Origin of the sequence: Streptomyces erythrochromogenes, from assembly GCF_040684695.1 — a bacterium.
In the GTDB taxonomy this organism is placed as follows: Bacteria; Actinomycetota; Actinomycetes; order Streptomycetales; family Streptomycetaceae; genus Streptomyces; species Streptomyces erythrochromogenes_C.
Genome location: NZ_JBFBGM010000011.1, coordinates 112,487 through 167,867, shown reverse-complemented (window position 1 = coordinate 167,867; position 55,381 = coordinate 112,487). Strand labels below are relative to the sequence as shown.

Annotated in this window: 54 protein-coding genes and 1 pseudogene (2 of these 55 cut by a window edge); 27 read left to right on the top strand and 28 right to left on the bottom strand. The window is 73.7% G+C overall.

What is annotated here, in order from left to right:
* Positions 1–440: the beginning of a S8 family peptidase gene (locus tag AB0O53_RS18715; protein ID WP_365196887.1), read on the bottom strand. The gene continues 1,324 nt to the left of window position 1, outside the view; only the first 440 of its 1,764 coding nucleotides appear in the window; it begins with the start codon at positions 438–440; its stop codon lies beyond the left edge, outside the window.
* A 469-nt stretch (positions 441–909) separates the two neighbouring features.
* On the bottom strand, positions 910–1,683 hold the full coding sequence (locus AB0O53_RS18710; protein ID WP_365196794.1) for a DUF1838 family protein: 774 nt from the start codon (positions 1,681–1,683) through the stop codon (positions 910–912).
* 182 nt (positions 1,684–1,865) lie between these two features.
* On the opposite strand from AB0O53_RS18710, the gene AB0O53_RS18705 reads away from it, so the two are divergent.
* From AB0O53_RS18705 to AB0O53_RS18685, 5 genes are all read left to right on the top strand, one after another.
* Positions 1,866–2,864: a linear amide C-N hydrolase gene (locus tag AB0O53_RS18705; protein ID WP_365196791.1), complete on the top strand. Its 999-nt coding sequence runs from the start codon at positions 1,866–1,868 to the stop codon at positions 2,862–2,864.
* A gap of 238 nt (positions 2,865–3,102) precedes the next feature.
* Positions 3,103–4,278 (top strand): DNA gyrase subunit B, encoded by a 1,176-nt coding sequence (locus AB0O53_RS18700; RefSeq protein WP_365196789.1) that lies wholly within the window; start codon positions 3,103–3,105, stop codon positions 4,276–4,278.
* A gap of 117 nt (positions 4,279–4,395) precedes the next feature.
* Positions 4,396–5,403 (top strand): DUF1996 domain-containing protein, encoded by a 1,008-nt coding sequence (locus AB0O53_RS18695; protein WP_365196786.1) that lies wholly within the window; start codon positions 4,396–4,398, stop codon positions 5,401–5,403.
* A gap of 99 nt (positions 5,404–5,502) precedes the next feature.
* On the top strand, positions 5,503–6,114 hold the full coding sequence (locus AB0O53_RS18690) for a sigma-70 family RNA polymerase sigma factor (protein WP_350993484.1): 612 nt from the start codon (positions 5,503–5,505) through the stop codon (positions 6,112–6,114).
* Entirely contained in the window at positions 6,111–6,836 is a 726-nt protein-coding gene (locus tag AB0O53_RS18685; RefSeq protein ID WP_350993485.1) for a zf-HC2 domain-containing protein, read from the top strand. The genes AB0O53_RS18690 and AB0O53_RS18685 overlap by 4 nt, the downstream gene beginning before the upstream one ends.
* Positions 6,837–7,287: 451 nt before the next feature.
* Here the strand turns inward: AB0O53_RS18685 and AB0O53_RS18680 are convergent, their stop codons facing one another.
* Positions 7,288–8,019, bottom strand: a complete 732-nt coding sequence (locus AB0O53_RS18680) for a DUF7873 family protein (RefSeq protein WP_030031943.1) — start codon at positions 8,017–8,019, stop codon at positions 7,288–7,290.
* A gap of 9 nt (positions 8,020–8,028) precedes the next feature.
* Positions 8,029–9,450, bottom strand: coding sequence for a hypothetical protein (locus AB0O53_RS18675; RefSeq protein ID WP_365196782.1), 1,422 nt, complete (start codon positions 9,448–9,450; stop codon positions 8,029–8,031).
* A 147-nt stretch (positions 9,451–9,597) separates the two neighbouring features.
* Here AB0O53_RS18675 and AB0O53_RS18670 point away from each other — a divergent pair, with 147 nt between their 5' ends.
* The 4 genes from AB0O53_RS18670 (at position 9,598) to AB0O53_RS18655 (ending at position 12,811) form a co-directional block, all read left to right on the top strand.
* Positions 9,598–10,512 carry an ATP-grasp domain-containing protein gene (locus tag AB0O53_RS18670; RefSeq protein WP_365196779.1) on the top strand — a complete coding sequence of 305 codons (915 nt, stop codon included), beginning with the start codon at positions 9,598–9,600 and terminating at the stop codon, positions 10,510–10,512.
* The gene (locus AB0O53_RS18665) at positions 10,509–11,309 is read left to right on the top strand and encodes an ATP-grasp domain-containing protein (protein ID WP_350993491.1); all 801 of its coding nucleotides are present in this window, start codon (positions 10,509–10,511) and stop codon (positions 11,307–11,309) included. Before AB0O53_RS18670 ends, AB0O53_RS18665 begins: the two co-directional genes overlap by 4 nt.
* A gap of 102 nt (positions 11,310–11,411) precedes the next feature.
* Positions 11,412–12,266 (top strand): DMT family transporter, encoded by an 855-nt coding sequence (locus AB0O53_RS18660; RefSeq protein WP_365196776.1) that lies wholly within the window; start codon positions 11,412–11,414, stop codon positions 12,264–12,266.
* Positions 12,267–12,397: 131 nt separating this feature from the next.
* Entirely contained in the window at positions 12,398–12,811 is a 414-nt protein-coding gene (locus AB0O53_RS18655) for a hypothetical protein (protein ID WP_350993495.1), read from the top strand.
* Between the two features lie 45 nt (positions 12,812–12,856).
* On the opposite strand, the gene AB0O53_RS18650 is transcribed toward AB0O53_RS18655, so the two are convergent.
* The 7 genes from AB0O53_RS18650 to AB0O53_RS18615 form a co-directional block, all read right to left on the bottom strand.
* Complete coding sequence (locus tag AB0O53_RS18650) at positions 12,857–13,588, bottom strand: maleate cis-trans isomerase family protein (RefSeq protein ID WP_350993757.1); 732 nt, start codon at positions 13,586–13,588, stop codon at positions 12,857–12,859.
* A gap of 81 nt (positions 13,589–13,669) precedes the next feature.
* The gene (locus tag AB0O53_RS18645) at positions 13,670–14,590 is read right to left on the bottom strand and encodes a fumarylacetoacetate hydrolase family protein (RefSeq protein ID WP_350993497.1); all 921 of its coding nucleotides are present in this window, start codon (positions 14,588–14,590) and stop codon (positions 13,670–13,672) included.
* An 18-nt stretch (positions 14,591–14,608) separates the two neighbouring features.
* Complete coding sequence (locus tag AB0O53_RS18640; RefSeq protein ID WP_350993499.1) at positions 14,609–15,727, bottom strand: cupin domain-containing protein; 1,119 nt, start codon at positions 15,725–15,727, stop codon at positions 14,609–14,611.
* Positions 15,724–16,785, bottom strand: coding sequence for a carbon-nitrogen hydrolase family protein (locus tag AB0O53_RS18635; RefSeq protein WP_365196772.1), 1,062 nt, complete (start codon positions 16,783–16,785; stop codon positions 15,724–15,726). Before AB0O53_RS18635 ends, AB0O53_RS18640 begins: the two co-directional genes overlap by 4 nt.
* An 11-nt stretch (positions 16,786–16,796) precedes the next feature.
* Positions 16,797–19,106 carry an oxidoreductase gene (locus tag AB0O53_RS18630; protein WP_365196770.1) on the bottom strand — a complete coding sequence of 770 codons (2,310 nt, stop codon included), beginning with the start codon at positions 19,104–19,106 and terminating at the stop codon, positions 16,797–16,799.
* Entirely contained in the window at positions 19,088–21,244 is a 2,157-nt protein-coding gene (locus tag AB0O53_RS18620) for an AMP-binding protein (RefSeq protein ID WP_435886658.1), read from the bottom strand. The genes AB0O53_RS18630 and AB0O53_RS18620 overlap by 19 nt, the downstream gene beginning before the upstream one ends.
* Positions 21,245–21,393: 149 nt before the next feature.
* Positions 21,394–21,852 carry an ATP-binding protein gene (locus tag AB0O53_RS18615; protein WP_365196767.1) on the bottom strand — a complete coding sequence of 153 codons (459 nt, stop codon included), beginning with the start codon at positions 21,850–21,852 and terminating at the stop codon, positions 21,394–21,396.
* A gap of 226 nt (positions 21,853–22,078) precedes the next feature.
* On the opposite strand from AB0O53_RS18615, the gene AB0O53_RS18610 reads away from it, so the two are divergent.
* On the top strand, positions 22,079–23,056 hold the full coding sequence (locus AB0O53_RS18610; RefSeq protein ID WP_365196764.1) for an alpha/beta hydrolase fold domain-containing protein: 978 nt from the start codon (positions 22,079–22,081) through the stop codon (positions 23,054–23,056).
* Positions 23,057–23,171: 115 nt separating this feature from the next.
* Positions 23,172–24,008 carry a phosphatase PAP2 family protein gene (locus AB0O53_RS18605; RefSeq protein WP_365196762.1) on the top strand — a complete coding sequence of 279 codons (837 nt, stop codon included), beginning with the start codon at positions 23,172–23,174 and terminating at the stop codon, positions 24,006–24,008.
* A 316-nt stretch (positions 24,009–24,324) separates the two neighbouring features.
* On the opposite strand, the pseudogene AB0O53_RS18600 reads toward AB0O53_RS18605, so the two are convergent.
* The 4 genes and pseudogenes from AB0O53_RS18600 to AB0O53_RS18585 all read right to left on the bottom strand — a co-directional run.
* Positions 24,325–24,624: pseudogene (locus AB0O53_RS18600) on the bottom strand (VOC family protein); the annotation flags it as partial.
* A 75-nt stretch (positions 24,625–24,699) separates the two neighbouring features.
* Positions 24,700–25,707: a LacI family DNA-binding transcriptional regulator gene (locus tag AB0O53_RS18595; RefSeq protein ID WP_350993511.1), complete on the bottom strand. Its 1,008-nt coding sequence runs from the start codon at positions 25,705–25,707 to the stop codon at positions 24,700–24,702.
* Between the two features lie 65 nt (positions 25,708–25,772).
* On the bottom strand, positions 25,773–27,329 hold the full coding sequence (locus tag AB0O53_RS18590) for a carboxylesterase/lipase family protein (protein WP_365196760.1): 1,557 nt from the start codon (positions 27,327–27,329) through the stop codon (positions 25,773–25,775).
* Between the two features lie 139 nt (positions 27,330–27,468).
* Entirely contained in the window at positions 27,469–28,206 is a 738-nt protein-coding gene (locus AB0O53_RS18585; protein WP_365196757.1) for a phosphatase PAP2 family protein, read from the bottom strand.
* Positions 28,207–29,651: 1,445 nt separating this feature from the next.
* Here AB0O53_RS18585 and AB0O53_RS18580 point away from each other — a divergent pair.
* The 3 genes from AB0O53_RS18580 (at position 29,652) to AB0O53_RS18570 (ending at position 33,797) form a co-directional block, all read left to right on the top strand.
* Entirely contained in the window at positions 29,652–30,905 is a 1,254-nt protein-coding gene (locus AB0O53_RS18580; protein ID WP_365196754.1) for an MFS transporter, read from the top strand.
* Between the two features lie 184 nt (positions 30,906–31,089).
* Positions 31,090–32,013 (top strand): 5'/3'-nucleotidase SurE, encoded by a 924-nt coding sequence (gene surE / locus AB0O53_RS18575; protein ID WP_365196752.1) that lies wholly within the window; start codon positions 31,090–31,092, stop codon positions 32,011–32,013.
* 173 nt (positions 32,014–32,186) lie between these two features.
* Positions 32,187–33,797 (top strand): carboxylesterase/lipase family protein, encoded by a 1,611-nt coding sequence (locus tag AB0O53_RS18570; RefSeq protein ID WP_365196750.1) that lies wholly within the window; start codon positions 32,187–32,189, stop codon positions 33,795–33,797.
* An 81-nt stretch (positions 33,798–33,878) separates the two neighbouring features.
* Here AB0O53_RS18570 and AB0O53_RS18565 read toward each other — a convergent pair whose 3' ends face one another.
* Positions 33,879–34,202 (bottom strand): hypothetical protein, encoded by a 324-nt coding sequence (locus AB0O53_RS18565; RefSeq protein WP_350993523.1) that lies wholly within the window; start codon positions 34,200–34,202, stop codon positions 33,879–33,881.
* A gap of 139 nt (positions 34,203–34,341) precedes the next feature.
* Entirely contained in the window at positions 34,342–35,442 is a 1,101-nt protein-coding gene (locus AB0O53_RS18560) for a DUF2330 domain-containing protein (protein ID WP_350993525.1), read from the bottom strand.
* A gap of 79 nt (positions 35,443–35,521) precedes the next feature.
* On the opposite strand from AB0O53_RS18560, the gene AB0O53_RS18555 reads away from it, so the two are divergent.
* Positions 35,522–36,034: a hypothetical protein gene (locus AB0O53_RS18555; protein ID WP_350993527.1), complete on the top strand. Its 513-nt coding sequence runs from the start codon at positions 35,522–35,524 to the stop codon at positions 36,032–36,034.
* A 92-nt stretch (positions 36,035–36,126) separates the two neighbouring features.
* Here the strand turns inward: AB0O53_RS18555 and AB0O53_RS18550 are convergent, their stop codons facing one another.
* A complete protein-coding gene (locus AB0O53_RS18550) occupies positions 36,127–37,059 on the bottom strand; it encodes an NAD-dependent epimerase/dehydratase family protein (protein ID WP_365196746.1) in 933 nt (310 codons plus the stop codon).
* A 71-nt stretch (positions 37,060–37,130) separates the two neighbouring features.
* Between AB0O53_RS18550 and AB0O53_RS18545 the strand changes: the two genes are divergently transcribed.
* The 5 genes from AB0O53_RS18545 (at position 37,131) to AB0O53_RS18525 (ending at position 43,180) form a co-directional block, all read left to right on the top strand.
* Positions 37,131–38,099: a LysR family transcriptional regulator gene (locus AB0O53_RS18545; RefSeq protein ID WP_365196744.1), complete on the top strand. Its 969-nt coding sequence runs from the start codon at positions 37,131–37,133 to the stop codon at positions 38,097–38,099.
* Positions 38,100–38,230: 131 nt separating this feature from the next.
* Entirely contained in the window at positions 38,231–39,661 is a 1,431-nt protein-coding gene (locus AB0O53_RS18540) for a hypothetical protein (RefSeq protein ID WP_365196741.1), read from the top strand.
* 306 nt (positions 39,662–39,967) lie between these two features.
* On the top strand, positions 39,968–41,170 hold the full coding sequence (locus AB0O53_RS18535; RefSeq protein ID WP_365196739.1) for an IS110 family RNA-guided transposase: 1,203 nt from the start codon (positions 39,968–39,970) through the stop codon (positions 41,168–41,170).
* Positions 41,171–41,494: 324 nt separating this feature from the next.
* Positions 41,495–41,629: a hypothetical protein gene (locus tag AB0O53_RS18530; RefSeq protein ID WP_365196736.1), complete on the top strand. Its 135-nt coding sequence runs from the start codon at positions 41,495–41,497 to the stop codon at positions 41,627–41,629.
* 69 nt (positions 41,630–41,698) lie between these two features.
* Positions 41,699–43,180, top strand: coding sequence for a condensation domain-containing protein (locus AB0O53_RS18525; protein WP_350993537.1), 1,482 nt, complete (start codon positions 41,699–41,701; stop codon positions 43,178–43,180).
* A 26-nt stretch (positions 43,181–43,206) separates the two neighbouring features.
* Here AB0O53_RS18525 and AB0O53_RS18520 read toward each other — a convergent pair whose 3' ends face one another.
* From AB0O53_RS18520 to AB0O53_RS18510, 3 genes are all read right to left on the bottom strand, one after another.
* A complete protein-coding gene (locus tag AB0O53_RS18520) occupies positions 43,207–44,427 on the bottom strand; it encodes an RNA polymerase sigma factor (protein WP_359116066.1) in 1,221 nt (406 codons plus the stop codon).
* A 78-nt stretch (positions 44,428–44,505) separates the two neighbouring features.
* On the bottom strand, positions 44,506–44,862 hold the full coding sequence (locus AB0O53_RS18515; protein WP_030654218.1) for a YciI family protein: 357 nt from the start codon (positions 44,860–44,862) through the stop codon (positions 44,506–44,508).
* Between the two features lie 197 nt (positions 44,863–45,059).
* Positions 45,060–45,329, bottom strand: coding sequence for a hypothetical protein (locus AB0O53_RS18510; RefSeq protein ID WP_350993763.1), 270 nt, complete (start codon positions 45,327–45,329; stop codon positions 45,060–45,062).
* A gap of 115 nt (positions 45,330–45,444) precedes the next feature.
* Here AB0O53_RS18510 and AB0O53_RS18505 point away from each other — a divergent pair, with 115 nt between their 5' ends.
* The 4 genes from AB0O53_RS18505 (at position 45,445) to AB0O53_RS18490 (ending at position 47,516) form a co-directional block, all read left to right on the top strand.
* On the top strand, positions 45,445–45,783 hold the full coding sequence (locus AB0O53_RS18505) for a thioredoxin family protein (RefSeq protein ID WP_350993539.1): 339 nt from the start codon (positions 45,445–45,447) through the stop codon (positions 45,781–45,783).
* A gap of 72 nt (positions 45,784–45,855) precedes the next feature.
* Positions 45,856–46,437 (top strand): dihydrofolate reductase family protein, encoded by a 582-nt coding sequence (locus AB0O53_RS18500; RefSeq protein WP_350993541.1) that lies wholly within the window; start codon positions 45,856–45,858, stop codon positions 46,435–46,437.
* A gap of 159 nt (positions 46,438–46,596) precedes the next feature.
* Entirely contained in the window at positions 46,597–46,950 is a 354-nt protein-coding gene (locus AB0O53_RS18495) for a DUF1304 domain-containing protein (RefSeq protein WP_350993543.1), read from the top strand.
* Positions 46,947–47,516 (top strand): TetR/AcrR family transcriptional regulator, encoded by a 570-nt coding sequence (locus AB0O53_RS18490; RefSeq protein ID WP_350993545.1) that lies wholly within the window; start codon positions 46,947–46,949, stop codon positions 47,514–47,516. The genes AB0O53_RS18495 and AB0O53_RS18490 overlap by 4 nt, the downstream gene beginning before the upstream one ends.
* A 76-nt stretch (positions 47,517–47,592) precedes the next feature.
* On the opposite strand, the gene AB0O53_RS18485 is transcribed toward AB0O53_RS18490, so the two are convergent.
* The gene (locus AB0O53_RS18485; protein ID WP_030848526.1) at positions 47,593–47,799 is read right to left on the bottom strand and encodes a cold-shock protein; all 207 of its coding nucleotides are present in this window, start codon (positions 47,797–47,799) and stop codon (positions 47,593–47,595) included.
* Positions 47,800–47,970: 171 nt separating this feature from the next.
* Positions 47,971–48,336, bottom strand: coding sequence for an HGxxPAAW family protein (locus tag AB0O53_RS18480; protein WP_365196731.1), 366 nt, complete (start codon positions 48,334–48,336; stop codon positions 47,971–47,973).
* A 108-nt stretch (positions 48,337–48,444) separates the two neighbouring features.
* On the opposite strand from AB0O53_RS18480, the gene AB0O53_RS18475 reads away from it, so the two are divergent.
* Together AB0O53_RS18475 and AB0O53_RS18470 are read left to right on the top strand one after the other, a co-directional pair.
* Positions 48,445–48,966 carry a MarR family winged helix-turn-helix transcriptional regulator gene (locus AB0O53_RS18475; protein ID WP_365196728.1) on the top strand — a complete coding sequence of 174 codons (522 nt, stop codon included), beginning with the start codon at positions 48,445–48,447 and terminating at the stop codon, positions 48,964–48,966.
* A gap of 43 nt (positions 48,967–49,009) precedes the next feature.
* Positions 49,010–50,497 carry a DEAD/DEAH box helicase gene (locus AB0O53_RS18470; RefSeq protein ID WP_403138078.1) on the top strand — a complete coding sequence of 496 codons (1,488 nt, stop codon included), beginning with the start codon at positions 49,010–49,012 and terminating at the stop codon, positions 50,495–50,497.
* A 28-nt stretch (positions 50,498–50,525) separates the two neighbouring features.
* Here the strand turns inward: AB0O53_RS18470 and AB0O53_RS18465 are convergent, their stop codons facing one another.
* The 5 genes from AB0O53_RS18465 to AB0O53_RS18440 form a co-directional block, all read right to left on the bottom strand.
* Positions 50,526–51,251: a GNAT family N-acetyltransferase gene (locus AB0O53_RS18465; protein ID WP_403138320.1), complete on the bottom strand. Its 726-nt coding sequence runs from the start codon at positions 51,249–51,251 to the stop codon at positions 50,526–50,528.
* Positions 51,252–51,329: 78 nt separating this feature from the next.
* The gene (locus tag AB0O53_RS18460) at positions 51,330–51,806 is read right to left on the bottom strand and encodes a hypothetical protein (protein ID WP_350993555.1); all 477 of its coding nucleotides are present in this window, start codon (positions 51,804–51,806) and stop codon (positions 51,330–51,332) included.
* 384 nt (positions 51,807–52,190) lie between these two features.
* Positions 52,191–52,925, bottom strand: coding sequence for an SDR family oxidoreductase (locus AB0O53_RS18450; protein ID WP_365196724.1), 735 nt, complete (start codon positions 52,923–52,925; stop codon positions 52,191–52,193).
* 71 nt (positions 52,926–52,996) lie between these two features.
* A complete protein-coding gene (locus AB0O53_RS18445; RefSeq protein WP_365196721.1) occupies positions 52,997–53,539 on the bottom strand; it encodes an SRPBCC family protein in 543 nt (180 codons plus the stop codon).
* 78 nt (positions 53,540–53,617) lie between these two features.
* Positions 53,618–54,652 (bottom strand): NUDIX domain-containing protein, encoded by a 1,035-nt coding sequence (locus AB0O53_RS18440; RefSeq protein ID WP_365196718.1) that lies wholly within the window; start codon positions 54,650–54,652, stop codon positions 53,618–53,620.
* Between the two features lie 269 nt (positions 54,653–54,921).
* Here AB0O53_RS18440 and AB0O53_RS18435 point away from each other — a divergent pair, with 269 nt between their 5' ends.
* Positions 54,922–55,381, top strand: partial view of a DUF418 domain-containing protein gene (locus tag AB0O53_RS18435; RefSeq protein WP_365196715.1) — the beginning only. Its footprint extends 797 nt past the window's final position; only the first 460 of its 1,257 coding nucleotides appear in the window; the start codon lies at positions 54,922–54,924; its stop codon lies off the right edge, out of view.

The following is a 55,381-nucleotide window of genomic DNA, read 5'->3' as shown; positions in this document are numbered from 1 at the left end:
CAGGCGGCCGGGACGTTCATGCCCGCGGTGGACTCGAAGAGGTCCCACTGCTTGGCGTACTCGGTGTCGTTCGGGGTCACGGCCGTGGCGTAGGCACGGGTGTCGGGCTCGACGTAGGCGACGTCCGGGTCGGCACGGAACTGGGCCATCACGTCGGCGGCCTCGGCCGGCGCGACGGTCCCCCCGAGGTTGACCAGCGCGGCACCGGTGCCCAGGCGGCGGTCGAACTTCGCCTTCTTGCCGGCCTTCTTGCCCTTGGCGGTGGCGTCGGAGGCGGCGGCGCTGTTGGAGCTGGCCTCGGAGGCGGACGACTTGTAGCCGACGATCAGGTTCTCGACCGGCACGGTGGGGGCGAGCGCCGCCGCGGGAGCCGCGGCGGGGGTCTCGGAGGCCACGGCCACGGAGGCGGTGGCGGTGCCGGCGAGCAGGGTGACGGACATGGCCACCACGGATATGAGCCTGCGTCTCGTTGCGTGCACGTGATCCCTTTCGAGGGCCGGTTCCGGGCAGGCCGGAGCGGCCGGTTCGGTGCAGTGTGGGAGGTTCCGGCGGCCGCGGGGCCGGGAGCGAGTTGGTCGGTCTCGCCCCGGCTGCCGCCGCACGCCACGTTGTCCCGGCCGCAACGGCGAGGCAGGGGCAACGGCGGTCCCGGCACGCTTCCCCCGGTGGGAGGCCTACACGCCATGTGGGGTTGGAGTGTGTACCACCCGGCCTGGGGAAGATCGCCGGTGGGCAGACAGTAGGCAACGCGGGGATGAACTGGATACGGGGAAAACCCTTGTCCGCCCCCTGCGACTCCCCCCTCGGGTCCCTCGGCAGGGGGTGTGATCAGGCCTTTTTCCGGTGCGCTCCGGCCATCGTCGGCCGAGGCGCGGCCCGGTGGGCGGCTGCGGTGGGCGGGTGCGGTACTCAGGCGTCCTCCCGCTCCTCCTCCCGGTGCGGCGGGAAGAGCCTGCGGAAGTACGTCCAGCTCGTCTCGTTCGGTTCGCTCCACTTCTGCGGTGCGTGGGCGAACTCGGGGTGGTGGTCGGCGATGTACGCGCGGGTGCGTTCGGGGACCTGCGCGTAGGAGTCGAGCTTGCGTCCGCGGCAGTGGAAGGTGAGACCGCCGGGGCGGGCGCCCTGCTCCATCCACGGCAGCCACGGGGACATCCGGGTCCAGGACATCGTCGCCGGGACGCTCGCCGCGTCGGTGGTCAGGGCGGTAGCGGGTGCGAAGAACTGGAACAGTTCCAGCGCGCGGTAGGTGTCGTCGGCGGAGTGCTCCGGGTACTCCTCGACCGGCAGCGGCGAGGGGTAGGCGAGCGGGATCTCCATACTGAAGCAGATCTGGTCGCCCAGGTCGGTCACGGGGATCAGGAAGGGGCGCCACTTCTGGTTGGCCGGGTCGTTCCAGACGTGGACCACGGGCTTGTCCTGCCAGGTCTCCATGATCTCGCGGGTCACCGGGTCCAGGTAGAACGCGGCCTCCCGGGACAGCAGTTGGTAGCCGCCACCCTCCTCGTCCGCCACGAGGCGGGCGACGTTGAGCCCTTCGAAGCCGAAGAGCCGCCGGTAGGGCTCGCCCGGCGCCCAGGAGTGGACGTCGCCGGTCCACCAGTAGGTGACCTCGGCGCCGTCGAGCCGGGCACGGGTACGGGCGAATGCGTTCAGGAGCTCGGCGGGTGTCGCGGCTGGTGTCATGCGCCCACTGTGTCCGCACGCCGACCGGCCGGACAAGGCACCTCACGGACAACACCGGCCCCGCGGCGGCCGCCGGTGACGTCCGGTGACGGCCGATCAGGTTCTTTCGGCCCCCATCAGGTGGCGGGCGCCCCGCGCGGGTGGCAGTCCTGGTGGGTCGGTGTCGAGAGAGGGATTCACCCATGTGCACGCGCATCCTGTGGAACACCAGCGGCCACGCCGTCCTCGCCGGCCGGACGATGGACTGGCCGGAGTCGACGGAGCCGGCCCTGACGGTCTTCCCCCGGGGGATCGAACGTGACGGCGGGAAACTGGCCGGCACCGACGTGGTCGGGGAGAACCCGCTGCGGTGGACGAGCCGGTTCGCCAGCATCGTGACGACCGTCTACGGCGCCGGGACCGCCGACGGCCTGAACGAGGGCGGGCTCGCGGCCCACATGCTGTACCTGGACAGCACCGACCTCGGCCCCCGCGACCCCGGCCGGCCGGGCCTCCAGATCGGCCTGTGGATCCAGTACCTGCTGGACGCCGCGGGCACGGTGGCGGAGGCACTGGAGCTGCTCGACACCTGCCAGCTGGTGCCCGTGGAGCTGCGGGGCTTCGCGGCGACGGTGCACGTGGCCCTGGAGGACGCCTCGGGGGACTCGGCGGTCGTCGAGTACCTCGAGGGCCGCCGGCGGGTGCACCACGACCGCAGCTACACGGTCATGACGAACGAACCGCCCTACGACGAGCAGCTCCGCCTGCTGCGGGAACAGGTGCGCATCGTCCGGGAGCTCGGCCACGACGAGCCGGGCAGCGAGGTACCGCTGCCCGGGAACGTCAACGCGGTCGACCGCTTCCAGCGCGCCGCCTACTTCAGCGCCCTGCTGCCCGAGCCGGCGGACGACCGGCAGGCGGTCGCGAGCATCCTGGCCGTCACCCGCAACGCCTCGGTGCCGTTCGGTGCCCCGTACCGCGCGGGGAGGTTCCGGACCTACAACACCGAGTACCGCACGGTCTGCGACCTCACCAACAGGCGGTACTTCTTCGAACTGGCCACCAGCCCGAACCTCCTGTGGGCCGAGCTCGACCGATTTGACCTGTCCCCAGGTGCCCCGGTCATGACCCTCGACCCCGAGAGCCCCGAGCTGGTCGGCGACGTCTCCGCCGGGTTCGACCCCTCCCCCAGGCCGTTCTGAGGCCCGCGCCGCACCCCGCGGAATCCGGCACCTCGGAGCCGCCCGGAAAGGGGCCCTGCGCGGCTTCGGCGGGCCCGCGGCCGTCATTCCGCGGCGGTCCGCACCCGTGCGGCCGACCTCCTCCGGGCAGCCCCGCAGCAGCCCACTCAGGCCTGCATCAAACCCCCTCTGACCTGCTGTTTTCCTTCGGTTCGCCTAGTCTGGCGAAGTCAGTCGGACACCATCGGAGGGGGACCTCATGAGTGCGGAAACGACCGGGTACGACGCGGCACGGATCACGGTGCTGGAGGGGCGGGAAGCCGTCCGCAAGCGGCCCGGAATGTACATCGGCTCGACCGACGTCCGCGGCCTGCACCACATGCTCCTCGACGAGGTGGGCCGGGCGGTGAACGCGAGCCTTGCCGGCGGGGGCGGCGGTGGCCGGGTCGAGGTCACCCTCACTCCCGACGGAGGCGCTCGGGTCACGGACGACGGCCCGGGCGCGCCGTTCGACGACTGCGGGGACACCGGCGATCCCGGTCTGGAAACGCTGTTGACCCGTTGCTTCGGCTCGGCGCGCAGGCGCCCCGGCCGCCGCACCGTGCTCGTGACCCCGTGGACGACCGACCCCGGCGTCACCAACGCCCTGTCGAGCCGGCTGACGGCCGAGGTACGGCGCCAAGGGGTCCGCCGCGTCCAGGAGTTCGCGCGGGGTGTCGCGCTCGCCCCGCCCGCCGACGCGGGGCCGGTGACCGGCAGCGGGACCACCCTCACGTTCCGGCCCGACCCGGAGGTCTTCGGCACGGTCGAGTTCGGGTTCGCCGCGCTCGCGGCCCGCCTGGCGGAGCTGGCCTTCCTCAACCCCGGACTGGACCTCGTACTGACCGACGAGCGCTCCCCGGACGGGCCCCAGCGGGCCCGGCTGCGGTTCCTGGGCGGAGTACGGGAGTTCGTCACCTTCCTCGCCGTCCAGGCCGGCGAGCCGTTCGTCCGGGACGTCATCGCCTTCGAGCGGGAGGATCCGCGGATGGCGGGGAGCATGGAGGTGGCCCTTTCCTGGTCCGACGCCCATGAGGAACGGGTCCGGAGTTTCGTCAACAGCATGGCCACCCACCACGGCGGCAGCCACGAGTGGGGGCTGCGGACGGGCATCGCGGCCGCCGTCGACGCGTACGCGCGGGCGAAGGGGCTGCTGACGGCCACCGACCCCGCGCTCCGGGCCGAGGACGTCGGGGCGGACCTCACCGCGGTGGTGTCGGTGAAGCTGGACGACCCCGAGTTCACCGGCTGCATGGGCTGGACCCTGGGCAATTACGCCGTGAGCGCCTGTGTCGCCGAAGCCGTCCGGGACCACCTCGGTGCGTGGCTGGAGGAGCACCCGCAGGCGGCCGAGGCCGTCGTCGCCCGGATCCTGCCGGCCCCCGTCGGCAACTGACCGGGCGCACCGCCACACGTCACAGGACGGCCCCGTCGGAACGCACGAACCCGGTGCGGGGGCCGTCATGCGGATGCCAGGTTGACGACGGGGTCGCCACCGGCAAGCGTGACCGCCATGGGGAAAGAACGCCGACTGCTCACTCTCGTCATCTGCCTGGTCCTGGGGGGTGGGCTGACCGCCGCGGTGCTGGGCGCCACTCGGGCCGCCGGTCCGCACGCCGGCATGGCGGCCGGCGCCCCGGCACCCTCCGACTACGTGGACATACGTGACGTTCCACCCGTCCCGGCCGCCGCTCCGGCCACGCCCGCCGACCGGAGCGACGGCTCGCCGGGGTCGGTGGCCGTGGACTGCGGCCGCAACGAGCAGGCGCACTACAACGAGGACAACCTGGTGGTCTCGCCGGGCCTGCGGGGCGGCGCCCACCACACACACTCCTACGTGGGCAACCTGTCCACGGACGCCATGTCGAGCGACGACTCGCTGGCTGCCGCCGCCACGAGCTGCGCGGGCGGCGACCGGTCGACGTACTACTGGCCCGTCCTGCGCCGCCTGGACCGGCCGGGCACGCGACCCCACGAGATGTCCGCGGGGCACGGGAACACCGGCGAGATCGTGCCCGAGACCTCCGTGCGGGTCGAGTTCCGCGGCAATCCGGTGAGCAAGGTCGTGGCGATGCCGCCCTTCCTGCGCGCGATGACGGGTGACGCGGTCGCCCGCACGGCGGGCAGCGACGCCCTCGTCCGGGCCCGCTGGGGCTGTTCCGGCTCCCCCGACCGCTCCACCACCCTGTACCCGCGCTGCCCCGACGGCGACCGCGTCACCCGCACCCTGGTGTTCCCCAGCTGCTGGAACGGCCTCGACACCGCGAGCCCCGGGCACCGCGCGCACCTGCGGTTCCCCGGGGGCAACGGGGTCTGCCCCACCGACACCTTCCCCGTGCCCGAGCTGCGCATCTCCCTCGCCTACGAGGTCCCCGCGGGGGTACCCGTGGCGATCGACTCCTTCCCCGAGCAGCGGCACAGCCCCCGGACGGACCACGCGATGTTCGTGAACGCGATGACCGACCCGCAGATGGCCTCGGTCGTCGACTGCCTCAACGAGGGCCGCGCCTGCCGGACTTGAGCACCCGGACCTCCGAGTGACGCAGGTCACATGAACCATACCGGCCCCACCGGCGTGTTCCGACCGCACCACGCAAGCGAGGAAGACGGAGAGGGTGAGATGGCCGGACCACTGTGGCCCCGCACTCGGCGGGGCTCGACCGATGAGGCACTGATCAAGTCGGTGTACGAGGAGCACGGCCACGCCCTGCTCGCGTACGCCACCCGGCTGACCGGGGACCGGGCCGCGGCCGAGGACGTCGTGCAGGAGACCCTCATACGTGCCTGGCGGCACTCCGAGGTCCTGGTCAACGGAAAGGGCTCGGTGCGCGGCTGGCTGCTCACCGTGGCCCGGAACATCATCACCGACCGGTACCGGGCCAAGGCAGCGCGGCCGTCGGAGGTCTCCGGTTCGTCGGCCGCTCCCCCGGTGGAGGCGGACCACGCCGACTCCGTGGTGGACAGCATGACGGTGCTGGGAGCCCTCGACCGGCTGTCCCCGGAACACCGGGACGTGCTGAAGGAGTTGTACTACCGGCAGCTGAGCGTGGCGGAGGCCGCCGACACCCTCGGCATCCCGGCGGGTACGGTCAAGTCGCGTTCGCACTACGCGCTCAAGGCCCTGCGCGACGTCTTCAGGGACGACGGCTTCCGGGAGAGCGGGACAAGAGACGGAAAAAGATCGGGCAGGCCGCCCCAGCAGCCGTCCGGACTGCGTGAGGTGGTGGCATGAACCGGCAGCGGCACGAGGAGGAACTGCTCGGCCCGTACGTGCTCGGCGTCCTGGACGACGAGGAGGTCCGCCGGGTCGAGGGACACATGAGCGGATGCGTGCAGTGCCGGGAGGAGGTGGCCGCGTTGCGCGAGATGGAGGCGGCACTGGGCGAGGTGCCCGAAGAGGCGTTCCTCGACGGACCGCCGCAGGGCGGTGACCTGCTGCTCCAGCGCACACTGCGGCAGATGCGCAACGAGCGGGCCGGCGCGGCACGCCGTCGCGCGGGACTCACGGGACTGGCGGTGGCGGCTTCCCTGGCCGCCGTGTTCTGGGCCGGGACGCAGCTGGGTGGCGGCGATCAGGGCTCGGTCGCCCTTCCGGTGCCCCCGTCGCCGACCGCTTCGGCGGACCCCTCTCCCCCGCCCAAGGGGACCACCGTGCACTCCGCGACCGATGCGGGCACGGGTGCGCGGATGACCGTACAGATGACACCGGCCACCAAGTGGGTGCGGTTGCGGGCGGCGGTCACGGGAGTGCCGCCGGGCGAGCGCTGCCGGCTGATCGTGGTGTCCAAGGACGGCAAGCGCACCACCGCGGGCAGCTGGGTCGTGGGCAGCCAGGAGAACGGCGAGGCCAAGGGTGCCGGGCTGGACGGTTCGGCGGCCGTCGACCGGACGGACGTCAAGGCCGTCCTGGTGGAGAACGAGTCCGGCCGGACCTTCGTGTCCGTCCCCGTGTGACCGGGTGCCCCGGTGCCCGGGTGACCGGGTGACCGGGTGACCGGGTGAACCTGCGGCGGACGTGACGGAGCCCGGGAGCATATCCAGCTCCCGGGCTCCTGTTTGCCACCCAATTGCGCACACCGGCACGTTTAAGAGTCGCGGATCATTCTGAGATCGACGTGTTCTACCTTTGAACTACCGCGCCATGGAAGAGGCGCAGGAGGGACTTGAACCCCCGTCCATCGATGGTCGTCCACGCTCGGTCGATCCGGTGTTCGGCGGCGAATACTGAGACTGGAGCGAGAATCTGAGATTCAAGGGGCCGCCTCTACCGACTTGGGCCACCCCGGCACGCAATGCCGGGGGAGGGATTCGAACCCCCAACTGACACCCCTGTTTCAGCTTCAACATCAGTTTCAGCTTGCGCTCTCGCGCACCTCCCGCAGACATACGGGAGGGGTTTCGTGGGCTACCTGAACAGGTAGCCGAACACCGCGTCCCCGACCCTCTGGTCGGTGACCTCGGCGCTGTTGGCCTCCTCGCGGGCGAACTTGACGGCCTGCTGGAGCTTCTCGACGCGGTCGAGCAGCTCGTTGACCCGCCGGGCGGGCAGCGCGCCGGAGAACTTCACGGTCGTCCAGTACCCGACCGGCACGTCCTCGTAGTACACCTCGACCTGGGCCGGGTGCTTCTCGGTGGCCTCGGCCTTGACGTGGTTGCGCGGCACCTTCTTGGTGCGGATCGTGCGCACCGGATCCGTCTTCCAGGAGTCCGTGGACGGGTCCAGGTTCCAGGATTCGGAGGCGTCCAGCACCGGCAGCTTCCGCACGAAGGTGTGCAGGTCCGTGAGCTGCTTCTCCAGGAAGAGCAGGTACGGGACGGGCACCTGGGCGAGCAGGACGTTGCCGTCGACGACCACGTCCGCGGCCGCGCTGCGGTTCGCCCAGTCCTTGGTGGCCGTCACGTCGAAGAGCCGCGTGAGCGTCCCGGCCGTCGCGCGCAGCACGTCCTCCGCCTTGACCTGCACCCGGGTGGACTCGGGCGGCAGCTGCTCGCCCTCTTCGTCCTTGGGCTGGTACGTCCGCGAGATGCCGGCCAGCAGGGCGGGCTTCTGCACGTCGTGGTGAGCCTGGGTGAGCTCCTGGAGGGACTTGGACTTGACGCCCTTTTCGACTGCGATGATCTGATTCAGCTTCGGCACGTGATCAACCTAGCAGCCGCTTGTCCGATCATTCACCCGGATTTCCGGCACGCCCGCCAGGTCCAGGATCCGGTGCATGTCCTGCGGCGGGAGAGCGGGATTGGCCGCCGCGGAGGCCGCGACGCCCAGGTCCGGATCGTCGAGCAGTTCACGGATCCGCGCCACGGGGAGCCGGGGGTCCCGCGCCGCGTCCCTGCGCGTCCCCGCGTCCCGCGTGAGGCGGTCCAGGAGTTCTGGTTCCAGGCCGGGGTCGCGCAGCGCCAGGCTCCTGCGCCGGGGATCCGGCGATGCGCCGAAGCGGGCGGCGAGCCCGGCCGTGGGGAAGCCCGGCCGGACGACCAGCATGCCGACAGCACGGTGGGTGCCGTTCAGGTAGAGGTCGAGGAGCAGCTCCGGCGGCGGTGCCGGGTGGAACTCCGCCAGCAGCAGCCGTACCGCGAAGTCCTCGTCCCGCGCGAGCAGTTCGACGGCATCGTCCGGCAGTCCGGGGCAGACGGCCGCGCTGCGGCGCAGCCAGGTGTGCGCGGAACGGGCGCACTGCCGCAGGAACCCGGCGTCGTCCCGGCGCGCCCACACCCAGTCGAGCGTGCCCAGCCGCGCCTCGGCGTCCACGGCGTAGTCGACGGCGGCACGCTCGGCCTCGCTCAGCTCGGGGCGGGCGGAGACCACCAGCCGGACCGCCGGGTCGGGGTCGGCGGCGAGGCGCGCCACCAGGTCGGGCGGGAGCCAGGGGTTGCCGGCGATCGTCGCCAGTCGATCACCTTCGGCGACCAGGCGTTCGGCGAGGTCCCGGGTGAGCCGGCCGGTCTCCAGCACGCGTTGTACCCGCCACGAATCGGCCAGTTCCCCGATGAGCCAGGCGGTCCGTTCCTCGTCCTCGTGGCAGACCTGTTCGGCGGCCGCGAGCCGCACCTCGCGGTCGTCGTCGTGGAGCAGGCGATCGCGCGCCTCGTCGGGCAGCTCGTGCCATGCGCCGCGGCACGCTGCCAGGCGGAACATCGGATCTTCGTGACCGGCGAGCCCCGCCAGGACGTGGGCGGGCGGCCCGGCCCACGAGAACAGCTCCTGGCGCACCAGGGCCTCGGGGTGGTTCAGCAGCCGCTCGTACGCCCAGTCGGGCAAGGCCGGCACCGGCCCCCGGTAGGGCATGGGACCCACGGCGAGCATCAAGTGGACCGACTTGGACGGGTCGTCGACCAGCCGGGCCCGCTGCTCGGGGTCGGCGTCGGCGTTCTCCGCGAAGGCGGTCCGGACGCGGCGGTCCGGGTGCACCAGAACGGCCTCGATCACTTCCTGCGGCAGAACGGCGCGCCGCGCAACCTCTCGCCGCAGGTGTTCGTCCTCCTGATCGAGCAGCCGCAGCAGCACGTCCGCGGGCGCCGCCCTGTTGTACGTCAGCGCATGCATCACATCGGTCCGCCGGTCACCCATGTCCCGTCCTCCCCCGCCCAGCCGAAACGGGAAGCCTACAAGGAAGCCCACAGGTGGACCGATCATCACATTGCGGTCCATGACATCCTGTGACGTCACAACTCGCCGGGCGGATTCGGCGGACGTCCGGGAATTTGGGGAAGGTCGATGAGGCTCTGCTTCCTGGTGGAGGAGCACTACCGCCACGACGGTATGCCGAACGAGGTGATCGGACAGCTGACCGCGTGGGGGCACCACGTGGACGTCGTGCGGCCCGGCGGCTCGCTGCTGCGCATGACCGAGGCCGTGGACGCGGGCGCCCACGACGCCTGGGTGCTCAAGACGGTGTCCGGCGGCCCGGGACTGACCCTCCTCGAAGCCGCCGCCGCGGCCGGGCTGACCACCGTCAACGACGCCCGGTCGATCCGCGGCGTACGCGACAAGGCGCTCGCCGCCGCCATCGGACGCGGCCGCGGACTCCCGCTGCCGCCGACGTACGCCGTCGCCCGCCCCGAGCTGCTCGCGGAGATACCGGCGGCCGAGTACCCGCTCGTCGTCAAGCCCGCGGACGGCAGTTCCGGGCGGGCCGTGCACCTGGTGTCCTCGCCCGCGCGACTGGAGACGCTGCTGCCCGCGCTCGCCGGCGAGGGCATGCTCATCGCGCAGCCGTACGTGCCCAACTCCGGCACGGACATCAAGGTGTACGCCGTCGGCGGGGAGCTGTTCGCGACCGAGCGCTGTTCCCCGCTGCACCCCGACCCCTCGGTGCGCGAGCGCCGGGTGCCGCTGTCGGCGGAGGTGGCGGCCATCGCCGCCCAGGTCGGCGCGGTCTACGGACTCGACCTGTACGGGGTGGACGTACTGCTCGGCCCCGACGGGCCCGTGGTCGTCGACGTCAACGACTTCCCGAGCTTCCGGCAGGTGCCGGACGCCGCCGCGCGCGTCGCCCGCGCCGTACTGGACCTGGCGCGGGCCGACGGTCCGGCGCTCGCGGCACCCGTGACGCTGCCGTACACGCTCCCCCTGTCGATCCCGGCCCAGGCCACTGCGCAGGTCCCCGCCCCGGCGGGTGACGCGGTATGAGGATCGGCCTGATCACGCCGGAGCCCGGCCATCCGCTGCTGGCGGACACCACCGCGCTGCTCGCTCCGGAGCACGAGGTGGTGGCGCTCGATCCGGTCGCTCCCGGGGACGTGCCCCTGCCGCTGGCCGATGTGTACCTGCTGAAGTCGCGGACGCCGCACGCCCTGGGACTCGCGCGCCACCTGGAGCGCCGGGGGGCGCCGGTGGTCAACACCGCCGCGGCCACCGCGCTGTGCCAGGACCGCACCGAGATGGCCGGACTCGCGCTGCGGGCCGGACTGCCCTTCGCCGCGACCTCGACCGTCGGCCCCCTGGGGGCGTGGGCGCGGGAGGCCCGGCCGCCCGCTCCCGTGGTCGTCAAGAGTCGGCTGAGCCGGCGCGGCGACCTCGTCGCCCGCGCCGACGGAGCCGCGCGGCTGCGGGAGTTGGCACGGGACTGGCCGCAGGAGCCGGTCGTGGTGCAGGAGTACGCGCCGAACAACGGCTGGGACCACAAGCTGTGGGCCATCGGCGACCAGGTCTTCTCGGCCCTGCGCCGCTCCGAGCTCTCCCCCGGCGGACGCGGCCCCACCCGTCCCCTGGCAGCGGACGAACTGCCCGCCGGCTGGGCCGACCTGGTGCGCCGGGTCGGTGCCGTGTTCGCCCTGGACGTCTACGGCGTGGACATCATCGACACCGGCGGCGGCACGCCCCTGATCGTGGACGTCAATGCCTTCCCCGGCATCCGGGGCCAGTCCGGTGCCCCGGAGGCCCTCGCGGCGCTGGCCCTGCGCCGGGCGGCGGCCGGGCGCACCTGACGCGGCTCTCCGGCAGGTCCGGACGGGGGAATGCGGGCGCCGCGACGCCCGCGGCCCGGTGTCGTGGCCCGGTCGGGCGCCGGCCGCGGTGAGGATCGGGGCATGGGCGTCGTCCTGCCGGTCCTCTTCGCACTGTTCGCGGCCTTCAGCAACGCGCTGGCCACCGTGCTCCAGCGCCGGGCCGCGCTCACCGTGCCGCAGAGCGACGGCTTCCGCTTCGGCCTGGTCCTGGACCTGCTGCGCCGGCCCGTGTGGGTCGCGGGCATCCTGGCCGTGATCGCGGCCGGGGCCGGTCAGGCCGCGGCGCTGGCCACGGGCGCACTGGCCCTCGTACAGCCCTTGTTCGTGCTGGAGCTGCCGCTCGCCCTGCTGATCGCCTCCCTGCTGACCCGCCGGCGGCTGCCGGGGGCGCTGTGGCTGGCCGTGGCGGGCGTGGTGGCGGGGCTCGGGGTCGCGCTGGCGGCCGCCTCGCCGGTGGGCAACCGCACCGACGTGCCGACCGAGCGGTGGGTGGTGGCGCTGCCCGCCTGCGCGGTGATCGTCGCCCTGCTCGCCCTCGCCGGCCTGCGACGGCCGCCCGGCCGCTCGCGGGCCGTCTGCTTCGGCGCGGCCACCGCCGTCTGCTACGCGCTCACGGCCGCCCTGATGAAGTCCTCCGTGCACGCCCTCGACGAGCACGGCATCGGCGCCTTCTTCGCGTCCTGGGAGACGTACGCCTTCGGCGCCACCGGCATCTGTGCGCTGCTGCTGCTCGAACACGCCATGCAGGGCGGCCCGCTGGTGGCGTCGCAGCCCGCCCTGACCCTCGGCGACGCGAGCATCAGCATCGCGCTGGGGGTGGTCCTGTACGAGGAACACCTGCGCTCGGGCTGGTGGCTGCTCCCCCAGCTGCTGGGCGTGGCCCTGGTCTGCGCCGGGGTGTTCGCCCTGTCCCGGGCCGGGGAGGGCGCGCCCTAGCCCGTCCCTTCCGCGGCGCCGTCCGTGGGGCAGCGGATCGGGCGGCGTGGGGGCACCGGCGTCGTACCGGCGGGCGGCGGGCGGCCCGTAGGATCGCCCCCTCGGACGGACGGGCCGTGCGGGGAGGGCGGGTGGTGGGTGTGGGGACCAGGGCCGGAGTGTGGGGTGCCGGGACGGTGGCGCTGGCGGCGGCCCTGGCGCTGGGCGGCTGTTCGGGCGGGCCGGACGGGGCGGGGCCGGCCGGGCCGGCGCCCGCCTCCGCACCGCCGACGGCAGCTCCGGTCCCCTCCCCCTCGGAGCCGGCGACCGGGGAGCCCTCCGCCCCGCCCTCGACGCCGGCCGCCGAGCCGAGGCCCGCGGCCACCGGCAAGCCGGCGCCGGAGCGGTCCCCCGCGGCTTCGCCGGCCGTCCCGCAGAACCCCCACCGGGGTCCGAACCCGCCGCCGGCGCCGGACCGGCCCCCGCTGCCGACGTGGAAGCCGACACCCTTCGACCCGAAGGACCCGTCGATCCCGAACTACACGGTGCCGCCGCCCATGCGGTGACGGGCGGGCCCGGTTCCCCGAGCACCCGGCTCAGGCGGACGCGGCCTACGGCCGCCCCGGCAGCGGGGTCCTCGCGTACGCGCCGGAGAGCAGGTGGCCCGCACCCGGGGCGACGGCGTCCAGGTCCAGGGCCCGGAGCAGCTGGTGGGCGGTGCACACCGCCGCGGACACGACGGGCCTGCCCAGGAGCTGTTCGGCCTCCTCCACGGCGCTCAGGGACGGCATCTGCACGCACGCCGAGAGCACGACCGCGTCCGCGTCGGAGTAATCCAGCGCCTGGGCGAGGCCCGGCAGTCGGGCGGGGTCGTGGGCGGCGACGTCGAGGTTGTCCGGGATCTCCAGGGCCGTGTGGTCGAGTACCTCGATGCCCTCGTGCGTGAGGTAGTCCACGACGGTCCGCGTGAGCGGCCGCATGTAGGGGGCGAGCAGGACGATCCTGCGGGCGCCGATGGTGTGCAGCCCGTGGACGAGGGCTCCGGCGCTGGTGACGACGGGGGCCGGGGCTCCGTTCTCGGCGGTCCGGGCGTGCAGCCGCTGCTCGGAGGTCCGGTGGTAGCCGAGGCCCATGCTCATGATCGCGACCAGGCAGGCGTAGCCGAGCACGTCGACGCGGGCGTCGGAGAGCTCGACGGCGCAGCGGTCGGAGTCGGCGTCCATGGCCTTGAGCTGTTCGGGGGTCACGTGGGTCATGCGCATGCGGCTGGAGTGGAAGGTGAAGCGTTCGTCGGGTGCGACGGCCTGCCGCGCCCGGAGGATGGCGGGGACCTCGGTCTCCATGGTGACGTTGGAACTCGGCACGATCTGGCCGATGCGGTAGGTGCGGGGTGACACGGGGGCGGCTCCTCTTGGCCTGGCGGGTCAGCGGGCGTCGACGACGGGGTTGGTGAGGGTTCCGATGCCTTCGACCGTCGCCTCGACGGTGTCACCGGGGTGCAGGAACTGCGGCGGGACCATGCCGGCGCCCACCCCGGACGGCGAGCCGGTCGCGATGACGTCGCCGGGTTCCAGGGTCATGCCGGAGCTGATGTCGGCGATGAGCCGGGCGATGGGGAAGAGCATGTGCCGGGTGTTCGACTTCTGCTTGGTGACGCCGTTGACGCGCAGCGAGAGGTCGAGGGCCATGGGGTCGCGGATCTCGTCGCGGGTGACGACCACCGGGCCGAAGGGGGCGTAGGAGTCCTGGCCCTTGGAGAAGAACCACTGGCCGGAGCGGCGCTGGTCGCGGGCGCTGATGTCGTTGAGGATGCTGAAGCCGAAGACGTGCTCGTAGGCCTCCTCCTCGCTCACCCGGAAGGCGGTGCGGCCCATGACGACGGCCAGTTCGCACTCCCAGTCGAGCTGGGTGGTCAGGTGCGCGTTGTGCAGGATCGGCGCTCCGGGGCCGGTGACGGCGGTGGCGGGCTTGCCGAAGAGGACGGGGCGCGGCGGCAGGTCCTTGTCGGTGTCGAGGCTGCGGCTGGACTCCTCGACGTGCTCGATGTAGTTGAGGCCCACGCCGATGATCTTCCCGGGGCGCAGCGGTGCGCGCAGGGTCACGTCCTGGGCGCGGTGCACGGCCGCGGCGGGCCGGCCGGCCGGGTCGGCGGCGAGCAGCCGGCGGGCCGCTTCCTCGCAGGCCGGTCCGGCCTGGACGAAGGACAGGAGGTCGTGCGGGATCGGGACACCGGCGTGGTCGGCCAGGACCGCCAGGTCGAGGACGAGGCCGTCGGCCTCGGCCCCCAGGCGTTCGGTGGTTCCGGCACCGGTGCCGGTGCCGGTGGTGAAGGTCAGCAGGCGCATGCGGGGGCTCCTTGCGGTTCAGGCGGCGGTGACGGGCTGGTGCCCGCCGTTGTCGGCGTACGCCTCTTCCCGGTGGAAGCCGAGCGAGCGCATGACGGGGAAGTCGTTGAAGGAGAAGAGGCAGGCGTCCTCGGCCGGGTCGAGGTTGTGGTGCTCGTGCCAGGCCCAGGAGGGGACGCAGAAGATGTCGCCCTGCTTCCACTCGAAGCGCCGCCCGGCGATGACCGAGACGCCCCGGCCCTTGGCCGCCGTGTAGATCACCGAGCCGGTGTGGCGGTGGGCGAGGGTGGCCTGGCCGGGGCGCAGGAGCTGCATGTGCGCGCCCATGGTGGGCATGACCGGGCCGCCCGTGACCGGGTTGGTGTACTCGGCGATGACCCCGTCGTACGGGGAGCCCTCGGCCGCCTTCGCCAGGTTCCGCAGGGCTTCGTAGGTGGGCTCCCAGGGGTAGGCGAGCAGGGGCGACCAGGGCCGGGTCCACTTCTGCGAGCCGTACGGCAGGAGGTTGGCCGCGTAGGTGAGGACCGAGGAGTTGATGACCTTCCCGGGGGTCTGGTACAGCTCGGGGTGGACCTCGTAGAAGCCGGCGTCGAGGGCGTTGACCAGGGGGATGTCCAGGCCGTCCTGCCAGATGACGGGGGCGTCGTCGGCGTCGTTGCCGTGTTCGTGCCAGGTGCCGTTGGGGGTGATGGCGAAGTCGCGGGGGCCGACCTTCAGCTTCTGGCCGTCGACGATCGTCCAGGCGCCGGTGCCCTCGTGGACGAAGCGCAGGGCCGCGGCCTGGTGGCGGTGGGCGGTCATGGATTCGCCGGGGCCCATGATCTGCAGTCCGGTGTAGAGGAGTCCGGCGGCGGCGCTGACGTCCCTGCGGCCCGGGTTGACGAGCATGACGACGCGGCGGCCGGCGTCGTCGGCGCGGACGAGGCCGAGGGCCTTGTGGACGAGGGGGCGCAGGTCGTCGTAGCGCCACAGGACGGGTACGGACTTCGGCTGCGGGTACCAGGGCTCGATGTCGTTTGCGACGGTCCACAGGGCGCCCGCGTCCAGGGCCGCGAGCTCGTCGTAGTAGGCGGTGAGTTCGGGGGTGTCGGACACGCGGGCGCGGCCGAGCGTGGTGTCGTCCTGCTCGATGGTCATGCGTCCTCCTCGGGGGTGGCGGTGTCGGTGCAGCGGGCCGGCGGCACGGTGAAGGTCACCGGCGGCCGGGGGCGGTTGTCGACTTCGAGGCGGAAGACGTCGAAGCGGTTGTAGTGGCCGGTGATGTCGTGCATCTGCCGGGGCCGGATGCAGCGGGCGAGGTCGATCTCGGCGTAGACGATGCCCTCGTCGTCGACGAGGGGTTCGGTCACCGGGCGGCCGTCGGGGCCGAAGATGCCGGACAGCGCGCTGCGGGGGCGGGTGAACCGCTGCCGCAGCTCTTCGTCGTCGCCGGCGAGGGCGTCCACGATCTCCGGGGAGATCGTGGAGCAGGCGACGACGGAGAAGACCTTGCCCTCGAAGCTGTGGGCGGCGGTGCGGACGGCGATGGCTTCGGCCATGTCGTAGTCGGCGGGTGCGACGGGCAGGGCGATGTAGCAGGAGGCGTGGACGAGTTCGCCCTGGGCCAGGAGCGTGAAGCGGGCCAGGGTGTTGGTGTTCTCGCCGCAGGCCAGGGCGCCGAGCGGGCCGACGGGGGTGGGGTGCACGACGAGGGAGCTGCCGTCGCCGCCGGTCCAGGTGAGCTTCTCGGCCCAGGTGGGGACGAGTTTGCGGTGGACGCCGAGGAGTTCACCGTCGGGGCCGATGGTGAGCAGGGTGTTGTAGAGGACGCCGAGGCTGTGCGGCTCGCGTTCGTTGACCCCGATGACGAGGACGACGCCGTGCAGGCGGGCGGCCGCGCGCAGGGCGTCGACGTGCGGGCCGGGGACGTCGACGGAGGCGCGCTGGAGCCGCTCGAACCAGGGGGATCCCTGGACCGGGTTCATCGTCCAGTTCCAGTAGGGGTAGCCGGGGACGAACACCTCGGGGAAGACGACGAGCCGGGCGCCGTTCGCGGCGGCCTCCGCGATCAGGGATACGGCCTTGTCGACGGTGGCGGCGGGGTCCAGGTAGACGGGTGCGGCCTGGACGGCCGCCGCCGTGAACCGGGGCAGGTCGTCCCCGGGCCCGGCAGGGGGTGTGGGCATGCGCTTGGGCATGGGCATGGGCTTGGGCATGGGCGTCTCCGCTACGCGTGGGCGGGTGCGGCGGCCGCGCGGGGCAGCCAGCGCCGGTGGACGGACGCGGCGGGCTGCCGCAGGAGTTGGAGCCGGGGCGGGATCCGGTCGGTCCGGGCGGACGGGGGCCGGCCGCTGCCCGCCCGCCAGGCGCGCGCCCACGGTGCGGCCGGGCCCTGGTAGCCCTGGGCGGCGGCCGCGTGCAGGGTCCACAGCGGGTCGTGGAGCTGGGCGCGGCCGACGCCGCAGAGGTCGGCCCGCCCGGCCAGGATGATCGAGTTGACGTCGTCGTAGGAGGAGATGGCGCCGACGGCGATGGTGGGGATGCCGGTGGCGTTGCGGATGAGGTCGGCGTACGGGGTCTGGTAGCTGCGGCCGTACCGGGGCCGCTCGTGGGCGACGACCTCGCCCGTGGAGACGTCGACGGCCTCGGCGCCCGCCCCGGCGAGGGCGCGGGCGATCGCGACCGCGTCGGCCTCGGTGGTGCCGCCCTCGGCCCAGTCGGCGGCGGAGATCCGGACGAGCAGCGCCTTGCCGGCCGGCCACACCTCCCTTACGGCGCGCAGCACTTCGAGGGGGAAGCGCAGCCTGCCGTCGAGGTCGCCGCCGTACTCGTCCGTCCGCCGGTTGGTGAGCGGGGACAGGAAGCCGGAGAGCAGGTGGCCGTGCCCGTACTGGAGTTCCAGGGCGTCGAAGCCGGCCCGGTCGGCGCGCCGGGCCGCTCGCGCGAAGTCCCGTACGACGGCGTCCATGTCGGCGCGGTCGGCCTCGCGCGGTACGGGGCTCCGCTCGTCCCAGGCCAGGGCCGAGGCGGCGATGGGACGCGGGACGCCACCGCCGTCGGCGGCGCGTCGGCCGGCGTGCGTGAGCTGGATGCCGAGGCAGGTGTCGGACTGCCCGTGGACGAAGCCGGCGATGCGGCGCCAGGCCGCTTCCTGCTCGTCGGACCACAGGCCGGGGCAGCCGGGGGTGGCCCGGCCGTCGGCGCTGACGGCCGTCATCCCGGCGAGGACGAGGCCGGCGCCGCCGAGGGCCTGCGTGCTGAGGTGGACGAGGTCGAAGTCGCCGGGTATCCCCTCGCGCGCGGTGTGCAGGGCGGTGGGCGGTACGACGACCCGGTTGCGCAGGAGGAGTCCGCCGAGCGGGAAGGGCCGGAACATGGGCGGCACGGCCGGGGTGCGGTTGACCGCGGCGGTGAAGCCCTCGTCCCGCACGCGCAGGTTGTCGTAGGTGACGCGGCGGCTCCGGGTGAGAAGGTTGAAGGCGAACTGGTGCGGGTCCTGACCGGTGTAGCGGTCGATGTGCTCGAACCATTCGAGGCTGGCCTGGGCCGCCCGCTGGGTGGATTCCACGACCGGGCGGCGCTCCTCCTCGTAGGCGGCGAGGGCGGTCGGCACGTCCGGGTGTTCGTGCAGGCTGGCGGCGAGGACGAGGGCGTCCTCCATGGCGAGCTTGGTGCCGGAGCCGATCGAGAAGTGCGCGGTGTGCGCGGCGTCCCCGAGGAGGACGATGTTGCCGTGCCGCCAGGTGCGGTTGCGGACGGTGGTGAAGCGCAGCCACTTGGAGTTGTTGGGAAGCAGGCGGTGGCCGTCGAGGTGGCCCGCGAGGAGTTCCTCGCAGCGCCGGATGCTGTCCTCGTCGCTGGTGCCCGGCGGATGGTCGCGGTCGGCGTGCTCCGCGAAGCCGGCGCGCCGCCAGGCTCCCTCCTCCAGTTCCACGATGAAGGTGGAGCGGGTCGCCTCGTAGGGGTACGCGTGCACCTGGAGGGTGCCGAAGTCGTGCTCGTCGACGATGAAGGTGAAGGCCTCGAAGACCTTGTCCGTGCCGAGCCACATGTAGCGGCCGGCCCGCTCGTCGAGTTCGGTCCCGAAGACCTCGGCGTGGGCGGTGCGGGTGGCCGACCGTACGCCGTCGCAGGCCACCACCAGGTCGTGGGTGGCGGCGAGTTCGGCGGCGGGCGGTGCCTGGGTGCGGTGGCGGACGTCGACCTGCAGGGCGGCGCAGCGCTCCTGGAGGATGCCCAGCAGGCGCCGGCGGCCGAGGGCGGCGAAGCCGTGGCCGCCGGAGGTGAGGGTGGTACCGCGGTAGCGGACGTCGATGTCGGCCCAGCGCGCGAACTCCGCCGACATGGCTTCGTGGATCTCCCGGTCGGCCTGGGCGATCCCGTCGAGGGTCTCGTCGGAGAAGACGACGCCGAATCCGAAGGTGTCGTCGGGGGCGCCCCGCTCCCAGACGGTGATCTCCCAGTGCGGGGAGAGCTGCTTGGCGAGGGCCGCGAAGTACAGACCGCCGGGCCCTCCTCCTATGACTGCGACGCGCACGGCGTGCCTCCTGGTGCTTGTGCTGGTGCTGGTGCTGGTGCGGTGGTGAGCAGTTCCGCTCGCTGGGGTCCGGCCGCGCCCAGCAGGTCACGTACGTCGTCGGGCCAGGGGGTCGAACCGGTCGCGTGCGCCGCCGAGTGCGCGACGACCATGCGGCCGGTGGCGGCCTCGCCGCCCTGTTCGCCCCGTACGGTGAAGGCGTAGTGCAGGGAGGCGGAGCCGACCTCGGTGACCCTCAGCTCGGTGCGGACGGTGTCGCCGAACCACAGTCGGGACCGGTAGTCGGCCTCGAAGTGGACGCGGGGCGTGCTGCCGAACAGGTGGGACAGGCCGAGCCGGTGGAGCAGGACGGCCTCGGCCGCCTCGACCCAGCGCACGACGGTGGAGTGGTGGTAGTGGCCGGCGGCGTCGGTGTCGGTCCACTCGACGCGGCGTTCGACGACGACGCTGGGCGGCGAGGTTTCCTGCGGCGACGGCAGGGGGCCGCGCCCGTCGGTGCGGGCGCGTTCGCGCAGGGCGCCGCGCCGCAGCTTTCCGGTTCCGGTGCGCGGGAGTCCGGTGACGAACTCGACGGCCCGCGGGTACTTGTACGGCGCGATGGACGCCTTGACGTGGGCCTGGAGCTCGCGGACGGTCGCCGCGTCCGGCGCGACCCCGGCGGCGAGGACGACGTACGCCTTGACGAGCATGCCGCGCCGCTCGTCGGGGGCGCCGACGACGGCGCACTCCTCGACGTGGGGATGGCCGAGGAGGGCCTTCTCGACCTCGGGGCCGGCGATGTTGTAGCCGGAGGAGACGATCATGTCGTCGCTGCGGGCGACGTACCAGAAGTAGCCGTCGGCGTCGCGGACGTAGGTGTCGCCCGTGATGTTCCAGCCGTTCCTGACGTACGAGGTCTGGCGCGGGTCCGCGAGGTACCGGCAGCCGGTGGGTCCGGTGACCGCCAGCAGGCCGGGCTGTCCGTCGGGGACGGGGGCGCCGTGCTCGTCGACGACCGCAGCGCGGTAGCCGGGGACGGGGCGGCCGGTGGCTCCGGGCCGGATGTCCTCGTCGGCCGCGGAGATGAACACGTGCAGCATCTCGGTGGCGCCGATGCCGTCGATGATGCGCAGGCCGGTGGCGTCGTGGAACTCCTGCCACACCGCGGCCGGCAGCGGTTCCCCGGCGGAGACGCAGCGGCGCAGTCCGGACAGCCGGTCCGTCGCCCCGGCCTCCATGATCGCCCGGTAGGCCGTGGGCGCGGTGAACAGGACGGTCGCCCCGTGGTCCGCGACCAGGTCGGCCAGTTGCAGCGGGGTCGACTGCTCGACGAGCAGGGTCGCGGCGCCCACGGACAGCGGGAAGACCACCAGTCCGCCGAGTCCGAAGGTGAAGGCGAGCGGCGGCGTGCCGGTGAAGACGTCGTCCGGGCGGGGTCTGAGGACGTGCCGGGAGAAGGTGTCGGCGTTGGCGAGGACGTCGCGGTGGAAGTGCAGGGTCGCCTTCGGCCTGCCGGTGGTGCCGGAGGTGAAGGCGATCAGCGCCACGTCGTCCGCGGCCGTGGCCACGGTGTCGAACCGGCCGTCCTTGGCCGCGCAGAGCGCGGTCAGGTCCGCCGGACCGCTCCCCCCGTAGGTGATGACCGGGAGGGCGGGGAGAGCGGGGAGAGCGGGGACGGCGGTGGGACGGCGCAGGGCTTCGAGCGCGTCGGTGTGGCGGTGGTCGCACACGGCGACCGAGGGCCGGCTGATGTCGGCGAGTTCGGCGAGTTCACCGGCGCGCAGCATCGGCATCGTGGTGACGGCGACCCCGCCGGCCTTCAGGACGCCGAACCAGGCGGCCACGAGCCAGGGGTTGTTGGGACCGCGCAGCAGGACACGGTTGCCGGGCCGGAGGCCGAAGTCCTCGGTGAGGACCTGGGCGACCTGGTTGGCGCGGTGCTGCAGTTCGCCGTAGGTCCAGCGCTCGGTCGGGGTGAGCAGGCAGGGGCGGTCGGGGCCGTGTTGCTCGACGGCTTCGTCGAGCAGGCGACCGGCGCAGTTGAGGCGGTCCGGGTAGTCCAACTCCGGTAGGTCGAAGTGGAGTTCGGGCCAGAGGGCGAAGGGCGGAAGCCGATCTCTGCAGAAGGAGTCGGCATGCGCGGAAGGGGAGAGCTCCATGGGGCGGCACCTCGATCGGGGAGCAGCGGGGGGAGACGGGAGCAAGGTATGTCGAATATTTGGCGGCCGTCAACATTTCGCGATAGATCGAGGAGGTGGGGCGGTGCGGCGGTCGCCGGCGACGGGCCTCCGCCCGCGCCGCAGACGGCTCACGCGACCGGTATGCGCACGCGGACCGATTTACCGAACTCGCCTGCCACGACGGAGAGTTCGCCTCCGAGCTCAGCAGCCATCAGCTGCACGATCAGCAGCCCGCGGCCACTTTCGGCATCGAGGTCGAGCCCGGCGCGGGGAGCGGGCAGCCGCGGCAGACCGGCCCCCTGGTCGGCGACGTCGAGGCGCAGCCAGTCGGCGCCCGAGGCGACCCCGACCCGCATCCGGCCGGCCCCGGCATGACGGACGACGTTGCCGACGAGTTCGCTCACGGCCAGCAGCAGGACGTCCGCCGCATCGAGCGGGACCCCCCAGGCTTCCAGCGTGGCGCGCACACGGGCCCTGACCCGCGGAACGCTCATGACGTCCGGGGCCGCGACCCGGTGGACGAAGCGCCGGACCGCGGGGGCCGCGGGAATCACGGGGGCCGCGGATGTGCCGGTGGTGGTGAGCATGGCGCGCTCCGGGAGGTGGGGGCGCGACCGCTGAGGTGACTCGTGTTACCGACCTGAAAGTCGGATCATTTCTGGGCTTGTCATCAGCGGAAACGCATCGCTAAAGTCCTTGATTACACGTGTAACACGCTACGCCTCCCCCGGCTGCCCGCGCAAGCATTTCGGACAAACGACGCGAAGCCTGCACCCGCCCCGCCGGGAGACCCGCCGATTTGGAAGGGCCGCAATGACGCAATCTCCTCCGACCGCCTTCGACATCGCCGACATGACCTGGCCGCCCCCGCCGTACCGGCCTCCCGTACCGCCCGTGACGGCCGCGGACGGAGTGCGCCGCTTCGACGGGATCACCTACGCGACGACACCCGGCTACCGCCCCCGGCTGCTCGACGTGCAGGTCCCGGCCGGCGAAGGACCGTTCCCCGCCGTGGTCTGGATTCACGGGGGCGGCTGGCTGGACGGCGACCGCCGCTACCCGCCGCCGACCGTGCCGGCCGCGCTGCTGCACGGGGCGGTGCTGGCGGCCGGGCTGGCCCTCGTCTCCATCGACTACCGGCACAGTCTCGAGGCCCCTTTCCCGGCCCAGCTGCACGACGTGAAGGCCGCGATCCGCTACGTCCGCGCCTTCGCCGGGGACCTCGGCATCGACCCGGACCGGATCGGCGTCTGGGGCGAGTCCGCCGGCGGCCACCTGGCCGCGCTCGCCGGCCTCGTCCGCCCCACGGACGGCCCTGACCGCACGGACGCCGCGGACGGCGTCGGTCTGGAGGGCACCCAGGGGGTCGGATCGGGCGAGACCGGCGTGCTCGCGGTCGTCGACTGGTACGGCGTCTCCGACCTGGTCGCCCTGGCTTCCCACCCGATGCCGCCGATGCCCTCCGGTGTGGAGTTCCCCGACCCCTACGAAGCCCTGCTCGGGGCCTCGGTGGCCGAGCGCCCGGATCTGGCGCGGGCCGCGAGCCCGGTCACGTACGCCGGGGGCTCGAACCCGCCGCCGCCCTTCCTGCTGGTCCACGGGACCCGGGACGGCCTGGTGCCGTACAGCCAGAGCGAGGTCCTCGCCGCCGCCATCGAGGGCGCCGGGGGCGAGGTAACCCTCAAGCCGGTGGAGGGCGCGGACCACATCTTCCTCGGTTCCCCGGACATCGTGCCGATCGTCGAGGAGAGCGTCGCCTTCCTGGCCCGCCACCTCGGCGCGGGCGCCTGACGCCCGGACCCGCTCCACCGCGGGGGCGCCGCCACCGGCAGCCCCCGCCCCCTCCCCCGCATCCCTTCCCAGCGCACACGGCCGCGGGCGCCCCCCGCGGGCGCGAGAGGCAGCCATGTCCGCCAACCCGGCCACCCGACCGGCCACCACCCCGCACGACAGACCCGCCGGCCCCGACGCACCCGACGCACCCGACGCACCCGGCAGCAACAGACCCGACGGGTCCCGGCGCTCCCGCAGGCCCGGCGCGTCCCGGGTCCGCCGCAGCCCCGGCCTCCTCGTGGCGGGCCTCCTGCCGGTGGCCGCCGCCGCGGCGACGGCCCTGGTGGTCCGCTCCGACATCACCGATCCACCCTTCCAGCGGCTGGACGACCGCTGGCTGGGCTGGATGGGCGGACCCCACGACGGGCCGTACCTGGCCGCGGCCACCGTCCTGAACTGGTTCGGCGGGCCGGTCGGCGCCGTCCTTCCGCTCTCGCTCCTGTTCCTGCTCCTCTTCCGCAGGCGCTGGGCCTCGGCCGGTCTCCTGCTGACCGCCTACCTCGGCGGCAACATGCTCGTCATCCAGGGCCTCAAGCACCTGGTGGACCGGCCGCGCCCGGCCGACCCGCTGGTGCGCGTGGACCACGGCTCCTTCCCGTCGGGCCACGCGGCCACCGCGGCCCTGCTCGTCGTCGTCGCGGGGGCACTGCTGGTGCCGGCCGCCCGGCGGCGGGCCTGGTGGTACGGGGGCGCGGTCTTCACCGTGGCCATGATGTGGAGCCGTACCTGGCTGCACGCGCACTGGCTCACCGACACGGTGGCCGGGGCCGCCGCCGGCGCCGGGGCGGGGCTCCTGGCGTGGTGGCTCTTCCAGCCCGCGCTCGCCCGGGAGGCCGTCCGCTCCCACGACCGCCGGGGGGCGGCCGCGGGGGCGGATCCGGACGCGGTGGCGGCGCCCGACGCCGACTGACCGCCCGCGGCGCCGTGACGCCGTACCGGAGGAGGCCCGCCCGGCACGCTCCGGGCGGGCCTCAGCGCCGTCACGCGGTCCGCGGAGCCGGCCTGGGCCGTCTCTTTCGGATCTTGTCGGCCGAGCCCGCGTTGTCCGGTGCCATGGGGTCTCCCCAGGCCCGCAGGGTCGAGGGGAAGGATCGCAAGGCGGAGGAGCTCCTCGTGTACTGGCCGTACTCGGGAGCCCCGACAACCTGGGGGTCCCCCGGACGGAGTCTGGGGGATGAGGTGCGGTGCCGGGCAGCGCGGGCCCGGCAAGATCCGAAAGAGACGGCCTAGGCCTGGACGTCCTGCCGATCGGGGCGTCGGGCCCGGGTCAGGCAGAAGGGATGGCCGGCCGGGTCGAGGAGGACCCGCCACCGCTCCCCGCCGGGCTGGGACTCCGGCTTGGTCGCGCCCAGTTCCAGGAGGAGCGCCTCGGCCTCGTCGAGGTCGTCGACCTCGAAGTCGAGGTGGGCCTGCTGCGGCACGTCGCCGCCCGGCCAGGTGGGGGGCGCGTGGCCGTCGACCCGCTGGAAGCCGATGAGGAGCCCGCGCTCTCCGACGAGGCCGGCGAACTCGCCGCCGGACGCGGGCGCCGCGCGAGCGGTTTGCGCGACCGGCGCACGGGGTGCGCGGGCGGGCGGGCCGCATGGCCGTGGCGCCGGCGCTCAGGAGGTCTGGCGGTGGACCAGTACGGCTTCCACGGGCGGTACCGGCGCCGCCGTACCCGTCTCGACCAGCTCGTGCACGGCCTCGGCGATCCGCGCGGCCGACGGCAGTTCCAGCCGGACGGTGGTGAGGGCCGGCTGCTGGAGGGCGGAGAGCACGAGGTCGTCGCAGCCGACGATGGCGACCTCGTCGGGTACGGAGATGCCCTCCGCCCGGAAGGCGTGGAGCAGCAGGGCGGCGTACTCGTCGTTGTAGGCGAAGACGGAGTCCAGGCCGAGGCCCGGCCAGCGCCGGGCAAGATCGCGGGCGGACTCCCGGGTGTAGGCGAGCTCCAGCGGGGTGACGGTCGCCGGGTGCCGGGCGGCGACCGACTCGGCGCCCGCCAGGCGCGGCTGCGCCATGATGCCCAGGCCCCGCTCCTGGGGCATGACCACACCGATGGCGGTCCGGCCGCGGGCGATGAGGTGCTCGGCCGCGGTGGCGCCGATGTGGGTGTGGTCGAAGCCGATGGTGTGCACGCCCTCGACGGGGTGGGACGCGAAGGCGAGCAGGCCGCGCACCCCCGCCCGGGTCAGCACCTCGGCCGCCCGGGCGGTGAAACGGTCGCCGTCCAGGGCCACGACGGCCGCCGGGCGCAGTTCGGCCCAGGCCCGGGCGGCGTCGACGGGGTCGGTGAAGCGGCCCGCGTGGAGCACGGCCGTGTAGCCGAGGCGGTCGAGTTCGCTGTGCAGGTCGTCGACCCAGTCGCTGACGAGACGGCCCGCGGCGGAGATCGACGCCGGCATCAGGACGAGGTTGCTGCGGCCGGCGCGCAGCGAGCGGGCGGCGGCGTGCGGTACGTAGCCCAGCTGCTTGGCCGCGTCGAGCACCCGGGCGCGGGTGGTCGCGCTGACGCGGTGGCCCTGGGTGTCGTTGAGGACGAAGGAGACCGTGGCGCGCGACACCCCCGCGAGGCGGGCCACGTCGGCGCTGGTGATCGATGCGGGGACGTGTGTGTCTTTGGCCATGACGTCCCTCGACGCTCCTTGTGCTCGGGTTTCCCTGGTACTCCTTCCCTTTCAGGTTACACGAGTTAAATCAAGGGAGCGGAGGGCTGCGCAGACGTGCGCGCGGGCCCGTGCAGCCGTCGCGAGGCCCCCGCCAGGTCGTCGAGGGCGCCCACGACCGCGTCGAAGCGCATCGTGGTGCGTGACCGCGCGTCGTACGGGCGCCAGCGGGGCAGGTCCGGGTGGTTCGGGTCGCCCGTGCGGACGAAGGAGATCCAGGCCCGGTGCATCGCGTGGGCGAGGCCGTCGCGGACGGCCGGGTCCAGTCCGGCCAGGAAGGGGGCATGGGCCCACTGGTCGAAGTTGTCGAAGACGAAGGGGAGTTCGAGGCAGTGGGTGGCGCCGAGCCGGCCCTCGTGCGCGGGCGTGGGCAGGTCGAACTGGTAGGCCCACACGGGGTGGCCGGACGCGGCCCGGGCCTCGGCCAGCCGGACGGCGGGCACTCGGAAGAGCTCGTCCGTGATCAGGTCCATGAGTACGTCGACGGGGCGGGAGCCGGGCCGGGCGCGCGCGTACGCCGCGTACACCTCGGGGGCGGCCTCCGCCCCGAAGGTGTCGGCGATCCGGTCGGTGACCTGCTTCCGAGTGGCGTCGGCGTACCCCGCGTCGAGGGCGAAACCGAAGGTGGCCTCCTCGCGCGTCCAGCCGATCATGACGTCGATGTCCGCGGCCGGCCCGTCCAGCAGGGCGAGGGCCGGATGGGTCCGCAGGGAGGTGCCGTCGACCACGGGCAGGAAGGGCGTCGGCCAGTACCCCCACGCCGAGGTCCGGGCGAAGAGTCCGGCGGCGGCTGCGATCAGCTGCTGCCAGGGCAGCGCGCGCAGGTGCGCGGCGTCACCGGCGCCGGCCGACTCCAGGTAGGCGGCGGTGCGTTCCCGGTACGCGGCGGGGTCGGGGAGGTCGAGTCCGAGCGGCGGGCTCTGCAGGATCACCCGCCGGACCAGGCCCTGGGCGAGGGGGTGTCCGGCGAGGGCGGCGGTGGAGAGCGCGCCGCCGGACTGGCCGGCGACCGTGACGCGCCCGGGATCGCCGCCGAAGGCGGAGATGTGCGCGTTCACCCAGCACAGGGCGGCGATCTGGTCGCCGAGCCAGAGGTTGGCGCTCTCGTCGTCACCGTCCGGATTGAGGTAACCGATGGGGCCTATGCGGTAGTTGATGCTCACGACGACGAGGTCGCCGTCACGGGCGAAGGTCTCGCCCGAGTAGCCGGGCAGGGAGCCCGAGCCGGACACGAAGCCGCCGCCGTGGATCCACACGAGCACGGGACGGCGGGCGCCGTCGGCGGCGGGGGTCCAGACGTTGAGGGTGAGGCAGTCGTCGTCGAAGGGCGGCGACCCGTGGCCGCCGAGCACCGGATCGCCGCCTTCCGCGTACATCTGGGGTGCGCTCGGGCCGTCGGCGGTGGCGTCGCGGGTACCGCTCCAGCCGGGGTGCGGCTGCGGGGGTCGCCAGCGCAGGTCACCGACCGCCGGTGCGGCGTAGGGCACGGCGCGGAAGACGGCGACCCCGCCCTCGGTCGCGCCGCGCAGGCGGCCCGCGGAGAGCTGGACCTCCGGCTGGTCCTGGCCTGGGGAAGGGGGCATGGGCCGTTCCTTGTCTCTTCGTGGCTGCCGCGCACCGGGGAAGCCGGCGCCGGACCCTCTGAATCTATGGCGTACATTTGACGGTCGTCAATGCTCCGAGATATTTCATGCGGGGGTGGCCGTCGCTCGGGGCGGTGCGTCACAGCCACAGGCTGTTCGAGGCCATGCGCTCCGCCTCCGTCTCCAGCAGTGGCGCGAGGATCCTCCACAGCACGAGGCAGGTTCCGGCGCCGAGGAGAGCGCCCGCGACGGTGTCACTGAGCCACTGGGCGTGCAGCCAGGTCCGGCTGCCCATCATGGCGAGGACGTACGCGCCTCCGACGCCCCACCACCAGCGTCGCGCACGCGGCGGGAAGACCACCACCGCGACCACGACCACGAGCGTGACCGCGGTGAACACCTGCCCCGAGGGGTAGGAGCCGTCGTTGACCAGCACCCAGGGATGCGGCGGGCGCGGGCGATCGGCCAGCTGCTTGACGGGCAGGACGACGAGGGCGTTGGCGACCACAGCCGCCAGGAGCACGAACAACCCGGAACGCCAGCGCCCGTAGACGCAGAGGCAGCCGATGAGGATCAGCGGCAGGACCATGCCGAGGGGGCCGCCGAGCCGGTCGAGGACGACGAGGAACCCGCCGGGCTCCCCAGAGGCGCCGGCGGAGGAATGGTCGACCGCGGCGGCCCAGCGGTCGTCGGCCCCCTGGAAGAAGGGCCTGCGGTCCAGCCGGAGCAGCAGGGCGCACAGGAGCGACAGGAGCATCAGCCCGATCCCGAGGGCCAGCGCGTGGCGCGGCGGGGCGGCCGGCAGATGATGCCGGGGCGGGCGGGGTGGCGGTACGTACGCGGGCGGGGGCGGCGGGGAGAAGTACGAGGAGGACACGGCAGGCCTTTCGGCGCCACTGCGCGGCGTGCGGGCAGCGGCGCGAAACGGAGACGGGGGAAGCGGGACCACAACACGCGGCCGACCCGGACCGGGCAGGCCGAGCAGCAGCCGGGCCGACGGACAGACCGGTCAGACCAACCGGACTGCCCAGCCACACGGACCCCGGGCCGGGCCGACCCGGTCGGAGCCGAGCCGAACACCGGCCAGGCGGGCCAACCGATCGGCCGGGCGGGAGCCGCGACGACCAGACCAGACCGGACAGGTCCGCCCCACGCGCCCCAGGCCGGGTAGGCCGAGGCAGGCAGCAGCACCGGGCGGCAGCCGGGCCGAACCGACAGGCCGGGCGGGCCACACCGCCTCGGGCCCCGACCGGGTAGGCCGAAGCGAACACGGCTCGACCGGAACTGGGCCGGACCGACAGGCCGCCCGAGCTACGGCGGCCCGGCCGGGGCGGCTGAGCCAGGACGACCTGACCGCGTCGGGGACCTCCGCCTCGGGCCGAACAGGCGGCGTGGACAAGGAAGTCCGGCCTGACCAGTGGGCAGAGGCCGCCCGGCCGGATGAGCCGGACGGGCACAACAGGCCGAGGAGCACGGAGCGGCCGGGTAGGCAGGGGCCGACCGACCGGATGGGCCGGGTCGGCCCAGCGGGCCAAGCAGGCCGGACAGCGACCGACCGGCCGGGTAGGCCGAGCAGGCAGAGGGCTGGGTGGGCCAGGGCGGACCGGCCGGGTGGGCCGGGCAGGCCCAGGAAGCCGGACATGCGGGGTGGGCAGCGCGGACCGGGCAGGCCGGGCAGGCCGGAGAGATGGGCCGGGTCGGCCAGGTCCGGCAGGCCGGGTGAGCAGGGCAGGGGTCGACCCGCCTGCGGGCAGGGAGACGGCAGGGGTAGGAGTGGGGCGGCCACGGCCCCGGTCGAGCGCAGTGCAGCGAGCCGGCGGGGGATCGCCCCGCACGGTTGGACACGATCGGCCGCCCGACGACGCGGCACGAGAACCGCACCGACACCGCACCGGCACCGGGCCGGTGGCGGTGGCGGTCACAGCGGTGCGGCACGGAGTATTGCCGATGCGTGACGGCCGCCACAAGCGCAAGAGGGATTTCCGACACATCAGCCCTGCCCAGAGGCCGTGAAGCGACGATTACACGTCATGGCAGGGCTCCGCCGAGCACGCGCCGGAGCGCATCACGATCCGCACAACAAGCCATCTCAGGACCTAGCGAGGCCGGGAAATGGGTGCTACACAGTCTCCAACGCACTTGGTGACACGTGTAACAACGTCGCCATCTCCCCGGAACGCATTCGGCACCCCACCCCCGGTGACAACCGTTCCCGTTCCAGGCCCGTTCCAGGTCCCGTCCCAGGTCCAGGTCTCGGCCCCCCGCCCGCACAGCGCGGTGCCCGCTTTGCCACCTCCCCGCTCCGTCCCCCGAGGAGTCGTCATGGCCACGCACGAAGTAGTCGATCCACCCGTCCCTCCGGCCCCCGGACCCGCCCGTCGCCGCGGGCTGATGCTCCTGCTGCTGGTCGCGAACTCCGCGATGATGGCGGTCTACATGGGTGCCGGATCCGTCCTCCTGCCCACCCAGGTCGCCGCGATCGCCCCCGACGACAAGGTCGCCGTACTGGGCGTGATCGGCGGAATCAGCTCGATCTTCGCGACCGCCTTCAACCCGATCGCCGGAGCCCTCTCCGACCGCAGCGGCCGCCGCAACCCCTGGATCCTGGGCGGCGCCCTCGCCTCGCTCGCCGGCCTGGCCTTCCTCGGCAGCGTGACCACCGCCCTGCTCGTCGGCATCGGCTGGTGTCTGGTCCAAGCCACCATGAACATCTACCAGGCCGCGGTCACCGCGATCGTCCCCGACCGGGTCCCCGCGGCCCGGCGCGGCACCGCATCCGCCCTGGTGGGGCTGGGTCTGCCGATCGGCGGGACCGTCGGCGTGCTGGTCGCCTCCCAGACCGCCGAGCACCTGCGCACCGGCTACCTCGTCTTCGGCGCCATCGTCGCCGTCGCCGCGCTGCTGCTCACCGGCTTCTTCCGCGACGCACCGCGCACCGGGCCGGCGGCCGACCGGGCTCCCGTGCCCCTCCGCGCCCAACTGGCCGCGTTCCTCTCCTCCTTGGCCAGCCACGACTTCCGTTGGGCCTTCATCGGACGGGCCCTCATGGTCCTCGGCTACTTCTCGGTCGTCGGCTACCAGCTCTACATCCTCGGCGACCACATCGCGCTCCCCGAGGGCCTCACCCCGCCCGCCGCGATGGCGGTCCTCACCCCGGTGTCGATGGTCGCGATGGCCGTGTCCACCGTGCTGGGCGGCCTGCTGTCCGACCGCTGGAACCGCCGCAAGGTCTTCGTCGGGGTGTCGGCCGCCCTCGCCGGTCTCGTCATGGTGGTGCCCGTGGTCAGCCCGACCTGGACCGGCATGCTCGTCTTCAGCGCGCTGAACGGACTCGCCTTCGGCTGCTTCATGGCCGTGGACACCGCGCTCGTCACCCTGGTCCTCCCCCGCGCCGAGGACGCCGCCCGCGACATGGGCGTCCTGAACATCGCGAACGCCGGACCTCAGATCGTCGCCCCCTTCGTCGCCTCGGCCGTGGTCACCGCCCTGGGCGGCTACACGCCGCTCTTCCTCGTCGGCGGAGCGCTCTCCCTGATCGGCGCGCTGGCCATCCTCCCGATCCGCAGCGTGCGCTGACCCCCACCTCAACTCCCCTCGACTCCCCTCAACTGCCACGGCACGGCCTCTCCCGATCCGGTCCGGCCCGGTCGAGCACTCCGGCGGGCGCGTGCCGAGGGTCGCGCGCCCGCCGGTCACCCTCCCCTCTCACCCTCACCCTCACCCTCACCAGCCCCTCTTCCTCCCCTCCGAAGGAGCCCCTGTGAGACGCAAGCGAGTTCTGCCGCTGGCCGCCCTGCTGCTGTGCGCGCCGGCCCTGGCCGGCACGGCGCCCGCGGCCGCCGTGCCGCAGTCCGCGCCCGCGCCGGCGCCCGCCTCCGGCGGCCCGTTGCGGATCCTGCTCACCAACGACGACGGGTACGACGCCCCGGGCATCCGCAGGGCCTTCGAGCGCCTGACGGCCGCCGGGCACGACGTCACGATCGTGGCCCCGCTCACGAACCAGAGCGGCACCGGCACGAAGGTGTCGAACGCGCCCTCGATCACGGTGAAGCACCCCGAGCCGAAGGTCTGGGCCGTCGACGGCACCCCGGGCGACTCCGTCGCCTTCGGGCTGGCCGAGGTCTTCGCCGCGAAGGCGCCCGACCTGGTCGTCTCCGGCACCAACTTCGGCCCGAACGTCGCCGGGCTCGCCACCCACTCCGGCACGGTCGGCGGCGCCGTCGCCGCGCTCGAACACGGCGTGCCGGCCATCGCGCTGAGCACCGGGGGCCTTTCCGTTCCCGACCCGGTCACCACGGTCAACGCGATGGGGCCGACGCTCGACTTCGCGGTCAAGCTGATCGACCGGCTGCGCTCGCGTGCCCGGTCCGGTCCGCTGCTGCCCCAGGGCGTCGGTCTGAACGTCAACCACCCGGTCGTCGGTACGGACGGCAAGGGCAGGGCCGCGGGCGTGTCCGCGACCTTCCAGGATCCGCAGACCGTCCTGGAGCCGGACTTCACCGACGCCGGCGACGGCACCTGGAAGATGACCGTGAGGGTGGACCTGCGGCCCGCGGCCCGGGGCGGCGACGTCGAGGCCCTGAGCACCGGCCGGATCGCCGTCAGCCCCATGAACGGCGACTGGAACACCGGACCGGCCGACCGGGCCGTCGCCTCCGCCCTCATCGCGGGCCTGCGCCCGTAACACCCCCGGACCGGCAGGGGGCGGGGCGACCTGCGGCTCCGCCCCCTGCCCCCCTTGCACCAGCCCCAGCCCCAGCCCCAGCCCCAGCCCCAGCGGAACCCCCGGAACGCCCCCGCGAAATTCCTGGAGGACGGATGAAAAGGCCCGGAAACCGGCCGTCGCGGCCGTCTGCGGTGAGAACCCTGCTCGGCACAGCCCTGGCCCTGACCCTGCCCCTCGCTCTCACCCTCACCCTCACCCTCGCGGCTCCGGTCGCCGCGGTGCCACCCGCCGCCGCGGCATCCGGCGGACCACCTCGACCGCTCGTCACCGTCGCGCAGGGCATCCTGCGCGGCGAGGAACGGGACGGCGGCGCCCAGGAGTTCCTCGGCGTCCCCTACGCCGCTCCCCCGGTCGGGACGCAGCGGCTGCGGGCGCCCCGGCCGCCGGCCCGCTGGCACGGGGTACGGGACGCCGCCCGACAGGCCCCCGCCTGCCTGCAGTTCTCGCCCTTCGGCCTGGCCGACCCGCGGGCCGTCAGCGAGGACTGCCTGTACCTGGACGTGTACCGGCCCCGGGCCGCCCGGCCCGGAGCGCGCCTCCCGGTGGTCCTCTGGATGCACGGGGGCGCGTACAGCCAGGGAACGGGAACCCAGTTCGGCGGGCGCACCATGGCCGAACTCACCGGGACCGTGGTCGTGAGCATCAACTACCGCCTCGGACAGCTCGGTTATCTCGGGCTGCCCGAGCTGGGGCGTGAGAACGCCCTGCGGTCGGGGTCCTTCGGGCTGATGGACCAGGTGGAGGCCCTGCGGTGGACCCGGGCGAACATCGGCGCCTTCGGCGGCGACCCCGGAAGCGTCACGATCGCCGGGCAGTCCGCGGGCAGCGGTTCCGTCTGCGCGCTGCTGGCCGCCCCGGCGGCCGCGGGCCTCTTCCACCGGGCCGTGCTGCAGAGCGGTCCTTGCACCCTGCTGCGCCCGCCGGACAGCACGGAAGCGGAGGCCCACGCGCGCTCCTTCGCCGCCCGGGCGGGATGCTCCGTCCCCGCCGAGGTGACCGCCTGCCTGCGCCGTGCGCCCGGCGCGGCCCTGGTCGAGGCGGCCCGTACCCTGCCCACGCCGGGCCCGGCATCCGGTGACGGGCTGCTCCCCGTGCCGCCCGCCCGGGCGATCGGGAGCGGGGCGTGGAACAAGGTGCCGGTCCTGATCGGGAGCACCCGCTCCGAGGCCCGCTTCTTCGTCGCGCTGACGCAGCCGCGGTTGACGGCCGAGGAGTACGCGGCGCAGGTCCTGGCCGGATACGGGGCCGCGGGGCCGGAGGTGCTGGCCCGCTACCCGGTCGCGGAGCACGGCTCGCCGTACCTGGCGCTCTCGGCGCTGATGACGGATTCCACCTTCGCCTGCCACACCGCGTGGACCGCGCAGCTCTTCGCGTCCCGGGTGCCGACGTTCTTCTACGAGTTCGACGATCCGGGCTCGCCCACGCTCGCGGGTGCGCAGGTGCCGGGGCTGGACCAGTCGAACGCGCACAGCGCGGAGCTGGCCTACCTGCACGACTTCACCATGGGCGAGCGTCCGCTGACCCCGGTCCAGGTCGCCCTCGGGAACCGGATGAAGCGCTACTGGGGTGCGTTCGCCCGCTTCGGCGCGCCCGTCGCCCCCGGTCAGGCCCGGTGGCCGGCGGTGGGCACCGGTACGGCGACGGTGCTCACCCTGCACCCGTCGGCGACACGGACGACCACGTCGTTCGACGCCGACCACCAGTGCGCGTTCTGGCGCACGCAGCCGCCCCGAACCGTCTGACCGCGGCCCTGTGCGACCGACGCAGCCGCCGGGGCGGCCCGGAGCTCCTCCGCCCCGGTGAGGGGGCGGAGGAGCCGGGACTCACTTGCCGAGGATGTTGCCCGTCCACTGGCCCGCGGCACCCTGCATCAGGGCCTCGTTGCTCATGACCTGGGTGCCCGGCAGGGACGCCATGCCGATGTCCCCGGCCGGCGCCGCGCCGTTGTGGGAGCCGACCGTGTTGTCGCGGCCGGCGTTGAAGACGTCGTCGCCCGCGACCTGGCTCAGGTCGCCGAAGACGATCGAGTACGTGTTGCTGACCGGGGCGTAGATGGTGAAGGTGTCGTCGGCGGAGGCGGCGGACGCGCCCGCCAGGATGATGCCGCCGGCGGCGAGAGCGGTCAGGGCGCAACGGATCGAACGCACGAGTACTGCCTTTCGTGGAGGGAGGAGGAAGCAGTGCGAAGGTAGGACGCTTCGCACGCCGATGGCCCGTACTCGGCGCTGTACGGCCCGAGTCCATCCGTACGGCGCAGCCTCCCGGGCGGCCGTCGCGCCCCCGGCGCTAGGCCGCGAGCCCGGCGGGCCGGCGGCTCCGACGGCGGGTCCGGCGGGCCTGTGCGCAGGCCGCGCCCGCGAGCGCCACGGCTGCCGCGGAGACCGTCAGGAGCCAGACGGGGATGCCGTCCCCCACCGTGAGCAGCTCGTCGCGGTAGATGGTCCGGCGGTACGGGGTGTCCTTCGGCGCGGCGCGCAGTTCGTGGTCGGCGTCGATGCGGCCCGGCTCCGGGAACCGCTGCTCGATCGCCGTCAGGAACACCGGCTTGCCGTCGGCGAGGGCGGCGAGGGGGCCGTCGTCCGGTTCGACGGTGCCGGCGAAGGTCACCTCCGGTGCCGAGCCGCCGATCGTGGTGGCGGGCTCCATGCGGTGGTCGGCCAGCACGTACAGGCCGAGCGACTGCGGTGTCTTCGCCATCCGGGAGAGCCGCATCGGGTAGACCAGCCGGTCGCTGTCGAAGCGGATCTTCAGCGGGTCCAGGTCGCCCCGGAGCACCTTGCCCTGTCCGCCGCGCGGGGCGAGGCGTACCGCCACGTACTCCCAGTGCTGGTCGACGTACGGCTTGACCTCGGTGGCGAGGCGGTCGGGGAGCCGGAAGCCGTTGCTCTCCAGCCAGTTCTTCAGGGCGTCGGGGTCGGTGGCGGTGAGCCGGGCCACGTCGAAGTCGCCGAGCTGCTCGCGGCCGACGACGCCCACGGGCGGTGCGGCGCCCGGCGCGGGGGCGCCCGCGCCGTCGCCCGTGGTGCGGGAGAAGGGCCAGTCGCCGTCGCGCGGCCAGAAATGGCTGCGGGTCCTGTGCTCGGGACGGGTCAGTTCGCGCAGTTCGTCGAACAGCTCCCCGTCGCCCAGCTCCACCGTGGCGCGCCCCGGCACCGGCATGATCCACGCGGCTCGCTGCGCGTTCCCGCCGACGGTGAAGCGCATCACGATCTGTTCGGTGCGCCCGTCCCAGCGCACGACGGAGGTCTCCCGGTCGACACCGATGCGGGACTGGCCGTCGGGGATCATCGCCCCGCAGCCGCAGGCGTAGGCGGGGTTGACCAGCGCGCCCACCTGCGTCGCGAACAGGGCGAACAGCAGAATCAGGATCCTTCGTTTGCTCCACACGCGGTCTGGGACGGCCGGCCGGGTGATCCGGTTCCGCCCCCTCTCGCCGCGCGATCGGCCCTGGCCCATACTGTGGCGCATGAGGGGGAGTGAGAAGCAGCCGCACGCTCTGCGGCGCCTGAACGCGCTGCCGCGCAGCCCGATGGTTCCGGACTCCGTGCTGGCGGAGATCGCCCGGCACGACTGGGAGGGGATCGACTGCGGCTGCGGCCGGTCCGCGGGCCATCTGGTGGACGCCGTGCGCGACGCCGCCGAGGGGCATCCTGCCGCGTTCCACGCGCTGGAGGGCCATGCCTTCTTCGCGCAGCACCTGAAACCGCCCGCTCCGGCGGTGTGCGCCGTGCTGATGGCGGTGTGGTCGGCGCGTCCGCCCCGGCGGGCGACCCGTGAGGCGCTGCTGTGGACCCTTCTGGCCCTGTTGTGCACGGTGGACGACGGCGGCACGCACGAGGCGGGGCTGCACGGGCAGTGCGCCGCCTTCATCCGCACCGGGGTGGACGGGTTCCGGCAGGAACTGACGGCCGTCCCGGGCTCCGGGACGGCCGCGTACGCGGAGGGCATCCTGGAGATCCTCGGCCTGCCGATGTCCTGACGCGGCCGGACCGCTGTCCGTCGGCGCCCGGTCGGCGGCCCGGTCGGCGGTGGGCCCGCGGCAGAGCGGCACCGGGCCGGCGGCCGGCCCCGTCAGGTGGTGGCGCGTGCGGTCTCGGCGACCGCGCCGGGCAGCCAGTCCGCGACCCTGCCGAAGGTGAAGCCCAGGGCCTCGGCGCGGCCGTTGTCCATGGCGTAGGCGCGGTCGAAGGAGAACGGCGAGGCGTCGGCGCCCGCTTCGACGGCCCGGAGGCGGGGCGGGCGTCCGAGTTGCTCCGCGACCGTCGCGCAGAGCTCGATGACGTCCGGGGAGCCGTGCGAGGCCGCGTTGACGGGGCCGGTGAAGGTCTGCCCCGCCGTCCACCGGAGGAAGTCGGCCATCTCCAGGTGGTGGATGAACGAGGTGCCGTACGGGGCTTCGTGGACGTCGACCGGGGTCCCGGCACCGATCCGCTCCACGTAGTGCGCGAGGCGCCCGGTGAACTCCGCGCGGCCGCCGCCGAGGACGTGCGCGGTCCGGACGCCGACGTACGGGAAGGGCGGCTCGCGCAGGAAGACGGCCTCGGCCCGGCGCTTGCCCTCCGCGTAGGCGTGGGCCGCGTCGGCCCGTGCGGGGCGGCCGGGGTCTTCCCCCGGCGGGAGCGGCGGGCGCGTGAGATCGAGGGAGGCCTCGGCGACGGGTACGGCGTGCGGCGGGGAGCCGGCCGGGAGGGTGGCCGGGTCGTACACCTCCATCGTCGAGGTCATGACGTAGCGCCCGGTCCGTCCGGTGAACACCCGGCGGGCGACCGCGGCCTGGAACGGTGTGTAGCAGACCTGGTCGACGACCACGTCGAACTCGTGCCGTCCCAGGGCCGTCCGCAGCGCGGCCTCGTCGTCGCGGTCGGCGAGGAGGCGGCCGACGCCCAGGGGCGGGGCGCTGGAGCCCCGGTTGAGGACCGTGACCGTGTCGCCCTCGTCGCGCAACCGCGTGACCAGGGACTTTCCGAAGTACCGGCTGCCGCCGATGACAAGAATCCGCTTCATGGGTCCGACTCTCGCGTTGTATCGTCCCCAGCGGAACCGACGAGCTGCTGAACGGGTCGTAAGGAAAACTGATGATCGATGTGCAGCGGTTGCGCGTCCTGCGGGCGGTGGCCGAGCACGGCAGCTTCAACAAGGCGGCCGGGGCGCTGCTCCTGACCCCGTCGGCCGTCTCCCAGCACATCGCGGCGCTGGAGCGCTCGCTCGGCCACCCGGTGGCGGTGCGCAGCACGCGCGGTGTCACGTTGACGGAGCCGGGCCGGCTGCTGGTGGAGGCGGCGGAGACGATCTCCGCCGAGCTGGACCAGGTGCGCCGGGCGATCGACCGGCTGGCGCAGGACCGGCCGCGGCTGACCGTCGCCACCTTCACCAGCGGGGGCCGGCACCTGCTGCCGGCGGCGCTCTCCCGGTTCGTGCGCGCGCATCCGGAGGTGGAGCTGACGGTGCTGGAGAGCGAACCGGAGGACGCCGTGCCGATGGTGCGGGCCGGCGCGGCGGATCTCGCGCTGGCCTACCACTTCGACGGACCGCCGCCGGTACGTCCGGGTGGGCGCCCCGGCCTCGACTGGCGGCCGCTGATGGAGGATCCGCTGTGGCTGGTGCTGCCGCGCGGCCACCGCCTGGCCGGCCGGCCCTCGGTGGACCCCGGTGAGCTGTCCGGTGACCGGTGGGTGCTGGGCTGCCTCAAGACGGAGGCCTTCCTGCGCCGTTACGCGGAACTCGCCGGTTTCCGCCCGCGGGTGGGTGCCTCGACCACCGACTACTTCTTCGCCCAGACCCTGGTCGCGGCGGGGGTCGGCGTCTCCCTCGTGCCGCAGGTCGCGCTGGCCGGCCTTCCGGAGACCGTCGCCGTCCGGGTCGAACGCCCCTGTCCCGCCCGCCACATCGGCCTGGTCCTGCCGCGCCGGCGCCGCGCGGACCCCTGGGCAGAGGCGCTGGCCGAAGCCCTCACGGCCGCCGCCACGGCCGCCGCCGATGCTTCCACGGCCACGGCCAGTGCCTCCGCCACCGCCACCGCCCCGCAGATCGGAGCACGTCCCTGAACCGCCTCCTGTGCGGCCTCGCCGCCAATCCCGCGCTGCCGCCCGAGCTGGTCGACCGGCTGATCGCGCTGGCCGCGGCGCCGGCCGGGCCGTCGAACCGCACCGACCACCCCGCCGACCACCTCGGCGACGTGCTGGTGTGGCACCTGTCCGAACGCACCGACCTCGGCCCCGCCCAGGTGGCGGCCCTGGCCGCACTCGACGAGGACACTCCCGTACGTCTCGTCCGCGACGGGCACCTCGAAGCCTGCGACGTCGACCCGGCCGTGTGGCCGCTCGCGGCCCTGGCACTCCTCGACGAGGGCCGGGGCCTGCCGGAGTGGGCCCGCCGGTTCGCCGCCGACCCCGACCCGTCGCTGCGCCGGCAGCTCGCCTCCTGCCCCGGCCTGCCGGCGGACGTCGAGGACGCCCTGGCCGCCGATCCGGACCCCGAAGTGGCCGCCGAGTTGGCGTGGTGGACGACGTCCGCCCCGGTGGCGGCCCGTCTCGCGCGCCACCCGCACGCCGAGGTCAGGTTGTCGGTCGCCGACAACGAGGCCGTGCCGCCCGCCGCGCTGGCGGCTCTGCTCACCGGGGTCGGTCTGCCGCCCGCCCTCTCCTGCCTGGTGTGCGACAGCCGGGAGACCCCCTTCGCCCACGACCCCCACTGCCAGGACCTCGACTGCGTCCTGCCGGCCGGCGCGGCGTGCGACGGGACGCACCGCTCGACCGTCCACGGCACGCGGGCGCGGGCCCTGGCCAATCCGGCCGCTCCCCCGGAGGCTGTGGCGGCCTTCGCGGAGGATTCCGCCGTGTGGCTGCGCCGGGCCGTCGCCGAGCACCCCGGTCTGCCGGCGGAGGTCTACGCCCGGCTCGCCGCCGACCCCGTGCCCGGGGTGCGGGCCGCGATCGCGCGCAACCCGGGGACCGGCCCGGATGTGAGCCGCGTACTGGCCGCCGATCCCGACGTGGAGGTACGCCGGGCCGTGGCGCAGCATCCCCGGGTGCCGTTCGACGTCCTGGAGCAGTTGACCCCCACGACGCGCCTGGGCCCGCATCCGCTGCCGGGGATCGCCGCCGCCGGCCCGGAGGAACTCGCGGAGGGTGCCGCGTCGGCGAACGGGCGCGTACGGATGCTCGTGGCGCACCGTCCCGATCTGCCGCCGGAGTTGCGCGACCGGCTCGCCGCCGATCGGGACGCCTCGGTGGCCAAGGCAGTGGCCCCGCACCCGGGGCTGTCGCCGGAGCGGCTGCGGGCCATGGTCGCGCTGCACGGCGAGCAGGTCCACGCCCGGGTCGCGGCCAACCCGGGCGCGCCCGGCGACCTGCTGGTGGAACTGGCCCGCCACGAGCCGCCGGTGCGGCGGGCGTTGCGGGAGATCGCCTCGCACCCGAACGCGACCGCCGAGTCGCTGCTGCCCTGCCTGTCCGACACGAAGGCGCGGGTGCGCGCCGCCGCGCACCCTGCGCTCCCGGCGGCCGTCGTCGTCGGGCTCCTCGACGATGCGGACGCGGAGGTGGTGGAGGCCGCGGCCGGCAACCCCTCGCTGCCTGCCGAGGTGATGGCGCGGCGGGTGCCGTGACGGCCGGCCGGGCCGGGGCAATTGCGGATGCGGCCGGCGTCCGGGGCTCCGTACGCTGCCCCCCCCGTTACCGTCTTCGTGGCTCCGCAATGGGGCTACCGACCTTTGGGTCCGGCATGACTTCCCCCCCTTGTTGCGGTTGATGATCCGGGGGGTGGTGTCACCGGGCCCGGAGGCATCGACGGACCGCTGATGAGGGGCTTGAGCACCGGCTTCACCCGAGCCGGAAGAGCTCTCCGTAACGTGGGTGTGGCAGCTCGATGCCGTGGCAAGGCCGGACGAAAGCGTGATGGAGGGGCTCTGCACGTGATCGACACCAGCACCATCGACGTCTTCCTCGGCCTGGACGTCGGCAAGGGCGAACACCACGCCACCGCCGTCACCCCGGCCGGGAAGAAGGCGTTCGACAAGCGCCTGCCCAACACCGAACCCAAGCTCCGCGAGCTGTTCGCGAAGCTCCAGGCCAAGCACGGAACGGTGCTGGTCGTGGTCGACCAGCCGGCCTCGATCGGAGCCCTGCCGCTGGCGGTCGCGAGGGACATGGGCTGCCTGGTTGCCTACCTGCCGGGGCTGACGATGCGGCGGATCGCCGATCTCTATCCCGGCGAGGCCAAGACCGACGCGAGGGACGCGTTCATCATCGCGGACGCGTCCCGGGCGATGCCGCACACGCTGCGGGCGATCGACGGCGAGGACGAGACGATCGCCGAGCTGGAGATGATCGTCGGCTTCGATGACGACCTGGCCGGCGAGGCCACCCGGGTCGCGAACCGACTGCACGGCCTGCTGACCCAGATCCACCCGTCGCTGGAACGGGTCCTGGGGCCCCGGTTGCAGCACCCGGCCGTCCTCACGCTGCTGGAGCGGTTCGGGTCACCGGACCAGATCCGCAAGGCAGGCCGGCGCCGCCTGGTCACCTTGTTACGGCCGAAGGCCCCGAGGATGGCCGAGCGGCTGGTCGAGGACATCTTCGCCGCCCTGGACGAGCAAACCGTCACCGTTCCGGGCACCGAGGCGGCCGCACTGATCGTCCCGAGCCTGGCCAAATCCCTGGCCGCCGTGCTTGACCAGCGGAAACTGCTGGCCGGGCGGATCGAAGAACTGCTGGAGGCCCACCCTCTTTCGAAGGTCCTGACCTCGATGCCGGGAGTCGGCGTCAGGACCGGAGCCCGCATCCTGATCGAGGTCGGCGACGGCAGCACCTTTCCCACCGCCGGCCACCTCGCCGCCTACGCCGGCCTCGCCCCAGCGACCCGCAGCTCAGGATCGTCTATCCGCGGCGAACAGCCCTCCCGCAGGGGAAACAAGCAGCTCAAACGAGCCTTCTACCTCGCCGCGTTCGCCTCCCTGACCGACCCGGCCTCCCGGACCTACTACGACAAGAAGATCGCCCAAGGGAAGCACCACACCCAGGCCCTGCTCTGCCTCGCCAGACGCCGGGCCGACGTCCTCTTCGCCATGCTCCGCGACGGCACCTTCTACGACTCCCGGCCAGCCACAGCCGGCTGACCCTCAGCCTCGCCGCACACTGGGCAGTCACGCTCATCGACCGAGTCGATCACGACCGGATGACCACAGAAGTCACACGGACGCACGCCCTCACCCACCGACTCTCGAACAGCCACCTCATCACTCATGACAGACACACTGCCACCCGACCACCTTGACCAAAAACATAGGGGCACCCCCCGGAACCCGGACACCCCAGGAAGGAGCCGCGCATGCCACGCAATCCGAACAAGGCGCGGCGTTTCGTCGTCGACGGAAACACCTGCACACGGTCGGCGCGCCATTCGCACAGCCGACCGGGCGGTCCCGACCGTCCGGGCCCTGATGGAGGAGGCCCTGGCCTGCGGGTGGCGTCCCGACGGACCCTCCGGCACGGAGATCGACGGCTGGACCCTTTTCGAGGACGCCCTCCGCAGGCGGCAGGCCTCCGCCGCGCCGCCGCCCGCCCCGCAGGAGTGATTCCGTCACCTCCCCGGGCCGGGGGTCGTTAGGGCCTGGGGGTTGACTCGGGGGCGAAGGGATGGCGGTATGCGGCAGTTTCCTCTGGAGATGCACCACGTGGCACCCGGCAGGGTGGTCGAGTGGCGGCTCAGGTCCAGCGCGGCGGAGGCCGACGGGCCGGGTGACCCGGCGAGCCGGAAGGCGTCCTTCAACCAGGACAAGCACTTCACCGTCGCCGAGGAGAGCCGGGCCGCCGACGACCCCGTCGCGTCCTGGGTCGCGGTCACCTTCGAGGTGACCGGCCCGCTGGACGAACCCGCCCTGGGCCGGGCGCTGCTCTCCTTCGTCCAGCGGCACGAGGTCCTGCGCTGCGCGTTCCGTCGGCTGGCCGGTGAGGTGGCCTGCGAGCCGTTCGCCCCCGCCACGCTCACTCTCGACCCCGAACCCGTGGGCACCTTCGACGACGCCGGGGTGCTGAACGACTTCCTCGTCGAGCGCTTCAAGCGGAGCATCGACACCCTGTCCTGGCCGCTGTTCATCATGGGCGCGGTGGTGCGCGAGGACTCGGCGACCGTCTACCTGGCGTTCGACCACATCGTCTGCGACGGCATGTCGATGCCCATCGTCGCCCGCGAGGTGCTGACCGCGTACGAGGCCCTGTGCCGGGGCGAGGCCGCCGAACTGCCGCCCGCGCCCAGCTATCTGGACTTCGCCGAGGAGCAGCGCCGGCGCTTCCTGTCCATCGACGCCGACGACGGCCGGCTGGACTACTGGAAGTCCTTCATGGGGCCGGAGGGCGAGTTCTTCCCGCGCTTCCCCCTCGATCTCGGCGTGGAACCGGGGCGGATGTACCCCATCGTCAACGAGGCGTCGATGCTGCTGGACGCCGGTGAGGCGGAGGTCTTCGAGAAGACGTGCCTGGCGGTCGGCGGCAAGCCGTTCATGGGCGTGCTCGGCTCGGTGGCCGTGTGTCTGCGCGAGGCCGGCGGGCCGGGCGTCTACCGGGGCTTCATGCCGGTCAGCGAGCGCGGCCGGAGCACCTGGACGAACTCGGTGGGCTGGTTCGTCAACACGCTGCCGATCGAGTTCGACGCCTCGCCCGGCCGGGACTTCGCCCAGCTGATGGCCTCCGTCCGGGACGGTTTCACCGAGATGATGACGCATCTCGACGTTCCGTTCGTGCGGGCGTGGGCGCTGCTGGCGCCGGAGGAGTTCGCCGCCCGCTCCTGGCCGTACCCGGTGAACTTCTTCTCGTACATCGACATGCGCAAGTGCCCGGGCGCCGAACGCCACGACGACTGGAGGCCCACCACCCACGTGTGGTCGGCCCGGGCCAACGGCGCCTGCTCGTGGTTCCAGCGCGACACCGACGGCCTGCACATGAACTCCATCTACGTCGACACCCCGGCGGCCCGGCGGACCATGCGCGACTTCCAGGAGGCGCTGCGCCAGACGGTCCAGGAGGTCGCCCGCAGCGGCGGTTTCCGCCGGCCCGTCGCCCTGACCCCGCAGCGTCGGCCGGCGGGGACGACCCCGCTGGACGTGGCCGCGTTCGCGCGCCGCGGCTGAACCGGGCCCGCGGCCGCGTCCGCGGATCAGAGGCGGCCGGCGCGCCGCAGCAGCAGGGCGCGTTCCTGCTCGTTGCGGGTGAGTGAGGCCGCGCGTTCGAACTCGGCCCGGGCCTCGCCCGGCCGGCCGAGGCGTTCCAGCAGGTCGCCCCGTACGCTCGGCAGCAAGTGGTAGGCGCTCAGGGCCGGTTCCCGGGCCAGGGCGTCGACGAGCGGCAGGGCGGCCGCCGGTCCGTCGGCCATCGAGACCGCCACCGCCCGGTTGAGTTCCACGACCGGCGAGGGGGTCAGCTGGACCAGCCGTCCGTAGAGGGTCGCGATCCTGGCCCAGTCGGTGTCCTCGTAGCGGACGGCGGCCGCGTGGCAGCCGGCGATCGCGGCCTGGAGGGAGTACGGGCCGCTGCCGGCGCGGCCCATCGCACGGGCTCCCCTGGCGATGAGCAGGCGGTTCCACCTGGCCCGGTTCTGGTCGGCGAGCAGGACCGGTTCGCCGTCGGGGCCGGTGCGGGTGGCGATCCGCGACGCCTGGAACTCCAGCAGCGCGGCGAGACCGTGCACCTCGCCCTCCTCGGGCATGAGGGCCGCCAGGACGCGGGCCAGGCGAAGGGCGTCCTCACAGAGGGCGGGCCGGACCAGGTCGTCGCCGGAGGTGGCCGAGTAGCCCTCGTTGAAGACCAGGTAGATGACCTCCAGGACCGACGAGAGCCGTGCGTCGCGGTCGGCCCCGTACGGGACCTCGAAGGGCACCGCGGCCTTGGCCAGGGTGCGCTTGGCGCGCACGATGCGCTGGGCGACGGTGCTCTCGGGGGCGAGGAAGGCGCGGGCGATCTCCTGGGTCGTCAGTCCGCCGATCAGGCGCAGGGTGAGCGCGATGCGGGCCTCGGTGGCGAGGACGGGGTGGCAGGCGGTGAAGACCAGGCGCAGCAGGTCGTCGTCGATGTCGTCGGGTTCGGCCGGTTCGGCGGGCGGCGGCTCGTCCTCCAGCGTGCGGCCGACCTCGGCGAGCTTGCGCGCGTAGGTCTCCTTGCGGCGGACCAGGTCGATCGCGCGGTGTTTGGCGGTCGCCATCAGCCAGGCGCCCGGCCGGTCCGGGACACCCGACTGCGGCCATTGCTCCAGTGCGGTGACGAGGGCGTCCTGTGCGATCTCCTCGGCGATGCCGACGTCCCGCACGATGCGGGTGACGCCGGCGATGATGCGCGCCGACTCGATCCTGAACACCGCTTCGACCGCCCGGGCCGCATCCACTGCCGTCACGGCCACCCATCAGAGCAGCCGTGACGAGGCAGGGCAAACGCGGCACGAGCGGCGGGGGCGTTCCCCCGGTCACATCTCCTGGATCTCCCGGACCTCGGCGCTGACGTTCCATTCCGCCGGGTGGATCTCCAGGAACCGCCGGGTCCACTCGATGGCCTCGGCCTTGTCCTTGCACTGGCTGAGGGAGTACCCGCCGACGACCTCCTTGGTCTCGGTGAAGGGGCCGTCGGTGTAGCTGATCTTCCCGCCGGACCAGCTGAGGCGGGTCGCCTCGGAGGTGGGGAGCAGTCCCGCGGTGTCGAGCATGACGCCGGCCTTGGTGATCTCCTCCAGCAGGGCGCCCATGCGCTGCTCGAACTCGGGCGGGAACTCGTTGGGGGGAAGGTCCTGCTCGTTGATGCGGATCATCGTCAGGAAGCGCGGCATGGTGACTCCTCGGTCGCGGGGGCGGGGTCCTTTCCCCGCCTCTCACCCTTGCGTCGAACGGGAGGCGCCCGGATCGACAGCTCCCGGGAAATACTTCGAGGAATTTCTCTCGGCGGCCACCGGAGGGCGCGGGCGGGCGCCCGGCGGAGCCGGTCGGCGGCCTGTCAGCGGCCGGCCGGCGAGGGGCGGGCCGCGGGTCAGCGGCTGTCGCCCGTCCAGTCCCAGTGGCCCGGATCTCCCGCGCGGCGGCGGTAGTGGGCGCGGCCGCCCGCCCCGTAGCGCCCTATCTCGGTGGGGAGGCGGGCCTCCTCGTCGAGCTGGGGCGCGCTCCAGCCCGTGATGTCCAGGAGGAGCCCGTCGAGCGGGCCGCCGACCAGCTCGCCGTAGGCGTGGCCGGGGCGCGGGCCGGGGTCGGGGTCCTCGTGGTCGGCGCCGTAGACCCGGCGCCGGAGCATCCTGTCGTCCATGTCGATCAGCTTCACAGCCGGCACTGACAACGGCCCGGCGGCCGCCCGCCGGGCCGACGGCGATGATGGGGGCCGCGCTCCCGGCGGAGGGGCGCACGAGCGAGGAGCGACACGTATGGCACACGGGGTGCACCGGCCACAGGAGGACGCGGAGTTCGACTTCGTCCTGTCGATGGCGAAGGGACCCGTCCTGGCCTATTTCTGCGGCACCTGGCCCAAGGCGGTGGAGGCCTGCCGGGCGATGGACGCGGTCGTCGGCGAGCTGGTGCGGGAGTACGGGACGCGGTTGACGGCCGTCCGCACCGACATGACCCGCTGCCCCGGGCCGACGAAGCGCTACGGGGTGACCGGCGCCCCGACCGTCGTCCTCATCGAGGAGGGCGCGGCGGTCGCGAGCCAGGCGGGCCCGATGGGCGTCGAGGAGTTCCGGGCGTTCCTCGACACCCACCTCTGACCGGGGTGTTCGCGATCGGCCCGGCCGGATCCTTCGGCTAATTTGGGGCGCCCCAAAGCTGAGGAGAGCCCCGTGGGCAAGGTGGTCATGTACAGCTCGGTGTCGGTGGACGGCTTCGTCGCGGACGAGAACGACGACCCCGGACCGCTCTTCGACTGGTTGTCCGGCGGTGACGTGCCGCTGGACGGGAGCGGCGGGCTGAAGGTGTCGCGGACGTCCTACGACTACACCCGCCCGTACTGGGACCGGATCGGGGCGACGATCGTCGGCCGACGCGTCTTCGACATGACGGACGGCTGGGACGGGAAGCCGCCGGGCGGGATCGACCACGTGGTCGTCGTGACCCACCGGCCGGAGCCGGCGGGCTGGGACAGCGCGGCGCCGTTCCACTTCGTCGACGGCGTCGAGGCAGCCGTGGCGCGGGCACAGGAGCTCGCGGGCGACCGCCTGGTCGAGGTCGCCGCCGGCGACGTCGGCGGCCAGGTGCTCGCCGCGGGCCTGGTCGACGAGGTGCGCATGGACGTCGTACCCGTCGTCTTCGGTTCCGGCAGGCGCTACTTCGGGTCGGTCCGCGCGCAGCACCTGCTGGAGGGGCCCGACGAGGTGGTTCAGGGCGACCGGGTCCTTCACCTGCGCTATCGGGTGCGCCGCTGACCGCTCCGAGCGGAGTCGGGACCGGGACCGAGGTCGGGGTCGGGGTCGGGGTCGGGGTCGGGGTCGGGGTCGGGGTCGGGGTCGGGCAGCGGACTTCCTGTACAGTTGTCCAGGAAGTTGCCCCATCCCCCGTTCCTGCTCCCAGAAGTGGAGGCGGCCATGCAGACGGTCGCTCAGATCCTGATCGGCCTCGTGGCCGCGCTGCACGCGTACTTCCTGGTCCTGGAGATGTTCCTGTGGCAGCGGCCGCCGGGCCGGGCGCTGCACGGCTTCGACGCGGACACCGCCCGGCTGACCGCGCCGCTCGCCGCCAACCAGGGCCTGTACAACGGCTTCCTCGCCGCCGGCCTGGTCTGGGCGCTGGTCATCGACTCGCTCGCCACGCAGGTCTTCTTCCTCGCCTGCGTGATCGTGGCCGGCGTGTTCGGGGCGGCGACCGCGAACCGCCGGATCCTCTTCGTCCAGGCCGTACCGGGCGCCCTCGCGCTCGGTGCGGCGCTACTGGCCGCATGAGTCCGGAGGATCCGCGCACCGCCCGGACGAAGGGGCGGCTGCGCGAGAGCCTGCTGGCCGAGTGCGCCGGGCGGACGCTCGCGGAGGTCAGCGTCTCGGCGGTGGTCCGGCGGGCCGGTGTCGGGCGGGCCACCTTCTACCTGCACTACGAGGACCTGACCGCGCTCGCCGTCGACGCGTGCGCGGACGTCGTGCACGCGGCGGTCGACGCCCTGCACGCCTGGCAGACCGGCCCTTCGCCGCTCCCCCCGGCCAGGCCCCCGGCCGCGCTGGCCGGGTTCCTGGCGCAGGCGGCGGCCCGCGCCCCGCTCTACCGCACCCTGCTCCTCCCGGGCGGCGGCGGCCCCCTCGGCGACCGGCTGCACCGGGAGCTGCGCGCCCGCGCCCGCGCCGAGCGCGCGGCGGTGGGCGCGCCCCGGCCCGAACTCGTCGCCTCGGCGGTCGCGGCGGCCTTCACCGGGGTCCTCGCGGACTGGCTGCACGGGGAGGTCCCGGCGGATCCGACGGCCCTGGCGGACCACCTGTGGCAGCTGCTCCTGGCCCTGCACCGGGCTCCCGCGGCCTGAGGCCGGGCCCCGGTACGCCGAGAAGCCCCGCCGGAGGACCGGCGGGGCTTCGTTCACGGCACGCGGCTCGTGGTGGCTACCCGATGGGGACCACGTTCTCGGCCTGGGGACCCTTCGGCCCCTGGGTGACGGTGTAGTCGACCCGCGCGTTCTCCTCCAGCGACTTGAACCCCTGGGTCTGAATCGCGGAGAAGTGCACGAACACATCAGGACCGCCGTCGTCCTGCTGGATGAAGCCGAACCCCTTCTCCGAGTTGAACCACTTCACGACACCTGTTGCCATCTTGCTGATCCTTCACAACGGTCCACTGCGGGCCGCACGCGCGGCCGTCTCGATCCTGCCCAACAGTCACCCGGAGCACACGCCGGACGCGGCCAACCGGGGCGCGTCGCGCATTCGAACTTGTTGTCGCCTTGTCCGTGGTACGAGGGATCCGGCCCGCCCCGCACGGGTTCACGCGCCCTCGCCGACGGCGGGCAGCGGCACGGCGGGGCGGGGACGGGCGGCAGCGACGGCCCGGCGGGGTCCGCCGGCCCGGCAGCCCAGGCAGTCGGCGTGCCCGGCGTGCGCTGCGGTGTCCCGGACGCGCCAGTCCCACTCGGCTTCCGGGCGGGGGCCGCTCGGCTTGCCCCACCCGGCCAGGTGCAGCAGCCAGGTGACGACCCCGGCCAGGGCGACGACGGCGAGGCCGATCAGGATCCCGGGCGGCCAGGCCGCGCAGACGGCGGCGCCCGCTCCGGCGAAGCCCAGCAGGGCCAGCGTGGTTCCGGTCCAGCCGGCCACCGTGTGGCCGAGATCGACGTGACCGTGCGCGCTCATGGTTCTCCCAGGTCGAAGGGGCGGCAGTAGGCTCAGGACAAGGAGATGCTTATTTCGCAAGGTAAGTATCTCAGCAGCTAAGTAACTTAGATACTAAGGAGAATGTGCGTGCAGGGCAAGCCCCGCCCCGCGGCGACGGCCGCGGAGGCGCTTTCGCGCATGGACCAGTTCGTCGCCCTGGGCATCGTCGGGCAGCAGGAGGTGGCGCAGCGGCTCGGGCTCAACGTCACCGACCTGACCTGCCTCGGGCACATCCTGGGCGCCGGGGAGAACCCCCTGGCCGCCGGCGACCTGGCCGAGCTGGTGGACCTCACCACCGGTGCCGTCACCGGCGTGCTCAACCGCCTCGAGAAGGCCGGCTACGCGCGCCGCCGGCCCGACCCGGCCGACCGGCGCCGGGTGCGGGTCGTGCCCGAGCCCGCCGCGGCGGCCCGGGTCTTCGCCGTCTACCAGCCGTTCTACGACCGGCTCGGCGCGCTGTTCGCCGACTACACCGTGGACGAGACCGCCGTGATCGCCGACTTCTTCGAGCGCGCCGCGGCCGAGGTCCGGGCCCACTGCGCCCAGGTCCGCTCGGGCGAACTGGACGCCCCCGAGGCCATGCCCCCCGCTGGTACCATGGGCGGTTGACCATCTTCTTTTCTTCTTCTCCCCTTGCTTCGAAAGGTCCTGCATGAGGAACCCGTCAGCTCATGGCCGCTTCGGTGTGAAGGGCGGCGCCAAGGCCGGTTCCCGGACCGCCGCCAAGGCCCCCCGGAGCCTCGGGCCGCAGGGTGAGTTCGCGATGCCCGAGCCGAAGGCGCCCGCGCTGGCGCCGGTGGAGTCGTTCTCGGAGCTCGACCTGCCCGTGGAGCTGGCGGAGACCATGGCCGCCCAGTCGGTGACGCAGCCGTTCCCGATCCAGGCCGCGACCCTCCCGAACGCCCTCGCCGGGCGCGACGTGCTGGGGCGCGGGCGGACCGGCTCCGGCAAGACCCTGGCCTTCGGCCTGGCCCTGCTGGCGCGCACGGCCGGACAACAGGCCGATCCGAAGCGCCCGCTGGCCCTGGTCCTCGTCCCGACGCGCGAGCTGGCGCAGCAGGTGACCGAGGCGCTGGAGCCGTACGCGGCGGCCCTGCGGCTGCGCATGGCCACGGTGGTCGGCGGGCTGTCCATCGGCCGGCAGGTGAGCGCCCTGCGGACCGGCGCCGAGGTCGTCGTGGCCACCCCGGGGCGCCTCAGCGACCTGGTCGGACGGCGCGACGTACACCTGGAGCGGGTACGGATCACCGTGCTCGACGAGGCCGACCAGATGTGCGACATGGGGTTCATGCCGCAGGTCACGGAGATCCTGGACCAGGTGCACCACGCCGGCCAGAAGATGCTCTTCTCCGCGACCCTGGACCGCAACGTCGACCAGCTGGTGCGCCAGTACCTCAAGGACCCGGTCTCCTCGTCCGTCGACCCGCAGGCGGGCGCCGTGACGACGATGGACCACCACGTCCTGCACATCCACGCGGCCGACAAGGTCTCGGCGGCGACCGAGATCGCGGCCCGCGACAACCGGGTGCTGATGTTCCTCGACACCAAGCACGGCGTCGACCAGTTCGTGAAGCACCTGCGCGCGATGGGCGTACGGGCGGAGGGGCTGCACAGCGGAAAGTCGCAGCCGCAGCGCACCCGCACCCTGGCCCAGTTCAAGTCCGGGGCCGTCACCGTGCTGGTCGCGACGAACGTCGCCGCGCGCGGCATCCACATCGACGACCTCGACCTCGTCGTCAACGTCGACCCGCCGGCCGACCACAAGGACTACCTGCACCGCGGCGGCCGGACCGCCCGCGCGGGCGAGTCCGGCCGGGTCGTCACGCTCGTCACCCCGAACCAGCGCCGGGACATGACGCGGCTGCTGTCCGACGCCCGGATCCGGCCGACGATCACGCAGGTGCGGTCCGGCGAGGCGGCGCTCAGCCGGATCACCGGCGCGAAGGCGCCTTCCGGCGTGCCGCTGTCCGGCTCCGCGCCGACCGACGCCAAGGGCAGGCCGTCGGGGACGGAACTCGGCTTCCGCGGCATCGGTACGCGGCCCGGCCGGACGGGGAAGGGCAAGGAGTCCCGCAAGACGCTGGAGGCCCGTCAGCAGGCCGAGGCGCGCCGCGCCGCCAGGGTGCGCCGCGGCATCTGACCGCTCACGGGCGGCCGCCCGTGCCCGGTCATTCCCGTTCGAAGGCGTGCGAGTGGCCGATGACGCGGAAGCCGCGCCGCTCGTACCAGTGGCGCGGCCAGTCCGCCGCGTCGGCGGTCAGGAAGCGGGTCTCGCAGCCCGCTTCCGCAGCCAGGCTCAGGGCGGTAGCCACGACGGCGTCGGCGTGCCCGCGCCGGAAGTGCGCCTGCGAGGTCATCAGGTCCTCGATCTGGGCCGTGCCCGCGTCCGGGTCGAGGTAGAGGTCGGCCCAGGAGGCGACCTCGCCGTCCGGCGCGCGGGAACCGATGAAGCGGACGTCGTCGGCGCCGCGCAGGCGGGCCTCGCGCCGGTCGACGAGATGGCGCACGACCTCGTCGTCGACGTCCGGGAGTATGCCGCGCCAGCGGGTGGTGAGCGGGCCCCGCAGCGCGTCGAGGCCGACCTCCTGCGCGTCCGCGCGGGCCGGCACCGGTCCGGTGTGGAGCATCACCAGATAGGCGGAGTGGGTGTAGCCGGCACGGACCAGCGGTCCGGCGCACGCCCGCGCGGTCTCGTCGTCGAGGACGCTGACCAGGCGGTGCGGCAGGTGGCCGAGGGCCTCCTCCGCGAGCGCGGGCAGCGCCTCGGGGTTGACCGCCCCCTCGATGACGACCTGGTTGTTCCCGCGGGAGTGCGCGAAGGCGTCGTCGTAGGCGGCGAACCCGCCGGGCAGCCGGACGGTACGGGCGGCCTGGCGGCGGGCGAAGGCCGCCATGAAGGCGTTGATCCTGGACAGGTGTTCGCTTGTCACCCGGGCAGACTAGGCCGCGGGCCCGCGGCGGGTCACCCGGATTCAGGCGACCGTGCCCCGGCGCAGGCGTTCGGCGGCGGCGTTGCGGACGCGGCGGGTGCGGGCGTCGGCGGCCAGCAGCTCCAGGGCCTCGTGGGAGTCGAGCAGCCGGACCGCGGTGCGCTGGCACCAGTCGGAGGCGGCCGTCAGCTCGGCGGCGGACCAGGGCTCGCCCCGGGTGACGGCCTTGAGCAGGCTCCACTCCCGCAGCCGGTTCTCGGGGAAGGCCCGGCCGGCGAGCACGCCCGCCATGGCCCGCGCCCAGACGGTGAACCCGTCGTCGGCGAGCAGGCCCGCCGCCCGGCGGTCGAGGTGGGTGACCACCGCGGCCTCGGCCATCACCCGGTCGGGGTCGCCCAGCACGGCGGTCACGACCCCGGCCTCGGCCTCGGCGGTACCGCCGGGCGCGGCGGCCAGCGACTCCAGGTGGCGGGCGTAGCGCCAGTGCTCGGGGGGCGTGTCGGCGTCGGGAAGGCTCATCGGACGGCCCCCTCGTGGACGCGTCCGGTCCGGCCGACGTCCGTGACGGGCGCCTTCCGGCCTGCCTGCGCCGGTGTGACCGGCGCCTTCGGCGTCATGCCTATGGCGGGTCGCCGCTGCTTCGTGCCTTTCCGCATGACACCCATTCCACACGATCATCGCGGCGGGCCGGTGGTCAGGGTGCCGTCCGGGCGTTCCCGGGGCCCGCTCAGGGTCCGGCAGGCAGCATCGGGGCCCCCGCGCCGACCGGCCGGTATCCGGCGGCCCGCCACCCCGGGGCCTGGGACGAGGACTCCCCCGTCGGCCGACCGGACCCGTACGTCCCGACGGCAGCGCAGGTCCCTGCGTACGCGCGGGTGACCGGGGTCGGTGCGGCCCGCGTCGTCAGACCTGCTCGAAGTGGAAGGACTTGATGAAGCAGTCGCGGGGCTGGCCGATCGCGAAGAAGACGCAGTCGACCAGTGACTGGGCGGTGAGGGGGTCCTTCGCCGTGCGCGGGGCGTCTTCCCAGGCGGGCGACAGCGGGTCGTGGTTGTCGAAGTCCGGCGGGTAGAGCGAGATCACGCGGACGCCCCGGTCGCGCAGCCTGCGGGAGAGGATCTCGGTGAAACCGGCCTGGGCGCTCTTGGCGGCGTAGAAGGCGTCGTGGGCGTCGGAGCGGTGGTGGCCGGCGTCTCCGCAGCCGGAGACCATGGTGACGATGTCGGGCTTGGCCGACTCCAGCAGCAGCGGGAGGAACGCCTTGGTGGCCAGTACGGTGCCCGTGGCTCCGGAGGCGAGGGTGTCGACGACGTCCTCGTCGGAGGCGGAGAGCAGGTCGGTGCCGTGCTGGTAGCGGGAGCCGTTGTTGACGAGCACGTCGACGTGGGCGGTGCGCGCGGCCACCGCGGCGGCGAACTCCCGTACGGAGGCGGGGTCGGTGAGGTCGCAGGCGTAGGCGTGGACGCGGTCGGCGTCGTGGCCCTGCGCCCGGATCTCGTCGCGGACGCGTTCGGCGGCTCGCAGGGTCCGGGCGGAGAGGTGGACCTCGGCGCCCCGGCCGGCGAACCGGAGGGCGAGGGTACGGCCGAAGTCACGGCCGGCGGCGGTGATGACGACGCGGTGCTGTTCGAGTGTCATGCCTGCGCTCCTGATTCGTGGTCGATACACATGATCTCAGGTGCGGTGCGCGGCCGTTGGGGCGGGGCGGATCAGCCCTCGCGGGTCTCGTGGCCGCCCCGGGCGCCGGCTCCCCGGCTCGTCCCCTGCTGCGGCTCGGGCAGCGGCGCCCCCGTCTCCAGCAGGGTCTTGAGGCTCGACGCGAGCATCGGCCAGGCCTGGCGGCACATGCCGATCAGGGTGCCGCCCGGCTCGAATCCGTCGTGGCGGATCGTCAGCCGGGCGAGGGTGTCGCCGACCGGCTCGATCTCGTACGTCACCTTCGTACGGGGCTCCTTCGCCAGTTCGGACCGCAGTTCCTCGTCGATCCCGACGCCGGCGGCCCACTGCGGACTGAAGGTGTGCCAGGTGTAGGACAGCAGGCGGTCCGGTACGCAGCCGAGGACCAGCTGTCCGGGGTCGCTGGTGCGGGCCCCCCGTTCGACCCAGGCCATCGCCGAGCCCACCGCCCAGTCGGTCTCGAAGCTCAGCCCCCAGTACCGGCGGGTGAGGGCGGGGTCGGTGAGGGCCTGCCAGACCCGGGAGGGGTCGGCCTGGATGTAGAGGGTGTAGGTGATCGCCCTGTCGTCGCTCATGGCCCCATGCTGCGGGACCGCGGACCGCGGACGGGGGATTTCCCGATCACGGCGGTGGCGGGCGGCCCCGCCGCCCGGTCACCAGCGCACGCCCTCCTCGGGGAGCTCCGCGAGCGGGATGCGGGCGGGCGCCGGGAGGCCCAGCCGGGCGCGGGCGGCGTGCACCGCGGCGACCTCGTCCTCACCGGCCGGTCCCCAGTCACTGAGTTCGCGGACCTGCTCGGGAGTGGCCAGCAGCCGGGCGCAGTCCGGGTCCGCGGCCGGCGCGAGGCCGGTGAGGCGGGCCGAGACGCGGACGCGGGCGCCCTCCTCGCCGTACCGGTAGCCGAGCGGCGCGGCGGCCGCGGCGGCTGCGGAGCCCGCGGCCGCCGGGGGCGGGAGGTGGGCCGCACCGGTGGCCCGGGAGATCAGGAGCAGGACCCGGCCGTCGGGGGCGAACAGCCAGGCCGAGACGGACCGTACGGGCAGGTGCGCGGGGACCGGGCCGCAGTGCCAGGCGCCGCGCTGAGGGGTCCGGCGGGCCCGGAGCACGCCGAGCCGGTCCAGGGCGGTCGGGGCGGTGGGGCGGCCGTCCTCCAGCAGGGCGGCGCCGCAGCCGTTGATGCGGGCGCGCAGGGCGGACAGGGCGCGGCGGGCGTCGCCGGGGTCCATCAGGGCGGGCAGGTCGGCCGGTTCGGCGAAGTCGATGCCGGTGATCTCCTGCTCCGGGAGGCGGACGGCGCCGATGCGGTCCGGTGTCCAGGTGCCGCCGTCGTAGACGTGCAGGATCTCGCCGGGGAAGCGCATCTCCGGCGGGAAGCCGGGGGTGTCGGCCGGGATCCAGTCGACGGCCAGGCCGCGCGGGTAGCGGCCGTCGACGCCGAGCTCCTCGCGCAGCTCCCGGGCGGCCGCCGCGGACGGGGCCTCGCCCGCGTCGATCGCCCCGCCGGGCAGGAGCCGGTCGGCGCGGTAGTCGACGCTCTGGACGAGGATCCGGCCGTCGGTGTCGGTGACGAGGACGACGGCCGCCGTCCAGACGGCCGCGCGCGAGGCTCCGTACTCCTGCGGGGTCATCCAGGTCCCCGGCGCGCACGCGCGGTCGTCGGTCGCGCCGTGGTCGGTCAGCTGCGGCATCGGGACTCCGTTCACCTGGGTGGACCCGCCGCCTGTGCAACAGCGGGCACGGCCCGCGGGTTACGGCGGGCGGGTGAGCCGGTGGGCGAGTGCGCCGGTGCGCCGGCGCGCCGGTGCGCCGGAACCGGCAGACCCGCTTTGCCACCCCTATACCTCCTTATTACCTGGTTATGTCTTCGTTGGTACCGTGCGTGAGCGGACTGGCGGCATGAACACCGCCGGTCCGACCAACTTCGGGGCGGAGCGGAACGGCAGTGGCGGGGACAGCGGTGGGAACAGGGGCCGGGACGGGTGCCGCGACAGGTGCCGGGAAGGAAGCGGAGGCGGGCGGGCGCGGCGGCGGATCCGGCCGGCTCGCCGGGGTCGACGCCGTGCGCGGCATAGCCGTCCTCGGCATGTTCGCCGTACACGTGGGTCCCGGCCCGCAGCCCGAGGGCGCCGGGTACCTGCTCGTCGCGGCGGACGGGCGCGCCCCGGCGCTGTTCACCCTCCTCGCGGGCTTCTCCCTGGTCCTCGCGCAGCGCGGGACGGACCCGGCGCGGCGCCCCGAGGGCTGGGCGTCGCGGTGGCGTCCGCTGCTGATCCGCTGCGCCGTCCTGGCCGTACTCGGCCTGTGCCTGGCCTCGTTGTGGCCGGGTATCCTGGTCATCCTCGCCTTCTTCGCCGTGTACTTCCTCGCCGCCGAGCCCTTCACGCGGCTCTCCACCCCGGTCCTCACGGCCGTCGCGG

Coding starts and splice junctions, on each gene's coding strand:
- AB0O53_RS18555 (WP_350993527.1), top strand. CDS start 35,522: ATGAGGGGGAGTGAGAAGCAGCCGCACGCTCTGCGGCGCCTGAACGCG.
- AB0O53_RS18660 (WP_365196776.1), top strand. CDS start 11,412: ATGGGCGTCGTCCTGCCGGTCCTCTTCGCACTGTTCGCGGCCTTCAGC.
- AB0O53_RS18505 (WP_350993539.1), top strand. CDS start 45,445: ATGGCACACGGGGTGCACCGGCCACAGGAGGACGCGGAGTTCGACTTC.
- AB0O53_RS18685 (WP_350993485.1), top strand. CDS start 6,111: ATGAACCGGCAGCGGCACGAGGAGGAACTGCTCGGCCCGTACGTGCTC.
- AB0O53_RS18690 (WP_350993484.1), top strand. CDS start 5,503: ATGGCCGGACCACTGTGGCCCCGCACTCGGCGGGGCTCGACCGATGAG.
- AB0O53_RS18495 (WP_350993543.1), top strand. CDS start 46,597: ATGCAGACGGTCGCTCAGATCCTGATCGGCCTCGTGGCCGCGCTGCAC.
- AB0O53_RS18605 (WP_365196762.1), top strand. CDS start 23,172: ATGTCCGCCAACCCGGCCACCCGACCGGCCACCACCCCGCACGACAGA.
- AB0O53_RS18700 (WP_365196789.1), top strand. CDS start 3,103: ATGAGTGCGGAAACGACCGGGTACGACGCGGCACGGATCACGGTGCTG.
- AB0O53_RS18670 (WP_365196779.1), top strand. CDS start 9,598: ATGAGGCTCTGCTTCCTGGTGGAGGAGCACTACCGCCACGACGGTATG.
- AB0O53_RS18445 (WP_365196721.1), bottom strand. CDS start 53,539: ATGAGCGACGACAGGGCGATCACCTACACCCTCTACATCCAGGCCGAC.
- AB0O53_RS18440 (WP_365196718.1), bottom strand. CDS start 54,652: ATGCCGCAGCTGACCGACCACGGCGCGACCGACGACCGCGCGTGCGCG.
- AB0O53_RS18645 (WP_350993497.1), bottom strand. CDS start 14,590: ATGCGCCTGCTGACCTTCACCACCGGCACCGGCACCGGTGCCGGAACC.
- AB0O53_RS18590 (WP_365196760.1), bottom strand. CDS start 27,329: ATGCCCCCTTCCCCAGGCCAGGACCAGCCGGAGGTCCAGCTCTCCGCG.
- AB0O53_RS18615 (WP_365196767.1), bottom strand. CDS start 21,852: ATGCTCACCACCACCGGCACATCCGCGGCCCCCGTGATTCCCGCGGCC.
- AB0O53_RS18710 (WP_365196794.1), bottom strand. CDS start 1,683: ATGACACCAGCCGCGACACCCGCCGAGCTCCTGAACGCATTCGCCCGT.
- AB0O53_RS18450 (WP_365196724.1), bottom strand. CDS start 52,925: ATGACACTCGAACAGCACCGCGTCGTCATCACCGCCGCCGGCCGTGAC.
- AB0O53_RS18470 (WP_403138078.1), top strand. CDS start 49,010: ATGAGGAACCCGTCAGCTCATGGCCGCTTCGGTGTGAAGGGCGGCGCC.
- AB0O53_RS18665 (WP_350993491.1), top strand. CDS start 10,509: ATGAGGATCGGCCTGATCACGCCGGAGCCCGGCCATCCGCTGCTGGCG.
- AB0O53_RS18635 (WP_365196772.1), bottom strand. CDS start 16,785: ATGCCCAAGCCCATGCCCATGCCCAAGCGCATGCCCACACCCCCTGCC.
- AB0O53_RS18515 (WP_030654218.1), bottom strand. CDS start 44,862: ATGCCGCGCTTCCTGACGATGATCCGCATCAACGAGCAGGACCTTCCC.
- AB0O53_RS18640 (WP_350993499.1), bottom strand. CDS start 15,727: ATGACCATCGAGCAGGACGACACCACGCTCGGCCGCGCCCGCGTGTCC.
- AB0O53_RS18510 (WP_350993763.1), bottom strand. CDS start 45,329: ATGGACGACAGGATGCTCCGGCGCCGGGTCTACGGCGCCGACCACGAG.
- AB0O53_RS18695 (WP_365196786.1), top strand. CDS start 4,396: ATGGGGAAAGAACGCCGACTGCTCACTCTCGTCATCTGCCTGGTCCTG.
- AB0O53_RS18580 (WP_365196754.1), top strand. CDS start 29,652: ATGGCCACGCACGAAGTAGTCGATCCACCCGTCCCTCCGGCCCCCGGA.
- AB0O53_RS18650 (WP_350993757.1), bottom strand. CDS start 13,588: ATGGAGACCGAGGTCCCCGCCATCCTCCGGGCGCGGCAGGCCGTCGCA.
- AB0O53_RS18465 (WP_403138320.1), bottom strand. CDS start 51,251: ATGGCGGCCTTCGCCCGCCGCCAGGCCGCCCGTACCGTCCGGCTGCCC.
- AB0O53_RS18480 (WP_365196731.1), bottom strand. CDS start 48,336: ATGAGCGCGCACGGTCACGTCGATCTCGGCCACACGGTGGCCGGCTGG.
- AB0O53_RS18620 (WP_435886658.1), bottom strand. CDS start 21,244: ATGGAGCTCTCCCCTTCCGCGCATGCCGACTCCTTCTGCAGAGATCGG.
- AB0O53_RS18460 (WP_350993555.1), bottom strand. CDS start 51,806: ATGAGCCTTCCCGACGCCGACACGCCCCCCGAGCACTGGCGCTACGCC.
- AB0O53_RS18545 (WP_365196744.1), top strand. CDS start 37,131: ATGATCGATGTGCAGCGGTTGCGCGTCCTGCGGGCGGTGGCCGAGCAC.
- AB0O53_RS18675 (WP_365196782.1), bottom strand. CDS start 9,450: ATGGGTGACCGGCGGACCGATGTGATGCATGCGCTGACGTACAACAGG.
- AB0O53_RS18705 (WP_365196791.1), top strand. CDS start 1,866: ATGTGCACGCGCATCCTGTGGAACACCAGCGGCCACGCCGTCCTCGCC.
- AB0O53_RS18550 (WP_365196746.1), bottom strand. CDS start 37,059: ATGAAGCGGATTCTTGTCATCGGCGGCAGCCGGTACTTCGGAAAGTCC.
- AB0O53_RS18530 (WP_365196736.1), top strand. CDS start 41,495: ATGGAGGAGGCCCTGGCCTGCGGGTGGCGTCCCGACGGACCCTCCGGC.
- AB0O53_RS18595 (WP_350993511.1), bottom strand. CDS start 25,707: ATGGCCAAAGACACACACGTCCCCGCATCGATCACCAGCGCCGACGTG.
- AB0O53_RS18490 (WP_350993545.1), top strand. CDS start 46,947: ATGAGTCCGGAGGATCCGCGCACCGCCCGGACGAAGGGGCGGCTGCGC.
- AB0O53_RS18525 (WP_350993537.1), top strand. CDS start 41,699: ATGCGGCAGTTTCCTCTGGAGATGCACCACGTGGCACCCGGCAGGGTG.
- AB0O53_RS18485 (WP_030848526.1), bottom strand. CDS start 47,799: ATGGCAACAGGTGTCGTGAAGTGGTTCAACTCGGAGAAGGGGTTCGGC.
- AB0O53_RS18610 (WP_365196764.1), top strand. CDS start 22,079: ATGACGCAATCTCCTCCGACCGCCTTCGACATCGCCGACATGACCTGG.